Below are 57,671 nucleotides of genomic sequence, written 5' to 3' on the forward strand. Positions count from 1 at the left end.
CTGCTCTATCTCGCTACCATTTTTCTTGTCATCAAGAGTGCGATTCGATTTGGGAGAACTGCGCCCAAATACCTCGGGCTTCCCACTATTGCCATTCTTGCCGCAATGGGCGGAGCGTGGATTGCATTGGGTCAATATGGAATGGGCCCCCTTCTCTGGTTCTTTATAGGTGCTGTAGCACGTAGCGCCGATCAAGGCTTGGAAAAAGTTAAAGAAGTTCGACCGTCCTTGCCCACTGCGCCACAAAGAGTCCGACCTACCGCTACAGCCCTCAGTTCCTGATCAGGAACTGAGGGCTGTAGCGTTCCTCCGGGACTAGCAGATATTGATATCTAAGGAAGCTCTAAACAAGTGTATGGGCATTCCCTCCGCGGCTAAAGCCGTACTGATGCCGGGAGATTTACGGCTGGACTGAAGTCCCGCCCCTTCAAAGCTAGACACTTGTACAGAGGTTTCCTAATGCCCTGACGATTGGCCCAGAAGTTTGTCAACAGCTGAGCCAGACCCCTTCTTCTTTCCCGGCTTAGTCGGTCCCATCGTTGGCTGGCGGGTCATGCCGTATCGCTCGACCTTCATCATCGTCGAATAGAGAGGCGCTGAGCGCTTCGATCCACTGGAACCTCCCCACCCACCTGGCGCTGCAAGCCCCCCGTGATTGAGCCCCCCGAGGGTACTCCTGCTGAAACTCGACGAGACGTGGACATGGATGGGAGTCATGCCCGTGTGCAGGTACCCCAAATGCGGTGCTGTCGTCTGCGTGGGGCCGTAGGAGATAAGAGAGAATTCCTTCTGCAGAGCCTTCGCCGACGACACCGACCTGCTGCCGCTGCTCACTCCTGTGTCGGTAGTTGCACTCGCCCTTGCGCTCATCCGGAGATTAGCTCTTCCTCCTCCGCCGCCGCCGTTGACCATACCGTTGTCGGCATACGGGTCCGCAGACATGCTGACATCCGAGGGGCCAAGACCTCCTGCACTGAGACTGGCAGGGCTCTGACCGAACGCAAGGGAGCCTCCAGCCAGGCATCCGAGACAGAGCGCGAATTTTATGCAGAACGAAGATCCGGTCATCGAAGTGTCCTAAAGACAGTCTAGCTGAGATAGGTCCGGACTAAAGTCCGGACCTATCTCAGAAGCAAGAGCAACAGCCAAACAACGCAAGAACAAACGTGAGCTTCTTAGACAGCCTCTAAGAGCAAACGCTTATTGAATGATGGCAACGTCGGAGACGGCGTTGGCTACGGCACCGGTGACCGCAGGTAGAGCAGTGAAACCAAAGGTCTTCCATCCGCTGCGTGGAACAACAAGAACATCCCCAGCCAATACAGGGAGATTTTTCTCCTCGTTCTTCATCACCTTGTTGAGATTCATAGGAATGGTGATGGCTTTGCCGTCTGGCGTTGGACGGATCAACGCGGCGTGGCTCATAGCGGCTGTGCGATTGACGCCCTGAGCGAGAGAGACCAGCTCCAGAACCGTTAGCGGCTGGCCGTTCTGGATGTAAAAGGCTCCCGAGCGCACGGTATCTCCGACGATGTACACGAGGTCCGCGCGGGACACCACAATCGTGTCTCCCGGCTCGATGATCGTAGACTTCTGCTCGGCCGAGTAGTTCGGCGTTGTGACATTTACGATGTGTGGATGATCCGATTGGCCGGCATGGGTGATCGCGATGGTCGCGCCCTCGCTCGAAGTGGCGCCACCGGCGGAGGCCAGCGCGTCATATAAGGAGTGCGGCCCAAGGAGCGTGTAGATGCCAGGGGCTTTGACCTCACCGAGTACCGTAACGCCCTCGGTGGCGTACTCGAGGATGTTTACCATTACGGTCGGCTGGAGCATGAGGTTCTTGGAGACCAAAGCGTCCTGGATCACCCTGGCGGCCTGCGCGACCGTCAGGCCCTGAACGAGGACATCACCGCCCAGAGGCAGCGTAACCTGACCCAGTTGATCGACGCGAAGCTTTCCTGAGAGCTCCGGCGTGTTGAAGACCTCGATGTCGAGGAGATCTCCAGGGCCGATGGGAATGTTCTGAACTCCTGGGACCGCAGAGGGGTGCGACTGGAGGTTGGCTGGCGGCGCTTGCTGACTGGCCTGCGGGACCGATGGGCTGGCCGCAGTCTGTGCGAGGACGCAGGGCGCAGAGAACATTAATGCCGCCGCGCAGTAGGCGAGAGCGCGAAAAGCTAGAGCTTTGGGCTTCCATCCTTGAGCAGACTGCGACAGAAGTTCGTTGCAGTTATAGGTCGGGCCTTCGGCCCTCTGTCGTGTTGTAACCATTTCCCTGGGACGTTGCCCCAGGCTGGTATAAAACGGGCCTTTGGCCCTTCCTGATAGAGCGAATCGTGGTGCGAACTTCTGACTCACCACACCAGATGAGATTGCGCGATTAGTTGTAGTAGCCATCGTATCCCTTCCCGTAGTAGCCATCTCCGCCGCCTTTGGAGGTATCGTTCAGCACAACGCCGGCGATGCGTGCATTGGCGCGACGCAGGATTGACTTGGTCCGCTGCAGAGCCTTGAGCGGAGTGATTCCGGCGCGGGCCACGATAACCACGGCGTCTGCCCAGCTGGCGACCGGCACCGAGTCGCTGACATTCAAGATCGGGGCCGTGTCTATGATGACAAGATCGTACTGTCGCTCCCACTCCTCGAGCAGCGAGTGAAATTTGCCGGATCCCAGGGCCTCGGAGGGGAGGGATACCTTCTTTCCCGCAGGGAGGAAGTTGAGATTGGGCAGCTCAGGAATGGGGACTACGATCTGCACATTGCTCCCGTCACCCATGATCGCTTCGCTCAGGCCAACCTTGTTGGAAGTACCAAAGAAGGTGTGCATCGTTGGACGCCGAAGATCAGCATCGATGATGAGGACCCGTACTCCCTTCTGCGCCATGACAACGGAGTAGTTGGCCGTGGTCGAGCTCTTCCCTTCTCCAGGAAGTGAGCTGGTGACGACGACTGTCCTCGCCGGGCGATCGAGGGAGGACAGGAGAAGCGAGTTACGCAGAGAGCGATAGGCCTCTGCCCCTCGGGAGCGTGGTTCGCTGACGGCAATGAGATTGTGGAGTTTGGAGCCGGGCTCGTTGGGCCAGGCGATATGCGGAACGACTGCCAGGCTCATGAGCCCCGTGGCGCTTTCCATTCCAGCGAGATGCTGTATCTGATCCGAGAGCGACTCGCGCAAGAGAGACGATCCGACACCCGCAGCCATACCAAGAATGAGGGCAAAGGCGAGAATCAACGTTTTCTTCGGCTCGATCGGGTCGATCGGAGCGCGCGCTCTGTCGACGATCATCGTGTTTACCGAGTTCAAACCGGCATCGACAGCGGCCTGCTGCAGCTTGTACTGGAGCGTGTCGTACAGATCGCGACTGGAGGTAGCTTCCGCGGCGAGGACTCCATAGTCTGCCTGGGTGCGATTAAGGGCGAAGGCTTTCGCGGTCTCGTCCTCATATTGCGCACGCAACATGGCCTCGGCGCGGTTGGCCGCGTCGTAGTCCTCGTGGAGACGGCTGGAGATGACTTTGACATCCTGAGCCAACTGCACCTTCACATTGGTCAACTGTCGCGTGACTTCGACAAGGGGCGGGTAGGCTGAGCCAAACTTGGAAGACAGCTGAATATATTGAGCGTAAAGAGTGCCTTCCTGCTCCTGAAGCGATTGCAGCTTCGGATCCGGCAGCAGAGACGCCAGCACGGCGGGATCGCCGCTGTCAGCCGCCCGCATCTGGGCCTCTTTGACGATGCGATCACCCTGTGCCTCGGTAAGGCGGGTGTTGAGCAGCTTCAAGCGGTCGACGGTCGTGTTGTTGGAGGGATCGGTGCCCAGAAGGTTATGCTCCTCCTGAAATCCTGCAAGGTTTTTCTGGGCGGTGCTCGCCCGGCCCTTGAGATCTTGCATCTGCGCTTCGAGCCACGACTTCACCTGAGTGACCGAGTCGTAGCGGCTATCGAAGTTGCCGCGGGTGTAGGCCGCAATGACGTCATTGATGATGGTCGCAGCCAACTGCGGATTGCCGTTCTTGAAGCGGATGCTGATCAGCTGCGTTCCCTCAACCTGTTTGGTCGAGAGAGAGCCGCGGAAGGACGCCAGCAGATTCTCCTGCGTACGCGACAGCTGCTGGTTCGCCGGGGTGAAGTTCATGGCTCCCTTGTCGAAGCCGGCATACGCACGGAACTGATCGGGGGAGAGGCTGTCGAGTGTCGCGAGGGCGACCTGGTCGCTGGTGATGATCGCCATCTCGGTTGCGACCTTGTCGCCGGAGTCTCCGCCTGCCATGGACAGAAGGTCGCTCAGCCCGAGAGAGCCCGCGCGCGATGGGTCGATCCGGATGCTGGCGGTGGCCTCATAGACGGGCTTGGCAAGTTTCACATAAATCGCTGCAGCGATAACGCAGGTCAGTGTGCAAACAAGGATGAGCCACTTCCCTTTGGCTAGAGCTCGGAATATGTCAGCAAGAGCGATTCCTTCAGACTGTTCAATCTCGACTGATCGATCTAAAGATGTTTGTGGATCTGCGGCTTCCGGCACGCCGGTAAGCTGATTCATGCGTTATTCCTTTGCGACGAGAGTAGGTATAGAGGTGCGCTGTTCAAAGAAAGATGGGTGGTTTTCTTCGCGACCAGCCGACTCGATGCCTGCAGAGGCAATCTCGAGGAGGCCTCTTCGAAACTCAGAGTTACTGAATCTTTCGGCGTTCCGCCGACAGTCTTCAGGATAGATAGTGTCGGCGATACGTTCAAAGTGTTCGACTGCCGCAATGATGGACTCCTCTGTCTGTTCTGCGAAGAAAACGCCTGTTTTGTTCAACATATCAGGTTTCCCACGAATAGACTCCAGCGCTCCGCCCTTACCGAATGCAATGACGGGTGTTCCACAGGCCTGCGCTTCCACGGGAGTAATACCGAAGTCTTCCATGGCGGCAAAGACAAAGGCACGGGCACGACCCATGAGGCTATGCAGGGCTTCGTCGGGCTGGTAGCCGACCACCTCGATATTGGGGTGGCCTTTTGCGGCTTCCTCGATCCGGGCACGGTCCGGCCCGTCTCCGACGACAACGAGACGACGATCTGGCATTTGCGCAAACGCTCGAATAATCAGATCAACACGCTTATAGGGAACAAGTCGCGAAGCGGTGAGGAAGAAGTCCTCTTTCTGTTCGCAGTAAGGAAGCGTTTCGACGTCGACCGGAGGGTGGAGTATCTGGCAATCACGGCGGTACAGGCGATTTACCTGCGCCGCCACATAACGCGAGTTCGATACAAAAATGTCTACGCCGGCAGCCGAACGCACGTCCCACATGCGCAGGTAGTGCAGCGACAGGCGTGCCAGCCAGCTTCCGACGCTGCGGTTGAGAGAGCCCTCGCGAAGGTACTGCGCCTGAAGGTGCCAGGCATAACGCAACGGCGTATGAACATAGCTGATGTGAAGCTGATCCGGACCGGTGATTACGCCTTTTGCGACGGCATACGAGCTGGACAGAATGAGGTCATAGGCTTCCAGATCAAACTGCTCGATGGCAAATGCCATAAGGGGCAGATACATGCGGTAATGCTTGCGCGCAAACGGTATGTGCTGAATGAAGCTGGTTTTGGGTTGCTTATGGTGGAGCAGGTGTCGATATTTATCGGGGAAGAAATCACAGACTGTATACACATCAGCCGTGGGGAATACTTCAATCATCTGTTCCAGAACGCGCTCCGCTCCGCCTGGAGATGTGAGCCAGTCGTGCACGATTGCAATTCTTAGTTGCCCGAGTTGCGTCAATAGGGACCCTTCCATGATGTCGCGCGATGCCGATCGTGCGCTCCCCCTATGCATGTGCTGTTGAAAGTACGCTATGAATACTTTCAATCATTGCATTGACGGAGAACACAGCGGTTGCCCTTTGCCTCCCGGCAAGAGCAAGTCTGCAGGCGAATTCAGGATCGTTTTTGAGTTTTGTCACTGCAGCCGAGAGCTCTTGTACAGACCCCGGTGTCACTAACAACCCTGTTTCGCCATCGCCAATAATTTCAAGCGCTCCTCCAGCCCGAGTGGCTATGACCGGCGTTCCCGCCAACATCGCCTCGACCAGGACTCGACCGAAAGGTTCGGGTGCGGTGGAGGAATGAATCACCACGTCTGCCAGCTTCATCAGCAGGGGTATGTCACGCCGAAAACCCAGGAAATGGACTCGATCTTGAATTCCAAGGGAATGGACAAGCGCCTGCAATTTCTCAGAATAGGCCGTCTCGCCAAAGAGTGCTTCTCCAACAATTATGGCATGGGTATCGGGGAGTGCCATAAGAGATTCAATGACCACATGTTGCGCCTTCCAAGAAGTGATTCGACCGAAACAGCCCACGACATATTTATCCTGGAGACCTAAGGCTTTACGCACAGCTTCCACCTCAGACTCTTGGACTCCGTCGAACGGTGCTGGATCGATACCGTTATAGACGACAACGGCTTTCGTAGGGTTTCCTCCGGCCTGAATAAAAGACTCCCGGGTAGCTTCAGAGTTGGCGATTACCGCGGTTGCTGAGAGGTTTCCCGCGAAAACTGCCACGCGGCGCAGAAAAGGGCTGAAGTGGTCGGCCGTCAGCATGTCCCGCAGGTGCCAGACAAGTATCTGGTCTCTTCTGCGTGCGAGGGCGCTCACCAGGAAGGCTTTTTGTGAGTTGGCATAGAGGACGTCGAATCGAGCGGCAAGCTGTGCCAGTTGGCTCCGGAGCTTCAGGAGTGCAGGCCCACCCCGCAAGACGGACAAGAGACGCGCCTCGCGGCGAATTTCGCTGACCCGGCCCAGGGAGAGAAGATGAACGGGCACGGGGATGGCTTCCAGGGCCTGACGAAATGGGCCGTCCGAAAAGAGCGCGATTTCGCTATCTTCGGTGGAGTTCTTGATGACGTCCAGAAGCGATAGCTCCCCGCCGCCTAGTTGCCCCGTCTGATCGACGTAAAGAACTTTCATCCCAGGGTCTCCGCATAGACGTCCCGCGTCATTCTAGCGATGACCGGCCATGAAAATTTGTCGGTGGCGTAGCTGCGGCACCGCTCACTTGACGGCAGAGTGCGCTTCCCAAGAAGGAAGTCGATCAGCAGCTCGGCGATGACCTCGGTTTCTGTGCTGGAAAAGACACACTCCGGGGCAAAGGGGGTGATCACTTCGGGGAGGCCTCCGACAGGCGTAACCAGGACGGGCGTTCCGGATGCCAGCGACTCCAACGTGATCATTCCAAAGCCCTCCAAAGCCTGGCTGGGCACGACGGACATATCTGCTGCGCGATAGGCGGTGGGAAGGTCGGCATCATCGACTCGGCCGATGAGTTTGACGTGATCCTGCAGGCCGTGCGCGGCGATGCGCTGCTGCAGCTCGGAGGAGAGTGGCCCTGATCCGGCGAGAAGAATGAGCACCTCTGGGACCTTCTGAACCACCTGGCGGGCCGCGTCAACGAGATTTTCAAGGCCCATGCGCTTCATCTGCCGACGCACGGCGAGGACAATGGGACGATCGGTTGGCCAACCCAGCCGAATCCGCGCCTCCTGTCTGGTGAGCCGATCATTGAAGCGCGCGGAGTCGATGCCGCCGGGCACCAGCCGTACCCGGTCTTCGGGAATGCCGTAGCGCTCCACCAAAATCTTCTGGAAGGCCTGCGACAGCACAATCAGCCTCTGGCCGCGCGAGTACACGAGCTGCTCCATGGACTTCTGGACACGGGAGGAGAGGCTCGAATGACCTTCCACTCCAGACTCAGCAGACCAGGGACCGTGAAAGTGCACGACGGTCGGAACCTTGCGAAGGTGGCCGAGAAGCGGAATCGCATAAAGAGCAAAGTGGACTGCGATCAGATTGGTATTCTGCTCAGCCAGTAAGGTAGTCCCGGTCTTGCGAGCCGCAAGCAGGCGGCGGATCAGAGGCTCTTTTGGGGATGAAAATCCAGTGACAACCCCAGCGGTGTCTCGCTCCACACTGTTGCTTCCTGCAACCATGCCTCGAACGTTTACCCCGGTCTCGGGCAGATGCCTTAGGAGCTCTGAGTAAAAGCGATTCAGGCCGCCTTGACGCTCTCCAAACCAGTCGTTTCCTATCTGAAGCGTCCGAATCTGGGGGTAATTCAAAGGGGCCCTCGTGTGCATCTTCGAAGATGCAGTGTTAGATGCAGTTTTACAAAATGGCAGATTGAGTCAATTTGATCGATAACTCATTTTACTATCTGTCTTTGTGCGCGGCCAAAACGTCCTTAAGGAAGGATGTGACCCGCGCGATCTGCGCATCTTTATCGAACTCTGAATAGGACGACGGTATGCGGGCTTTTTCGGCGACTTCGTGCATGGATAGTATTGTCATCAGTTCTGATAAAGATTCGATGAATTTTGGATCCCAGGGAGAACTTCCGGGCAGCCTCCAGATTTTTCCATCGTCGAGATCATAGGCCATCGGGATCTGATTGGAGACGAAGGGCAATCCCGCAGCTCTGTATTCGCTCAGTTTCGTGGTGTACCGGAAGCTGCCAACTGCGTTCACGCTTTGTGGGATGCAGCCCACGTCCATGGCAGCAAGATAGCCGGGAACTTCATCGCGCGGAATTCTTCCCGGAAGGAGAATCGTGGAACCCAGCTGATCGCCCGCCAGCTCGCGCAGGAACGGAAGCCCTGAACCGTCGCCGACTACCAGTACGTAGGCGGGACTCTTCCGCAATCGGGCTGCGCGGACCAGGTCGGCACCGTAGCAGTACTGATAGCGCCTGGACCAGTTCAAGGAGCCGATGATCCCGAATACGACGGCATCGTCAGGTATGCGAAATCTCTCCCGGATGGAACGCCTGGCCTGGAGCAGATCTTCTTTGGCGAGCGTGAACGGAGCCCACCCTGGGATGGTGATGGCGCGGGGCGCTCCGGAGGAGAGCGCACGACCCACGAGATAGGGGGTCCAACCGATAAAGCCACTGCAGTTCGCGTACAAAGCTCGCTCGTAGAGGGCAAAGAGAGGTTTCCCCAAGGGATGCCTGGCCGCGAGGAAGGGAGCAACGGCGTCACCGCTGCTTACCACGTAGGGGAGGTTCCACAGCCATCTGCCGAGGATAGCCGCTGCACCGCCTGCTATCCCTGAACCCTCCATCACGAAGAGGTCGAACTGTTTGCTCTTGAGAAGCTGGAGAAGACGGATCGCGCTGGCTCGCTTTTCGCGCTTTGAAAACGTGAAAAAGGTGGCGTCATAAGCGGCTACAAGGGCGCGGAGACGCCGTTCGTCTTCTCCGCCTGCACCTTCTGTCGCACATGCCAAAACCCGCAAGTTATCTCCAGGAACGTTGTATTTAGCCTCACTCTACACGAACAGGTTTAGAGCGGAAGGCCAGGAAGACGGATGTAGATTATCCCGCAATGGTTGCAGCGAGGAGCTCGTCCACCCGATCGACAAAGACCGGTATGGAAAAGCTGCGGCCTCTTTCGAAGGCATTGGCCTCAACGCGCTTGATCTCGTCCGGATTCTGGAGCAGGCGAATGAGCAGCACCGCCAGAGCATCCTTGTCTCCGCGGGGCACGAGGAACCCGTTTACGCCATCCTGAATGATCTCGCGAGGACCGCCTTCATCGCTTGCGACAACGACTCTCCCCATGCCCATCGCCTCGGCCACTGCCATGCCGAAGGGCTCTTCCCCCGTAACCGGATGCACAATGATATCCGCGCTGGCCTGCCACAGCGGTACTTCCGCTGCAGGCCGCTGCCCGGCAAGAATGAAGTGTTCACCCAGACCCGAGTCTGCAGCCATCTGCCGAATCTGTTCTGCGTACGCGGGATCTCGAGGGTGTTCGCCCCCCACGATAAAGAAGTAGGTTCCAGGCAAAGACGCGCTGACAATCTGCGCCGCTTCAACGAAGATGTGGGCGCCTTTCCAGCGTTCAAGCCGCGCCACCATTCCGACGATCCGCGCGCCTGGGCTGAGATTCAACTGCGTGCGACTCTCCTTTGCGGGAAGAGGACGCTCAGACGGGAAACTTACGCCTGGGTAACAAATGGAAGTGGGACGTCCAGGAGGAAGCAAGTCCTGAGCTGCCTGCGATGCTGCCGAACAGCAAAGAATACGGTCAGCCGGAAGCCTTGTTCCTATGCGGTCAATCTTGCCTCCCCCGGAGATGCCGTGCTGAAACCAAAGCGTCCTGGTTCCGGACAGGATCGCAGCGACTCCTACATAGAGGTGAGCCTTCAACATCCAGCAGAAAACGGCATCGGGTTTCTCGCGACGGATCCAGCGCCGCAATGCTAAGACGGTGGAGAGGTAATTGAGCGGATCGGTCAGGCGAGTGGCTGGAATGACAAACGTCTCGTATCCCCAACCTCGAACCTGCTCGACGAGAGGACCCTCCTGCAGAAAGACACACTGCAGCGTGTAGCGCTTGCTGTACTGCCGAAGAAGGTGCAGGAAGAGTGCTTCTGCTCCGCCCTGCTGGTGGGCAAGTGGCATAACGATGCCAATACGGTTTGTCTTTTGTCGCATCTTGCCCGACCGTCCCTCCTATTTTTAAAATCGCATTTTTGAATCGTCCTACTCGCTATAGGATGCCTTCACTATAGCAATGAGCTAGATCAGTCACGATAGTTTCAGCGTTCATCGCTGTGGATTGGGTAGTGTTTGACTAATCGGCACATTCGTAGTTGCCGTTGTTTTTGGGAGTAGCAGCGGCCTCTAGGGTGCGGAAATGGGGCGAAATCTCTCTTCGGCTTTAACCCTGGACTTTTCGCTGGCATCAGCAAGAGGCCCAGGGCTAAAGCCCGTTCTCTTTGGATATTGTTTCCGCGGCCTAAAGGCCGCTGCTACTCCGAAGGGCAAAAACAACGGTAGAAATGATGACAAGAACACCTACTTTCAATTAGTCAGACACCGCCTACGAGCGTAGCTTGATGTCTTAGTGGAGTTCTTTCTCGCCCCGCTTCTGAGATATCATGGCAATAACTATTAGTTTGACTGACTTTTGTTGATATTGGCCCCGGATGTCTCCAACTCGGATGTGAAGGCAAGATATGCAGAGTGATTTTAGCCTGACCCTTTGCATCTGCACGCGCAATCGCGCGGATGATCTGAGCCGCTGCCTTGAATCTGTACAGAGCTCTACCCGAATGCCTGAACAGGTCATTGTGAGCGATGATGGGGACGACGGGAAGACGGTAGAAGCCTTAGCCGCATCCTTTACCTTCGTCCAATATCAGCGCGGCCCTCGCATCGGTCTAGGTGCGAATCGAAATGCCTGCATTGCGATTGCTACAGGCCGATATCTCGCTTTCATCGATGATGACGTAACCATTCCAGCCACCTACGTTCAGGCTGCTTTCGACTTGATTCAGCAACACGTCAATGCAAGCCCCATGCCGATCTTAGGTGGGATTGAGTACAAGCATACTTCCGCTGGAACGATCCTGATCGAGCCTGGAAATGCGGATTTCTGGGGCTTTCAACGACTTCCGCCGAATGGCGTCTATCGTTCCATGGTCATCAATGCCGCGATCTTCCCGGCGACTTTGTTTGAGGTCGCCCTCTTCGATTCGCAGCTCCGCTATGGGTCGGAAGAGATTGACATGGCTCGCCATGCGGTCGCGCTCGGATACACGATCCTCTTCGATCGTTCTTTGCACGTCGATCACTACCCCTCCGAGATCAATCGGGCAGAGTACGCGGCACTCGTCGATGCATCGCGCATGTATGCCACAGCGAAGGCCTACTGGTGCTATCAAAGACGGCCGATCAAGGCAATCGTGTTCAGCATCCTCGCGCCTATCAAGCTGTCTATTGCTCTTGGGCGGCGCAGAGGTCTCGCGGGTTTACGAAGTTCATTGACTTCTACAACTACAGCCTTCCAATACGCCCGCAGAGCCATGGGGCATTCCGCTTGAGGAATTCATTCCATCTCACCGCAGCCAGTAATACTGGACGAGCGATTCCATGCGAGTAGCCTTGATTTCACATCAGGTCGGCTTCGGCGACGGCCAGGGCCGGGTGAACTATGAGATCGCCCGAGCGACGCTTGACGCCGGACATGACGTAACACTCATAGCCGAACGCTGCGCCGAGGATCTGTCTTCACACGAGCGTGGAACCTTTATTTCTATCGCAACGAGCAAGCTTCCAACTCGTTTTCTGAAGAACTTATCTTTCGCAATTCGAAGTGCTCGATGGCTTAAGAAAAATCGCAGATCGATCGATGTGGTTCAAGCCAACGGATTCATTACGCTGGCGCGAGTTGACATTGTTGCGGCGCACTTTGTGCATGGGGCCTGGTTGCGTAGTCCCTATGCCTCGCCGAGTGAGACGCGCTGGACCACCTCAGGAATGTACCAGCGCATCTATTCGAGGCTGAATTCGATCCTCGAGCAGACGGCACTCCGCCGTGCGCGGAAGGTTGTCGCTGTCTCGAAGAACGTAGCCGACGAGTTGATCTCTGTCGGGGTTGCGGCCGACCGCATCGTTGTTATTTTTAACGGCGTAGATACGGATGAATTTTATCCTCGGCCAACAAATCGATCGGTAAACGGTGCACCGGCCGGCGCGCTCACCTTTCTTTTTGCCGGAGATCTGCGCACCAGCCGCAAAAACTTCGATGGAGTGCTGAAAGCCATTGGAGACGTTGAAGGCGTTCACCTTGCAGCGGCCGGGGGCATCACGAACAGTCCATTCCCTGCTCTTGCTAAAAGACTTGGCATCGCAGATCGTGTTCACTTCCTGGGCCAGGTAAAGAATATGAGCGATCTCATGGTGGCTACGGACGGTTTGATATTTCCTTCTCGCTATGACCCGTTTGGACTGGTCGTACTCGAAGCGATGGCCAGCGGACTGCCCGTAATTACATCCGCAGCTACAGGCGCATCCGCAGTTTTACAGGATCCGCAATGGTGTGTTGAAGATCCAGAAGATCATGAAGAACTAGTCAATAAGGTGCGACGCCTGGCGGAAAGTCCGAGCCTCAGAGCAGAGATCGGACTCGAAAATCGCCGAAAGTCTCTAGCCCATAGTTGGAACTCTATGGCTGGCGCCTATATTAGGCTCTATCGAGACCTGAACATGCAGGATTTAGCGAAGCAGGGTTCGGCCGAAGGTTCGTAGCAACAACACGGGTAGATGGATTGAGATTTAAATTTACGAGAGTTGCTATCGAAGTTTTATTTGCCGGAGTTATGGAAGGTCTCTTCAATGACGTCTACAACTCGGCTACAGGCCTTTGCACCCGGTTCTATCCTGGCTTGCGTTAAGCGGCATGTTTCTCGCACCTGTGGAGAAGATAGCAAATGCTGCAGCTTTTCCAGCAGTGCGGTTTCATCCAGCGAATCCTGCTGCACCAGCCCGCAACCGAGCCGTTCGGCGCGTAGACCATTGTCAAGCTGATCGGTCCAGCCGGGAAGAATGAGTTGGGGTATGCCCGCCCGCAGGGCAAGTGCAATCGTACCAATTCCACCGTGATGCACCAGAGCGCTTGCCCGAGGTAAGAGCAGATGGAATGGCGGATAGCTTTCATGCCAGACCGTGTCGGGCAACGCGGGAAGATGATCAACGAGGCGAGTCAGGAATATGCCGCGTGCCCCTAGTGTCTGAACGATCTTGAGTGCTATCTCAAAGAAGGCGCGGGGGTTCTGTGTTTCCGTCCCAGGATTGAATACGATGGGAGGCGGACCATCATCGAGAAACTGCAACAAGCCATCGGATAGCTGCCGTGCATTCTCATTCGGGATGGACAGAGGAAAGCCCGTCAACTTAAGCTGCTTCGGCCAATCCTCAGGTACTGGGCAGAACCATTCGCTGAATAAACCAGCTACTCTCTGTGGGGAGTACCACCATTTGCTGATGATCTGTCTTGGCCGAGGTAAATTCAGGCGACGGCATGGCCTCTTCAAAAGCAGGCGAAAGAACGGATCAATGATCAGCAGTTCTCCTCCACGAAAAACCAATTTGCGCATGGGGTACGGCAATCTTGAGTACCACTGCGTTGATTTGAAGATAGGAGGGCTCTTCAGCGAGTGGAGGTGTGCAGGAACCAGCACTGTCGACACGTACGGAGTTCCATATTTGGCATGCAGCAATCTAGCGATGACATAGAAAAATGGGGGAGCGATAAGAATGCTCTGCCCGTCGAGCCGGCCAGCTACCATCTCGCAGATCTCGGAAGCTTTATCGGTAAGAAACCCGTAATAGCTCTTTATCTTCGCTATTGCACCAAGCTTTTCTGTCTTGCGAAGAAGCTCCTGCTTCTCCTCTGGCTCGAGAAAGCTAAGAACCTCGAAACCACTTTCACGTGCAATCTCAACATAGTCGAATGTCGTAATGAAGGTCACATGGTGGCCTCGTGCCATTAATTCGCGGCCGATGCCCAAATGCGGATGGATTTCACCGTCGGAGCCAGCAGCGAAGATGATAGCGTTCATATTTGGCACCCGTGGTTACGTAATCGGCAGCATCCTATTGGCCACCTCAACTACTACCATCTCTCCATCTGTTATTAGAATGTTGAGCTTCATAGATAACAGTTACACCTGCAACGAATAACGCCGCGGGTGTAACTGCTGTCATAGATATTAAATTTCAATCTTAGAGAACGAATAAGCCCCTGCTATAAGGAAAACAGCGCCTACACAGCTTAACAAGGTCATATCAAGAAAATAATTGAAGTGCCAGTGTCCAATCAGTGTGCCTCTCAGGCCATCGACTCCATACGATAGAGGGTTGATCCGTGTCAGCACGCTCAAGATCAGTGGCAGGTTATCCAGGGGATAAAACGCTCCGGAGAGAAAGACCATGGGCATGACCATAAAGTTCGCAACAACATTGAAGCTTTGCATGTCCTTGAGCGTTGAGCCAATGATCATGCCAAGGGCCGCAAAGCAGATAGCGATCATGGCAACAAATCCGAATCCCGATACGACAGCAGAGAAGTGTTGCGGACGGAAGCCAGTGACCATGCATAACAGCAGAATCAAGACCCCTTGCAGCACCCCTACAGTTGCTCCGCCAAACGTGCGGCCGATCATGATGTAAAGACGCGGGACAGGAGCAACGAGCGTTTCTTTGAGAGACCCGAATTGACGGTCCCATAGAACGGCAACTCCTGAGAAGGCTGAGCTGATAAGTACAGTCATGCCAATCATGCCGGGAGCCATAAACTGCATGTAACTTCCCTGCCCTGCTTTCTCAAAGACTGGATTGAAGCCAAAGCCAAGGGCAAGCAGGAAGAATGCAGGCTGTGCGAGAGAACCTAAGACCTGTACCGGGGAGCGAAGAAAACGCTTGAGTTCCCGCAGCCATAAGATATAAATCACGTTCATTTGATGCTCCCTTGAATCTGGGCATAGTCCCGCAGCTGATCTGTTGAGCTTGCATCTTCATCGCGCAATGAAGATCCTGTAAGCGCTAAAAATGCGTCTTCCAGTGTGGAAGTATTCGTCTGCTCTTTTAATTCGGCCGACGTGCCTTGGGCGATCAGTAGTCCATGGTCCATAATGCCGATTCGATGGGCGACCCGATCCGCTTCGTCTAGATGGTGAGTGGTAAGAAAGATCGTCGTATTCTCTGTTTCGTTCAAATGCTTTACATGTGTCCAGAGCTGGTTTCGGCTCTGCGGGTCCAGGCCAAGGGTAGGCTCGTCGAGAAAAAGGATCTTTGGACTGTGCATCAACCCACGGGCAATCTCAAGACGCCGCTTCATGCCGCCTGAAAACTTCTTCACATAATCTTTGCGCCTGTCCCAGAGTTCAAAGGTAGTGAGCATCCGCTCAATTCGCTCGGCACGCACCTTTTTAGGCATGTGATAAAGGACACCATGCATCTCCATGTTTTCGTAGGCAGTCTGCTCACCGTCCAGGCTGCTGTCCTGAAAAACGATGCCGAACTTCTTTCGTGCAGCCATCTTGTGATGTTCGGGATCCAGGCCGTCCAGCATAACGGTTCCGCTGCTGGGACGAAGTATCGTCGTCAGCATCTTGATGGTGGTAGTTTTTCCTGCACCATTCGGTCCAAGGAACGCAAAGATCTCTCCTGGGGCCACATGGAACGAGATACCTTTCACCGCCTCAAAGGCTTTGAAGGTTTTCGTCAGATTATCTACACGAATCATCGCTCTCCATTTTTATTCTTACCTAGATTTTTATTAACGTTATTGAGCGACTGCAGCAGCCACAAGTGGAAAATCTTTCGCATCATCATGCAAGGGTTCGACCTGATGCTGTAATAAGGCCATGAACTCCTGCTTGAGCGCATTTGCCTGAGCACGGCTCAAACACTTCTCGTCACCCACATAATAGAAGCGCATCTCGCCGTTGAGCGCATAAGCCACCAGGCCGAGCAATCTGAAGTTGAAGGAATGAACATACAAGCGAAGATCCTTCAAACGAAATGGGGCATCGCTGTCGTTCACTACAACGTTACCAAGATTGGATAGCGCAAGGCGGTTCCAGCTGCCATTCACATGTAGTGCATCGCCCAGTCGAACCATCGTCTGGATTCGGCCGTTCGACACGGGCCGAAGCAGTTCATTGAAATAATAACGACCGGGAATATCGAGCATTTCCTGGTCAACCATTCGGCGAATAGCTTCGTTGACCGCACGTCCTCTTGCCCAGAACCCTTCCTCCAGAGCCTGTCCGGTGCGCATCTTCAGGCTTCCGCCGCCGAAGAACAACATATCGCTCTTTAGAGCAGCCAGGCGCCCCCGCCGAGCGTCCATAGGGCTTTCGATCCACCCTGGTAATTTTTTCTTTCCTAATATCTTGAATAAGGATCGGTCTAATGCAACAACCAACGCGGCATGGACAGACACACCTTCCGCCTTACACCTAAGCTTCAATGCCTCCGTCAGAGACGAGCCGACACTCCACTCTAAAGTGTATTCGTTGTTTTCCGATGTGCTGCTCGATCCAGGAATCAGTCGCAGTGCTCCATTCAGCAGGGATGCCGCCAACTTGCGCTTCCATGGATGCTGAGGCTGATAATCGCCGATCATGACCTTGGCAGAGATTGGCTCGTAGGGAACCAATTCCTCGTCACTGTGGAGCGCCCGCAAAACCTCTCTCACGATCGTGAGCATACTCATGCCATCGCAGATGCGGTGCGAGGTCACGAGCAACAGATCGCTCTCGAACTCAGACTGCAGCCAAACCGCACGCAACAGGGGTTGATCTTCAACAAAAACCTTCCTCAACTCCGCGTAGCTCTCGCGTTGGTAATCGTCCTCAGCCATGCGTGGAACAATGCGAAGCGGAACATCGGGCGCGCAACCTTCTTCGTAGTACAGGCCATCCCGCTCTTTGCGAATCAGCATGCGTAGCGCGGGATGTTTGCGCTGCACGCGCGAGAGTGCGGAGCGAAGCCGATCCTCCTGAAAGCTGCCCTCCAGGCGGACCATGTAGACGATATTGCCATCGATCATGCACTCGATAGCAGAGAGTTTTCGCTTCATGCGTCTTCTCTCCTTACTGCCACGGACGAACCGCCGCTGGAAGGAAGATCTTTGCGACTTGAGCTGGTACAGAAGGCCGCTATACGCGGATGCCGCTGATCGAACGGACCGAGCCGCCCGAAGACCCCATCCAGATAGCCGCAAAGAATCGCTGTGACTTTTTTGAACTTCTGTGGCTCGTATTGCAGCACGCGCAGCACTTGAAGAAAGGCCAACAGTGTACTCACCCACTGCGGACCCCATTGTTTCCGATGGATATACAGGCAATGTACGGCGTTGCGCGCGCCATAGTAGCGCCGTACTGCCGCATGGTTGGTCGTATACGTCTTGCCATGCCGCTCGATCTTCCCGGTCGTCTGCCGCATCGTCACTGCGGCATTCATATATACCGGTATGTTCTGGCCCACTGCACGCAGGCTGTATTCAATATCGATGTACTCAATAAAATAGTCTTCCCGGAAAGGGCCGAGCTTGCGGTAAGCAGCAGCGGAGATAGCTGAACCGGAAGAGATGATGCATAGCGAGGGAAACATCCCCTCGACCTGATCATCGATGCGGACTCGTTTGGGAAGGTGCTTATCTCGCTGGAAGACCGGCATGCATCGCTGCAGATTGACCTCATAGATCTTCGGACCGACCAGAAATTCTTCTGTACCCAGGTCATTGCAGGCCCGCATCATCTCTTCAAAGAACGAAGCGTCGATATCTGAATCCTGATCCAGAAGAAAGATCACCTCGACATGTTTGGCGAGTAAAGCCTCAGCTCCCTTGTTGTAGGCCCCGGCAAGTCCACCTTCATTGCGATTGAAGATAACCTGCATGCCCTGCTCTCGCAGCGCTTCATGCAACTGCACATCTGCCTCGGGGGAGTTATCGACCGCGACCAGGTTTGGACAGGCGGCACGTGCCTTGGAAAGGTTGGCCAGGAACTCCTCGGTAGGGTGATAAAGCACAAAGATCAGGCCGAAGTTTTTCATGCCGCTTCCACCTGTATTGCTGACACCTCGCTGGAGGGCTTTGATCCGTTTCGTGCGGGGACTGTCATAGCGGCGTGCAGTATCTGCATTGCCCGTTGCTCAATACGCCGTGCCTTTTCATAAGGCAGTGAACCTTCATCGGAGATGATGGCCAACTCCATCTGGCCGGCAAAACTCGAGAGGACCACAGTGTTAGCCGGGGTGGGCGAAACCATGACCAGAGGGCTATAGACCGACTCCAGGCGAAAATTCCGATATTGTTGCGGTAGATCTATGCGCCCCATATTCGACAGCGTGACGTGACGAACCGCAGGGGCACTCTCGGTGTCGGCCACCATGCTGGGGTACTTATCATGCATGCGCTCCAGAGTGAGCAAAGTACTATACAGGCCGCTCCCCAGACGATCTATCCGTACCGTCATGTCAGCCTTGATCGCCCGTGCGCGTGCCCAAAAGGTGTCGACCGCCATGTCCAGAGGGGGAGGAACATCTTTCATGAGTAGAGGGATACCGGGCACAAGCCCAAACATCGCATCCGTGCGTAGCTGTGGCAAGAACCGGCGCGCGTTCACCATCGTATAGGTCTTGTTCAAAGCCAGAACCCCGCACACATCTCGGAAAGCCTGCATGAAGGCCATGCTCACTGCAGCGAGGACGGTAACGCCCTCTGCGCTGCAACGCGAGGTGAGGCCCTGTGTCTCCGAATGGTCGAGATGCCAACGATGAAAGTACATCTGCTCGGGAGTGATATGCGGGCCGGCCGGCTTACTGCGGCCAAACTTTTTAAGGAAAGAGAGCATCCTGAATAAAACGACCTTCCGGCGCACCTGACGTTCAAAATGCCGATCCTGCAACAGGGCTGCTGGAACAATATCTTCAACCGAGCCAAGCTCATCGTACGTGCCTAGATCCTGCTCCGGCTGGTCGTAAACGCTCAATAATTCCCGCAAAAGATTGATGCCCGTATGGCCATCGCAAATGCAGTGATGAGCAAACATAATGAGATCGCTGACCTCACTGGAGCGCAACCATACGAACCGCACCAATGGTCCGCGTTGTGTGCTGAATGGAGTCACCCATTCACGCCGCACCTCGGTTTGCCAATCGTCGTCACCATGGCGTTCTATCGTGCGCAAGGAGATCGGAGAAGGTTGCTCCTGCAGCACAAAACGTGGGCCGCCGGCCATTTCTTCGACGGTACAACGCAGCAGTGGATGCTTGCTTTGTACACGAGCCAGCGCCTGATGCAGCCGAGCCTCTTCCAATCTGCCAACTAATTTGAGGATGAAAACGCTGGTAAACGGTGTATCTCCCTCTCGATACATCGTTCGTTCCAGTAGCAACATCGGCCGCGACCGTTGACTCACTTGCCTCGGAGGCACTTCCGCAGTCTCAGCCGGAAGGGTTTCATGGACATCGAGCGTCACGAGACCTCCCCATGCACCATGGATGGAACATCGGCCGATACTACTGCCGGAGTCTCCTGCTTGCCCGCGTTGAGCGCCAGAGTTTCCAGGACTTGTTGTTGGATCTGCAAAGCCTGAGAATACGGCAACGAAGACTCATCCGATGAAAGGGAAAAGCGGAATTGCCCAGCAAAGCTGTAAATCGCAACCAGGTTGGCAGGAGTTGGCGACATCATTCCTGAGATGTCACAGATATCCTGCAGACGAAAATTGCTATAGCTTTGGTCCAACCCCAGTTTTCCTACATAACTCAACGAAACCTGGAATCCCGCGCGTTTGGCTTGTGCCCGAGCGAACATTTGATCGTACACACCATGCAAATGTTCCATCCCTAAGAACAAGGTGTAGACACTGGACTCCAACCGATCGATCTTGTTGGTCATATCTGCCTTGAGAGCGCGCGCAAGCGTCCAGAAATCAGAGGTGATCGGATCCACATCTCGTAGGTCCTGCAACGACAACCGAATAGTCGGCGCAACTGCAAACAGGCTGTCGGGTCGCATATTCAACAAATAACGCCGGAAGTCTACAGGTGCTTCGAACTTTTCAATCCTCTTCGGCCCACAGACTTTCTGGAACGCCTGGATAAACGCCAGGCTGAGTGCGGCGAAAACATTGACGCCTTCCTTCTTGCAGCGCGCGATAAACAACTGCGAGGTCGGCTCATCGAGTCTCCAGATATTTCGGTAAACCTCGCCGTACGTCCATCTCCGTCCACTGCGCACAAACCGCAGCGAAAGCTTGAATAGCGCAACTTTCCAGCGAATTTGGCGCTGAATACGTTTGTCCGACAGCACTTTGGCGGGGAAAACCTCTTCGATGGCATTGAGGCTAGTAGGAACGCCAATGTCGGCATCGGGTTGGTCACACAACAGAAGAAGTTCTTTCAGCAGCAGAAGAAGAGAGAGACCATCGCAGATAGCGTGGCTGCAAACGAGCAGCAACTCATTTTCCAAATCACTGCGCAGCCAGATCAACTTGGCCAACGGTTGCTTGGTGCCGTCAAACCGCTGCAAAGACTCCTGCGTGGAGACATCGAACCAATCCTCATCACTCTGCCGCTCGACGATCCGCAACGGAATCGGAGGCGGCTGCTCCTGCACGATGAAGTAAGGACGGCCTTTTTCTTGCACGATCAGACAACGCAGTATTCCATGCTTGGCCTGCACTTGTGCCAATGCATGTTTCAAGTTCTCTTCTGTGAGGCGGCCCCAGATACGAGCCGTCACCATCACACTGACGTGGAGGTCCCCCTCCAGATACATCGCGCGTTCGAACAACGCCATGGGTCGTTTCATCACGGCCTTCCCATCGAGCTCGTTACGAACTCTTTGGCCAAAGGATCAGGAGTAATGACTGGGAGCAGATTCCATTCGCGGAGGTAACGCAAAGCTTCTCCAATTCCATCCTCTGCGCGCACTGCACGTCCTAACTCTGCCGCCTTTTGCACCATCGACGGCTGCTGAGTAGCCACCAACGCCGACGCCAATTCCTGGGCCGTCATGAGCTTACGATTCAAGGCGGGCGGCGCAACTCCCAGGCTGTTGAGACGACCTGCCCAGAATGGTTGATCGCCAAAGAACGGCACGATGACCGAGGGAATTCCCGCACGCGCAGCGGCGGCGGTGGTGCCAGCTCCTCCATGATGAACCGCGGCGGACATGAGCGGAAAGAGCCGGTCGTGGGGCGCATGACGCAGAAAGAATATCTGATCGTCCTGTGGTCCTTCTTCGCCATCCAGTCCACCCCAGCCAGTAGCAAGAACCGCGCGCAGACCGCTTATCTTCACCGCGTCCAGCACCGTCCGCGTAAACGCCTCTGCATTGCTGCTTACCATGCTCCCAAAACCGATATAGACCGGCTTTGGCCCTGCCTCAAGAAATTGACTCAAGGCCTCCGAGGGTTCCCATTCACTCTGGTCCAAAAACCAGTACCCGCTGACCTGTGAGTTTTCCGTCCAGTCTACTGGTCGCGGCAGAACATGCTGGCTGTATCCATTGACGATCTTCGCCCTATGTAGATCGCGGAAATAAGGGCCGTACCACGGATACAAGGGCAATCCGAGTTGTGGCCGAACAATCTCATTGATCGCAGGCCCCATCACCTTCCACAACAGAATGAAGAGCAGGTAATGAGCTCCAAGGCTGGCTACGCCCGGGATCTTCTTCTGCGAACTGATCAACATAATCGGCGGCAATATCTTCGATAATGTGCAGGGTTGCAGTCGAGCGATGGCGAACGGAATCCCCTGGGATTCGGATAATGCCTTGGCCAGCAAAATGCTATTGCTGACGCCAATCAACAGCCCTGCCCCTTCACTTGCAGCCAATCCCTCACGCACCCAGTTAACGGCCCAGCTTGCATAGCGCTCGCGAAAGATGCGAACCATGGCACGAACGTTCATGCCTTTGTCACCGATCGAGCGATCAGAATCCAGCATGGCCTGGAAGTCCGCAGTGAGCGGGAAAAATTCCAACCCAGCCTCGCGTACCAGTTCCGCGAAATTTTCACTGGTAGCCATGCGCACCGGATAGCCCGCACGCTGAAGTCCTTGACCCAGGGCCACACAAGGACGAATATCTCCTTGCGTTCCGATAGCAAAGATCACGATAGGTTTGGGCGTGTTTGTCGAGATCTCAGACATAAGATGGAGTCGTTTCTTCCATTCCTTTGTGGGCTATTGATGAATTTCTTGTCAGCGGCCGATCGTTCGAGAACGCGAGATGGCGCTGCAGAACCCTTCCGATCTGAGCGGCTGGCCCTGGCTCTAATACCAGTTCGTGATGGCAGGCAAGTTCGTGGACTTCAATCCTGCCTTCAAAGAACGGACGCCACGCCAACGGGTTGCGATTGATGATGTTATCCAGGTCACCTGTAATCTCTGTGGCGTGGAAATAGACCAGGCTAAGATCAACGGTCCGCGGCACATATTGGCGTGCCAATTTCAAATTATTGAATACGACTTCGGATAGATGCCGGATGAACTCCGGATTGTTCTTCATGACTCCCTTTGCCACTTTCATGATCCCCTGCGTTAGAGGAATCGAATTGGCGTTATCGGGATGCAGTAAAAACTCACCCAGCTCCTTCAATGTTTGCGGAACCACCTTGTCACCGAGATCAATATCGAGAAAACTCAGCGCTGCCTGAACTTCCTCACCTCCCGTCAGCGGACGAGAGGGACCTCCTACTGTGAACAGGTGACTGTCAATCATCACCAGCAACTCCACCTGCAGCCCCTGCTTCTGCATCTGCGCTGCGATCGCATGGCAGATCAACCCACCCAGCGAACGGCCAACCAACCGATAGGGCCCCTCCGGCTGGATGCGTCGGATCTGAGCCAGATAATCGGACGCCATCTCTTCAATACTTGACGGCAGACTCGTCTCACCGAGCAGACCGCGCGACTGCAGCCCATAGACAGGGATTGTCGGATCCAGGTGCCGCAACAAACCGGAGAAGCCGAGGCTGATGCCTGATATGGGGTGAACGCAAAATAGTGGTAGCTGGGCGTGTTTGGCTTCCTTACGCAACGGCAACACGATACCCAGAGTTTCAGAGCTCTCACTGCTGAGACGATCGACCAGTGTCGCCAGGTGCGCGACAGTAGGAGCTTCGAACAAACTGCCCAATGGCAGCTCCATATCGAAGTACGTGGGGAAATGGGCAATCATTTCGGCCGCGTTCAGTGAATCGCCACCAAGGTTGAAGAAATTATCGTGCAACCCCACACGATCGACCTTCAAAATGTGTTGCCATAATACGGCTAGCTTCTTTTCCGTTGGAGAGACCGGCTCGACATAAATATCCCGCCGTGTTTCTTCGATGGCCGGCAATGCCTTGCGATCGAGCTTGCCGTTCGGCGTCAGAGGCATGGCATCGAGCAGCATAAAGTTAGTGGGGATCATATAGCTGGGCAAGCGGCCGGTCAGAAACATACCCAATGTTTCGATATCGATGAAGCTTTGATCCGTCGCCACTACGTATCCAGCCAGCGATGTCGCGCCCTTCCCATTATGTTGCGCGACAACAGCAGCTTCTGCGACCGATTCGTGCTGTAGAAGAAGACTCTCGACCTCTCCTAACTCGACACGATGACCGTTTATCTTTACCTGATCGTCCGCGCGCCCGATAAATTCCAGCAACCCATTGTTTACCCAGCGCACAAGATCGCCCGTGCGATACATGCGGCTACCGTCATGGACGAAAGGATTCGGGAGGAAGCGCTCCTCTGTCAGAGTTGGCCGGCGCAAATATCCTTTAGCCACACCTGCGCCACCGATATACAGCTCGCCGATCGCACCCGTAAAGACCGGCTGGCGCTCTTCGTCCAAAACGTAAAGCTGAGTATTCAGGATAGGACGGCCAATCGGTGGTATGGCCGCCTCGCTCTTGCTTAATTCGAACGCTGTCGACCAGATCGTCGTCTCAGTTGGACCATAGAACTGGGTAACCCGCGCCGCCATGTTCTTAAGTTGTTCAGCTAACTCGGCGTTCAGAGCCTCGCCGCCAACCATTACATGCACTTTGTCGAGCCTTACCTCAGGAGAACTCAGAAGGATACGCCACAACGAAGGTGTGGCCTGCATATGCGTCGCACCGCTATACCGGATCAACTTCGCTAACGACGGTGGGTTGTGAGCGGCTTCGCCACTGGCCATTACAACGCGCGCTCCAACCATCAAGGGGAGATACAACTCCAGGCCAGCGATATCGAAGATAACAGTGGTTATCGCGAGAAAACGGTCCCCTGCTGTCAACTTCAACTGACGCTGCATCCCCTCTAAAAAGTTGCCAAGGTTGTAGTGGGTAATCTCTACGCCCTTGGGACGTCCCGTCGATCCAGAGGTATAGAGCACATAGACAGCGCCTTCCGGCGTACTAAGATCCAACTCCTGGTCGATACCGCTCAGAGACGCATCGATATGCTCGGGTTGCAACAGCCTCAGACCAAAGCGAGAGAAACTTACGCTCATCTGCCGCTCTACGATCAGTGCGATCGGTGCAGCATCTTCCAGAACCAATGCTGTCCGTTCTATGGGACTATCCAGGTCGATTGGAAGATAGGCGGCGCCGGTCCGCATGATGGCTAATAACGTTACGAGCAATTGCTCGCTGCGCGGCAAGGCCACGGCAACGATATCGCCTGGCTTCACCCCATTGGCACGCAGTTGATGGGCCTGCCGCAGGCTGCGATCATGCAGCTGCCGATAGCTGACGGTAGTGTTCTCAAACACCACAGCCGGAGCATCCGGGGTCATCTTCGCCCGTTGAGCGACGAGCGTCGGCAGACTGATGTGCGTTAGCGTTTCAGCAGTGTCATTCCAGCCAAGCAATAAGCGTTGCCGCTCCTCAGGGCCCATGATGTCCAACCGCTGCAGGGGGGTAGTGGGGTTGGCCAGCACTTGCTCAATCAGGCATGTCAACCTGCGTCGGTGTTCGTCCAGCTCTGTCGCACTGTACAAAGTTGGGTTGGCATCAAGATCAAATCGCAAACCGCTGTCGGTGCCGCGGTCATAGACGAACACCATTAAATCTTCCGCGGAACTATTCGAAAGATTCTGTAACTCGGTCTCCGCTCCATCAAAATCAAAGCGATAGTCAAACGGTTCGATGTTTACGTTGAGCCATGCAATGTTCTGATCCCGGCCCACCAGTCCGAGGTCCCGGCGTAAGTTTTCGTAGCGATATTGTTGATGGCGCAGGGCTTGTCGCACCGTTCGAGATATCTGTGCGACCAGGTCTAAAGCCGTCATCTCCGGGGCGAACGATGCGCGGATCGGTATGATGTTCGCGGATACGGAAACAGAGTTGCGCAGTGCAGAATTGAGCCGTCCGGACACCGGCATGCCGAAGACCAGGTCGCTGACGCCACTGGCACGCTGATAGTACGCGGCAACCAGGCTGATCAGCACCTGAGGCAAACTAGCGCCAATACTCTTGCCGAGATCAGTAAGCTGCCTGGCGATCTCAGCGGAAAGATGGCCGGAACTCCGCAGCAGCTTGCTAGTCAGACCATGCCGCTGGCGACTGCTCGAGAGCGTGATCGCCTCGGGCATGTTGGCCAGTTGTTGATGCCAGTACTCGCGATCGCGCTGAAAACGGTTCGAGCTTTGGAAATCGCTTTCAGCCTTAACCAACATCTCAACGGAACAAAAGTTATTCGGCGTTGGCTCGTCGCCTTGTACATAGGCCGTATATACCTCTGCGAGACGCTTGGCGATCAACCCGCCCCCATAACCGTCTTCAACGATATGGTGGGCACGGTGATACCAGAAATAGCGGTCGTCTGCAGCCTTTAGCAGTGCACACGTCCACAGACGGTCATTGATCAGATCGACCGGCTGAGCCAGTTCGTCCATCATCCACGCCTGAATCGCGGACTGCGGGTCTGCTTCGGAACTCATATCGATATAGGGGAAATCGCAATCGAAGCCCGACTGGACGACTTGCTGAGGTTTTCCGTCCTCTTCCACGATACGAATACGGAGTTCCTCGGCCTCGGCTACCACCTGACGCAGCGCCCGCTGAAAGATCTCCGGGTTGATCGGACCGCGAATCTCGACCGCCTCAGCAAGATTCATGTTGGCAGTCGGTGCAATCTTCTGGCCGAAATAGAAACCACGCTGGGCAGCGGTCAACGGATATACAGTACGTTCAATCATCGACCTACACCCATACCCGTCAGCCGATTTAAGACTACTAAACTAAGCAACTCACTCCCTTTCGAGCCGCCAATTGCCATGGGCTCCGGGGCGAGGTCGCCGCCAAATAGAGAGTATGTATCCAGCGCTTCCATTGCCGCAAAATATCGACTTGATGTCGAGATAGCCCCTTCGATCCCTGCCGCACCACAGGGAATTGACTTGCCTGAAGAACTGCCCTCGTTAAGCGTGGCAGACGCATTTGGTACGTGACCCAAGACAATGTCCCGTTGCAGCTGGAAAGCGGTATTCATTTGCTGCCCCCTGAAGCCAACAACTTTGAGCTGGCACGAAGATCGACCGACCTGGATCATCTCGTGTGGATAAGGTAATCGAACCGGCACAAAGTCCAGATCGATACAAAACCAGCAAGTTTTGTTACCGTTACCAAAAACGTAACCAATGGTTATATCAGCTATACTCAAGATATTGGCACGAATCCACTAAACTCGCAAATGGTTGTACGTTCTATTAGCAAATTTACTGATTGCAAACTAGGAACCTCAGAGCTTGCTGGCGTACGGCGGTGCGACTGAAAAGGCAACTGCCACAGTTGCACTCGTAGGTGCAGGTTTACACACTCACGTTCAACCCTTTTTCTAGATGACCTGAGACTGGCTTTCAACAAACCAAAAACGGCCATTATTTATCCAGCTAGCCAATAGAATGCCTATGCATGAGGCACGCCCGCGACTGCTATACGCTTGTGAGCAGATATCTCTTTGCAATGCATTACAGAGCGTGTTAAACGCTAAGATTGCAATAAGTACTATTACCCGGTTGGTTCGTCCTGGTATTGAATTATGTAAACTTAACGCAACCGGCAACCTGGAAAATATGAGCAGGAAAACATATCGTGGCATCATCAAAACAAGAGACGACCAACTCCGATATCTTCAAATTATTGATACCTGCAGACAATAACTATTTACAGAATGTGACATTATCGTTTTCCCGTTGAAAACGATGGATCAAAAGATTCCTTCTCGCAACCGTGGTGTTACTCGAGCAGTAGAAGCTCTCCGAGTTTGAGATAAATTTTCCGTATATTTTTGTAATAATCGGTTTGTGTTTTTGTGCAAAGAAATGGGTTTAGTTGAATATATTTCTGCTCTCTTCCAATAGAGCGAAATATGGCGTACATCCAACTCGACGATATCGATGCGTGGCTTCATGGCAGACGAGGTCCTTGACCCTGCTTGCGAATGAATCTCGATATACAGCGCCACCCCCTCAGCAGCCTCATTTAGGATACGCCAACAATTCCGGCATTTCTCATGGGCAGGTACCGAGGTAGATTCTCGCCTAGCGGGAAGTTTATAAGCACGCTTCCCTGACGAAAGCTTCAAAGTCTGAGGGGGGCAAGCGATCAAGGCTAGATATCGCCGCCATATGTGAGAGCATGACCGGAAAAATGAGCGCCCCTGGGTCCGGTGTGGCGCTGAGGACTCATTTCTATGACCCATCTGGAGCCACTATTTGATATACCGTGGCTGACGGTACGGCAATGAACAACCATCCCCCTGGGCGGTCGTCCGCTGGATATCCCAAACCGAACTTCGAACTCGATTTAGAAGCGTCGACACACCTTATGCGGATATCTGTGCTGAATTGGGCGGCATCGCTGAGAGAGCTGTCTCCAGGTTCACCAACGCGCTATCAGGCACCTCTGGAATTCCACCCCATCGCAAGATTGTTGACGCTGAGCATGATGTTGCCAGGACCGCTTCCCTTCCGTCGCCTCTCTTGCGACTTATCGATGTCAGTTGTACCTCATATGGTTAGCTTTGCTGCTCGGGGAGATTAGGCCTGCGCCCTGGCTCCCGATTGCCCTCCGTGGAACGGCACATAACAAACGTTCACCGACGCAATTACCTAAGCACTTGAATTGCAGCAGCGGCCACTCCAAACGATGAGAATACCTGTGACCAGTCAATAAGATCACGCATACCAGAGGGTTTTATAGGTTTCTCGGGCATAACCACCGTATCTCCGGGGTAGATGGCTGCCGATTCCAGGTGCTCACTCCAAAGCCCCCCACTTTGATAGTTGCTATATACCGAACCATCTGCGCGGATAATGAATGCATTTTTCTTGTCTGCAATTCGGTTAGGTTTACCAGCCAGCTGGAGGTAATCACGAACATGATACTTGCTGTCGTAAAGGAATACATTCTGCCCGTACACCGCGCCTACTACGCTAACGATAATTGGCTTAGACGGCACGCGAAACGTATCTCCATCCTCAAGCGGGATCGCAGGAATCGACGCTTCGCCAAAACTGTCGGGCTTGAACTGCAGAACTACACGACCTGTTGCGCGGAGACTCCGCATTTGATTCAATATCCCACGTTGCTGTGCAAACGGATCGACATTGGCTACAGTTGGGGTTGTAGTGGACATGGAGTAGGTAATAGAAGAGCGCTCCAAACTTGCCGAAAGCGAAGAAATATATTCATTTAATCTTTGCTGCTGAAGCACGCGCGCTGTTTCACGTGTAAATGAAGCACCGTAAAGGTAGGCTTTATCCGTCAGCCCTCCTGCCCGCCTGACGACATCCGCTAGAGTTTGGCCGGGCTCCACGCTGTACACGCCGGAGTTTGCAAACTCCCCTTCAAGCCGGACATACTTCGTCTTCTCGTCCTGCCGAACAAGAATATCGTTTTGCGACAGGATCGTTACGATATCTCCAGCCTGAAGCGCGATATCTTGGCTTGGATCGTGGCCATCCACTAGCTTAGCCAGGTCAAAAGGAACAAGAGAGTTGCGTAAAGTCTTCGCGTCCATCCGTTGAATGACCGCATAGGACCAGTCAATCTCAGGAACCTCTACTTTGATCTCGGTCTTGCGTCGTCCATTAGGTTCGAGGTTTTGCGTGGACGTCGCCTGTTGATCAGCCAGAGAGCTTTGCTCCAATCCCGGTCTTCTATTCTGCGCTGAATAATTTTGCTGGCTTGAATAGTTTTGCGGAGCTGAATCTTGCTGAGCTGAATTTTGATATTGATCTTGATACTGTGAGTCCTCTGCATCGAGAGACCCATCGTTCAACTGTCCTGCGTAGTCGCGTGTGGCCCCTTGAAGAGAAGGTGACAAGGCACTGTCAGTATTGTCTGTTTCTCCGTCGATGCTGTTCAAATTGGACTGTTCGCGTGTCCCCGGACGGCTACGATCAAGCCCCTGGTTCAGTGTTCGTCTATTTAAGAAGATCTGCTGGTTAAAGCTTGGCTCGAAAAGCGGAGTAGGAAGACCCAGACGGTTTCTTTGTCTCCAGTAGTCCTTAGTCAACAGCGATTCGCGGTCTGGAAGGATATCGCTGAGCTTCATTCCTGGGTGCCATGGGAATCGGCCCGGGTTTGCAAGGTTGCCACGGATCGTGACGGTGTTCTTGTAGCCATCGAGGATAGGATTGACGTGCACTACGTCACCATCGATGAGGTTTGTGGCGAATCCTGCGGCATCGAGTTCGATGTTCATTGCGAGCCGCTCGTGGTGCTCTTCGACGCGTTCGATCGAAATCCGAGTGTTGCCCGCAGTAGAACTCAGGCCTCCGGCCTCTTTCAGCACTTCATCAACGTTCGAACTCGGCAGAATCTCATAGATCGCAGGATGCCTGACGCTGCCGCTCACTGCCACCTGCCCGCCGACAAACGGTATGTAGATAACGTCGCCCGCCTGCAGGACGAGGTCCTTGGATCGATCGCCTTTGAGAATAAAGTCGTACAGATCGAGAGTCGCGACGGTCTGTGTGCCACGACGAAGCTGCACATTCCGCATGGAACCCTGCTGCGTCGGCCCTCCTGCAGCCAGAAGCGCGTTGAAGATGGTGGAGAGCGAGCTAACCGTGTAGCTACCTGGCGAGTACGCTTCGCCCAAAACAAAGATTTGAATAGAACGCAGCTTGCCCAAATTGACTGACAGGTCAAAGTTGCGGTAAGCGCGGCTTAATTCCTGGCGAAGATGATCCTGCAAGTCACCAAAGCGAAGCCCCGCAACGTCCACACCTCCGATATGAGGGATGTAGATGGAGCCCGAACGGTCTACTGTCAACCTTGCATTTAGAGTGTCGTGGCCCCACATCCTGACGATCACTTCATCGCCCGGCCCCAACACGTAGTCTGCCGATGCGGGAACTTGATCCACGGGTGCGAAGGTCGAAGGCGCCCTTCTGAAGAGGTCCCGCCCAAAGATCGGGAGCATTTCCCCCGTCGACTGCTGAGCCAGCTTCTGAAAGTCCGTAGGCGGCTCCGGACGCTGCAGTCTCCGTTGCTGCTGATCTGGGTTATTCGTATCAGGGAATCCGGCGCGATCTACATATACATCACGACTTGTACTGTCAGGCGTCTGCGTGCTGCGCAGTTGCTGGAGATCCGTTGACGGTATTCTCTGATTCTGACCTTGAGTCTGGGACTGACTCTGGCTCTGACTCTGGCAATTCGCACTGGGATCAGAACAATCGCTGCTCTGCTGCGAAGGCGAATAAGACTGTCCAGCGGCAGAACTCACACACAATGCGATTACTGTAACGGCAACCATCCAAACGCGGAGTTCAGATTGGTATGCAAAAATCTGCTTTTGAAGCCCATATGGGGCACAGCCAGTAACTCTTGTCTCGTTTAGATTGCCCATGATTCTCGTTGTCTTATTCTACGGCATCTTCGACGCTCATGGCGGCCGCCTCCAATAGCTCAAATACGGATGTATGATGGTCCTGTAGCGAATCAGATAGCCGAGTTTCCCAAATCAAATGGTGCGACAGGCCTAAAGCCTATGAATGAAGTTGTAGAACAAACAGGCTCCGTCAACCAGGCGGATGCCAATCGATCACCACTCCAGCCGCCTGACACTGAAATCTCCATACTGGATATTCTTGTTCTTTTGGCCAAGAACCGCTCTTTCTTATTGCGTGTTACCTGTATCTGCACTGCAGTTGCTGCCATGGTGGCTCTGTTATTGCCAGTCAACTACACAGCGATAACCAGCTTATTGCCCCCACAACAGAGCAGTTCGTTTTCCTCTACACTTCTATCTCAGCTAGGAGGCCTGGGTTCGCTCGCCGGTGCTGCCGGACTCCCAGGTCTGAAGAATCCAGCCGATCTGTATGTCGGTTTGCTGAAGAGCGAAACAGTCGAAAATGGGATGGTACAGCACTACGATTTGCAACGGGAGTACAAGGAAAAGCACCTTTCCGATGCGCGCAAAGCGCTTGAAAGCCATGTCACAATAGACAGCAGTGGAAAAGATGGATTGATCCGCATCTCGGTTAAGGATCGTTCTCCGGATCGCGCAGCAGAGCTGGCAAACGGCTATGTCGATCAATATCGAAAGCTGTCAAAATCGTTGGCCATCGGCGAAGCCTCCCAGCGAAGGCTCTTTCTGGAACACCAGCTTCAAGAGACAAAAGATAATCTCGCGAAAGCTGAGGAAGATCTAAAGCGGACCGAGCAGACGACTGGAGTGCTGCAATTGGATGCACAATCTCGCGCACTAATCGAGTCGGCCGGCTCGCTGCGCGCCCAGGTTGCGGAGAAAGAAGTTGAGGTGCAATCTATGCGCACCTACGCGGGTGAAGGAAACGTCGACCTGCAGGAAGCTGAACGGGAGCTTGCGGGCTTGCGGGAACAGCTTGCGAAGCTGGGGGGGGCCGGCGACGCCAGTGGCAACGAACTGATGCTGCCCAAAGGCAAAATCCCCGAGGCGGGGCTCGAATATGTCCGCAAGCTCAGGGATGTAAAGTACAACGAAACGATTTTTGAGATCCTGGCCCGTCAGTATGAAGCCGCCAAGCTCGATGAAGCGAAGGAAGGCGCCGTCGTACAGGTGGTCGATGTGGCCTACCCGCCAGATCGCAAATCCGATCCGTCAAAAGCATTGATCACCCTCGGAGGACTAGTGCTCGGCTTCCTTGGGGCGTTTGGGTGGATACTGATTGGGGAGACTCGAAAGTATCTACATACCGTACCTGGGTATGCCGCGAAATTGAACGCCATCACAACTCATCCAAGCCGGTCTGAGGGCAATGACTGATATTTTCGGCCTCTGCATTCGAATTTAGCGGTTCTAAAGGAGTAGGTCTTCTCCCGATCGCTTACAAAGGGAGCGTTAGGCGCAGCCTTAGGCTATAGGACCAATCTTGGCATCATGTTGTTGGCATGCCAGCAGCTCAATTCGTGGTCATTTCGAGCAAGTGCCACCTCCTTTATAGGTGCATTCACCCAGTATCTGAGGAAAAGAAAGAGATGTACGATCTGGCAGTCGCGTACCGTATTTACCCGGGAGTATCGAAGTCCCCTGCCTTCTTCTCCAATGACAAATTCCAACTTTCCAATATGTGCCTTCAGTCATTTAAAGGAGCATTGGGTTGCCTTCGTGTGAAGATCTGGGTTCTTCTGGACGGCTGCCCGCCGGCCTACGAAGACCTCTTCCGCAAGGTGTTGGAGGGCTATGATCTGGAAGTGCTGTCGCTAAACAAAGAGGGCAACCTCGCCACATTTTCACGACAGATCGACATTCTCGCGAAGCAAACAGACGCTCCGTTCGTCTATTTTTCCGAAGACGATTATTTCTACCTTCCGAATGCCTTGGAAACCATGGTCAAGTTTATGCAGGAGAACCGGGATGTTGATTTCGTCACGCCCTACGACCACCCGGACAGCTACGATACCTCCTCACGCTTTGAACGTCATCTTGTCCGGCCATTTGGTAGCCGGTACTGGCGAACCGCAAGCTCCACCTGTCTTACTTTCCTTACATCCAGAGATAACCTCATCCGCACCCAGTCGATGTTCAGAACTTACAGCCGTGGTAACTGGGACTGTCCCGTCTGGCTTTCTCTCACCCAGAAATCTGAACTTGCCAACCTGCGGGTCCACTGGAATAGTGTGTTCCGCATGGCGATTTGGGCGCAAACATGGAGATGGGGGCTCGGGTCCGTGTTGTTTCGCAGAAGACACAAGCTATGGGTTCCGTTGCCAACATTGGCAACCCACATGGAGTCCACGCGCCTGTCGCCACTGATTGACTGGCAAGCCGTCTTCGAGAATTCCCGGCATCTTTCGGAAAACGAGCAGAGTGTACTGCTCTCGAAGATCTTGCCGGTCCAATAGCGTCTGTATCGCTTGTGACAGTGCGGCCGCGTCTCGCGGTGGCACTGTAATTCCACTTATACCATCGACGCAAATCTCCGACACCCCGAATCGATATGCTACTGATCCGGCCCTAAATGAAGAAGCTGCTTTCAGGTAAGAGCGTCGCAGCCTCTGCGGCCAGCGCTTTGTGCAGCATTCAAATGCGGCCAAACAGAGTACAGAGTTACTTCTTGACTGGTCTTGCTCTACATCCGATAGAAACGACGGCGGCAAAAATGCGTAGCATGTCAGCCCCTCTCCATAAAGCATAGTCGTAAAAATTGCGAAAGTATGGCTACGCAAAGCATTTACGGCATACGCGCTAACAGGAAGATATGGTAAGGTAATGCGGTTTCTACCGCAAGCACATCCATTCCTGCCTGAATAAGTAATTCTCGACTGTTTATTTCGTCGAACACATGGTGATGAAGACAACGGTTGGTAAAGTTTTTCTGTGAGCGTTCACGAAAGGCCTCTCGGGTGCCTGCGGATCGATCCATGCTTAGGTCGTGCATGAGCAAAATTTCAGGCAAATGCGTGAGATCATCCTCTTGAATATTCTGATCATAATCTTGAAGCATGTGGCTAACTGGTGTTGGCGCTCGTCGATGATCGAAGGTCCGAGAATAGTTTGGAAGAACCAAGACCAAAGCACCCCCTGGGCGGGTAACCCGTTGCCATTCTTTCAACGCTTTGACCGGATTAGCGAAGTGCTCAAGATTATGACAAGACAAGATAAAGTCATAGCTTTTATTGGCTATAGTCGATAAGTCCGAGCCATCGCAGAATATGTTTCTGCCCGCAGGTCTTTGTGGACTAAATGCATAACTATCTGAATGACTAGCCCATACTGTTGAACGTGAAATATCGCAATTATCGAGTGAGCCAACTTTTTTGTAGATTGGCAAAGGGCTGCCCCGCTCACGAAATACCGCGCTCGGCCCTCCGATCTCAAGACCGCTTTTTCCTTCTACGAGCGAAATAGCCAATTTGAAACACGATGCTTGACCTTGAAGCACTAATCGGGCTCTGTTTGTGATCCGCCTCAGTAAAGAAAAGCCCATGTATAACAACCCCGTTGAGAATGCAGAATATGGTACAAGGAGACTTGAATTTTACTATAGTAGCTGTCCCCCTCAGCCGACATTGCTATTTTTGCTGACTGCCTTAGTTTGTTCGCCAAGTGCCGGATCAATAATCCAAGGGGACATTTTTACTGTGGTACGACATCGCACATTCCACCGGGTTGTGAAACGACCGAAACTTAGACTGTTTCATCCGGTCTTGGATAGAAGCCTGTCAGCATCCGGCGGGGATACTTTGTGGTCTGACAAACTCGCATGGGGAAGGATTGAGAACTGCGGAAGCAGGGGCCCGATGCGGGAGGGATCAATGACCCTGACGGCGGCTTGTAAAACGTCCTCGGCGGAGATGTCCCACATACAGGCACCCTCCTGGGGGGCAGTGCATTTTTCCGGGATTTGCCGTTTGTAGCTGTTGATACACGGGCTGCAAGCGAGTCGCGTGCCGTAGACATACGTCGCCCGAGGCCCCACGGGACCCCAGCACCCCGGGCTGTTCGGCCCAAAGAGACCCACAGTTGGTGTGCCCATTGCCGCGGAGAGATGCATCATCCCAGTATCGCCGCTGATCATAAGGTCGCAGTGTCGAAGCAAGGCAAGAGTGTGTTGGAGTTCATCAAGATCGGCTGCATCAACACTCCGCCCGCGAAAGCTGCTTCTGAAACTCTGAATCAGGGACTGTTCCGCGCTGGAGCCAGTGAGAATAAGAAACATGTCTGGAAGTCGCTCAGCAAGAATGTTAGCCAACTCCAGAAACCGTTCCATCGGCCAGCGACGATATTGCGCACTGGGCCCCACTCCCAAATGCATCGCGATCAACGGATTACCAGGCTCGCCGATCCCATTCGCATCACGCCATTGTTTTACCCAGGCATCCGCAGAATCAGAATAGTGTAGCGGCACAGTCTGCTGCGACTCGGGGATGCCGGGGTCGAGAATCCTGACAAGCTGAAGAAATAATTGCCACATCGATTTATCCTCGCGAAGTTGAACGAGGTGCGTAAAGAGGCGGCTTCGAGGACTTGGAGCAGAGGGAGAAAAACCAAGCCGGACTGGAATACCCGACAGGCGAACGAAGGCCGCCGTCAATAGAGACTCTTGCTCGAAATCGACAATAGCATCGTAACGAGCACGTCGCACTTGCCTAAGAATGCTGAACGCCTTCCAGAGGCCATCCTTGTTAGGTAGGTAAGAATAGACCTTGCCGGTACCAGCAGCATTCATCACGTCGGATGTGCGGCCTTCGACCAGAAAATCGATCTGGAGGGATGGATGTCGCTCTTTAAGCGAAGTCAGTAATGAGCCGGCCAATACGGCTTCGCCCATCCCACCAAACTTCAGGACGAGTATCTTTCGAGGGATAGAGAGGAGCGGCTGAGTAGGTTTTGTTCCCCTTACGGACGGCTGAAGAGCCATGAGCTTATTAAGAAGCGCATGAAAGGGACGATATCGATAGCTGTGATGACGCATGCCCACTTGATCCATAGTAAATTAGATTGCCAACCCGAATGGAGCCGCTCCTCTGTACATATAAGGTGGCTTTCGCACTCGCTCCGGTGCGGAGAATGTCTACCTCGTCCGCATTGCAAACGCGGCTTCGGCGTTCTGCATGCTTCCAATCCGCTTTCTCGGAGCACCCCCGTAAACTTTGCCTGAATTAGGCTTAATTCTTGAAGGGTTGAATAGTCCCTACCTCAAGCATAATCGAGCGAGAGCCAGGCACAGGGCCCATCGATTCCTGACCTGTTGTGCGAAACCCAACCTGCTATTACCGGTCACATTCCCCTCGTGACGTCTGTAAAGGACAAGGGGATAGGGAATGTATAGCGTCTTCCCTCCCCTAACCGAGTTTGCCGTCCCTATCCATACATCGTGCAACACGACCCTCACCGAAGGAAATGGCAGAACCTTGTCACGAATACGGCTCCGAAAAGCCATCGTACAGCCCAGATAAGTACAATGAATAATATTCGCCAGTAACCCCGAGCGGAATCTTCCTCGTTGTTCATAATAAGAATCAACAAGGGCAACGCCATTCTCGTCAATCAGCGCCGCATCCGACACCACGACATCGAACCCCGGACGCAACAGAAATGCCTGTACCACGGTTGAAACCTTGTTCGCCGCCCAAAGATCATCCTGATCGCTCAGAAACAGAATGTCACCAGATGCTGCCCCAATGGCCTCTTCAAACGTTTTTTGCACCCCGAGGTTGCTTCCGTGTTCGATCAACCGGACCCTGCCATCCTGCAAGGATCGCACGCAATCTCTGGTGCCGTCTGTGGATGCATCGTCCACCACGATCACCTCGTCCTGAGCACTGAGTTGGCAGAGAATCGACTTCAACTGTGCTGCAATATACTGCTCCCCGTTGTAAGCAGCCATGCACACAGAAATGCGCGGACGCAGTTCACAGAACTCGTTTGCATGTCGCGCTGGCGGCGAACTCAGCATCCGCTGCTCCATTTCACGCATCCAGTCATTGATCCGGTAGCCCCTGGAGCGGAAGCAACGACGCCTAATCTCATTCCACGTCTGCTTTCGAATGGTGGAATCGTGGCCGCGTTTCCGCTGCCTCCAAATGCGCCCGAATAGCCGGACTGTCAGGGAGAGCCCCTGAATTGTCCCACCATAAAGATCCCAGTATGAGGACTCTGCACGCAGAATGTTATGAAAGCGATCAGGCTTAAGAGCTGTCTTATGAAGCAAGGATAACTCGTGTCCTACACGGACATCGGATGCCACGTATGTCTTCAAGCCGTGCAAATAAAGCTGATGAAATATGTAACCATCCACATAGTCTAGCCAGAAGTAGGGATTAAAACCGCCAATCCGCTTCAACGAGTCGACACGAAAAAGGGTCGCTGAATTGGTCGCATGTATTTCTTGCTTCGCTGTACCCTCAAAATCGGAAGGCAAATAACTTACTCCCCAAAATCTGATGAATACCGGAGCTATAGGTTTTCCTGCATCCAGCATTCGTGGCACAATTGCGGCGATTCTTCTATCCGACTCTATGTCGCACGCAAGCCTGCTCATGATAGCGAGATAATTGGCGGGCAGAGTTGTATCCTGGTCCAGGATCAACAGCCAGGTGGCTTTTTCGCTCTGTGCAATCGACAAGGCACGATTGTAGGCAGTCGCGAGGCCCGCATTTTGCTCTGCTGCCTCATACTGTACGCCCTTTGGCAAAGGCCCCGGATCGCATCCTCCGGGAGTATTGTCATAAAGAAGAATCTTGAAGTCGCGCTGACTGTGTGGCAAATAACAAAGTATTTCTTGCAAGCTTTGAAAGGCTTTGGAATCAGTTGGCCTCAACTGATATAGCACAACTACGACAAAGAATCGAACATTAGGTATCGGAGAGGATATATTCATACACTGCTTGATTCCGGATGTGGATTCTCTATCTGACTTACTTTGATCGTTGGAAGCAAACGGAATGGCATCGCGCCAATGAGGAAATAGAGCAAACCGAGCGCGGCGACACGCAGCAAGGCTCCTATATCGTAATAGGTGTCACCTGAAATCACTAACAAAACACTAAGGATAGAAGGCGCAAACAGGTATATGCTGAACCTCCCTCCCTGTTTAGCTTTTAGGTAAAACAATGAATGAGCAAAGCCGAAAAGGAGGAGAAACGCCAAAGTTCCAAGGATGCCCACCTCGAGAAAATACCATTTATATATGGTGTACACATTTGCCGGGAATGGGACGAACACAAAAGTATCAATTAAAGGGGGTCTGGTGTAATCGATGAGATGCAGTGTAGCTCCCAAGTATAATGGAAATTGAAATGTATGGCTCGAAGCCACTACGAATTTGGCCGGTTGCTGTACAACTACATCGAAGCCGGCCAACGGACCCACAATATAGCTGAGGACGAAATATGTGGCGATGCCAGTGACGCCTCCATTTATTCCTTCAGTATTTTTGTTTGTGAAAATGAGTCCAATATACATCGTCAAAAATAAGATGATCGGCCAGCGAAGTAGTCGCATAGCGCTCTGCAGGGAATCCTGTTTGGTCTGTAACATACGAATCGTGCTCAAGCCGGAGATAAGAAGGAGAAAACCTCCTCGCCCAGTGCTGAGAATACACCCGATAAACGCGATCACGGTTACGATCCAGAACTGCTTGTCCTTTTTTTCAGTGGCGAGCAACAGAGAAATAGAAATGGCAATTGGCGTGAAATAGTTCAGCACAAAAGGCTGGTCAGGTAGCTCGCCATTTTCAGCGGCTTTAACCATTGCTCCACGAGCTTGCGCCAGTATGCTACCATCACCACTTCCTAATAGGCTAAGCCGCCATGTTTGGTAAAACATGACAGGCAGGCCGCATAGCAAGATGACCATCAACAGATTGCGGAGGAAATGAGGTGTCCTTTTCGGTTTAGGCGGAAAGAGATGGATGCTGAGCAATCTTCTTGGCGCAAGTCCGGCAAGTAAACCGCCGGCGCTGAACGAAACTGCTCCAGCTGCCACAATCGCAAGCGTATTGTTATGGACAGGATCAACCTCGATAAGGCCTGAACGAAACACAATCAAGTCGAGCAGCCACATGGAGCAGAAGATAAACGGGGGATACAGAACAGAGCGATGTGCACCGTAATTCAAAATTACGAGTATGAGGAAAAGAATAAGAGTGACGTCAAGAAAGCTCATGTAAATGTGATCTCCCTGTCTCGTCCGCTCTGTTGCGAGACGCGCGCTCTGCTCTCAACGAACCACCGCGCGATGCGTTCTGCCCGCGGCACATGTAGCCGATACATGAAGTGATTCCACGCAGTTCGCGAATGAGCAATGAGGTCGCGTCGCAAACCCCATGCACCGCCCGAGACTTGGAAAGAAGCATCCGATAGCGAACTACGATGTCGAGAACCTTTTCCATTCAGGCTCCCGTGGGAGCCGGGCCGGGTCGCGTCGTCAGCAGACGGTTTCTGAAGTTCTGAAGAATCAACCGTTCGCTAGGCGACAGCAACACGAACCATGTAATGGCTGAGAATACCGCCAGCATCATGGCGGAAACGAAAATCTTTGTCGGCAGACTCATGTTGATCATCGCCAGGGCGAACACAGCCATGGTACCCAGTACTGCTATACAAAGCGACCTGAACCGCGCGAATCGATCCAGAAACCGGCCGGCGACCCAGTACAGCAGAATGGCGTCGACAATAACCCGGGCGGCCCAGGCGATCGCCGTACCCACAATGCCAAAATGGTTCGTTAGTACCCAAACAGTCGCGACATAGAAAGGGAATTCCAGCATATGCAGCTTGGCAGTGATATCCGGACGTCCGGCTCCCTGTATCAAGGCGAACGGAACAACTGCTAGTCCGTTCCCTAAGACGCCGATTGCCAACCACTGCAATGGACGCGTGCTGTGACTGGCAAACATGGGGCCCAGCCATAATTGCAGTCCGTTCCGGGCGAAAAGGACCATCAGCACCGTCAGCGGCAGAAGGACGATGATAATGCATTTTACCGTACGCCGGAACAGCTTTGCCGCATGCGCATGATCCGCAACCAGCGCCGTGGAGAACGCTGGGAACAGAACACTCATGATCCCTGCGGGAAGGATCACTAGCTTTGTTACCACATCATACGGCGTCGCATAGTAGGCGACCGCTGTCAGCGACAGCAGCATACCTACCAGAAAGCGATCCAGATATTCCATCATCGGTGAGATGATGTTCGACACAGTCATCCATGCGCCAAAACTTAGCAGCATGGGAATAAGACGAGGTTCGATCACAAACCTATGCATGATAGATGGCATGTCTCGCAGCGCAATCCATACATAGGTAAACCAAAAGGTCATCCGCATCACAACCAGAATACCCACCACCGCCGGAAGGTGCTTCGACCAGTGCAATACCAGCAGCGGAGCCAGAAAGGTCGCGACGCCCATCGGAATCCGGACAATATTGATAATTCCGAATCTCTGCCGTGCCTCGAGTATGCCGCGGAATCCAGCCGTACTGATGACAAAGAATACTGACAAACTCAGCAAATAGAATGCCTGGAGGGTCTCGGTTCGAAGAGGAGGCGGTATTTTCAACAAATGCTCCACAAATAGCGGCGAGAGCAGTGCCAGCAAACTTGCGCCAACAATTCCCAACGCACCCATCACGAGGTTCGCAGTCCAGATAATGGCGGGAAGTTCATCTTGACTATCGCTGGCCAGCTTCTGCGCCACCAGATTGGTCATCGCCCGTCCCAACCCCAGATCAAAAAAGCTGAAATACCCTACAACCATCCAGGCGATCATCAACACACCGAAGCGATCCGTTCCAAGCGCATGGACCAGCCGGGGGATCGTGAATAAACCAACAGCCATCGGCGCAAACTGTCCCACAAGATTCCAGACACTATTACGAGCCAGCAAGGAGCCGCTTGTCAGCTTCTTAACCGCGTTGTCTTGAACACCTTCGGTCAAAACGACAAACTTTTCACCAGGGGTGTCTAACACATTACTGCCCTTGTCCATTCATGTCCCCTAGCTTTCATTAATCCGCTAAAAGCTATGATACAACTCATGCCACATCCGATTTCCGTATGACCAAGTAACACCCATTCGAGTATGCAATCGGATTCTCATCAAAAACGGATATCCGACGAGGAGTCGAGGCTGCTATATCCAATCGCAAGATTTATACTATGCATGGAAGTAGTCTGGTTTCTGATGGAGTATAAGTCCCCCGCATGCCCTGTGAACATTGCTCTTTAAACGAAGCTAACTGCTCCTGGCAACGACTCGACGGCTCAAAAGAACCAAGTCTTTTCCATGTATGCGATCTCAGATTCGTGCGTCCCAAGGCTCTAATGCTGCTGTGGAGTGGAAGACAGCAGCCTTTTAACGTGTACAAGCATGTTCAAGGCTATTCCATTTACGTTTGCATCGTTTCCCTGTTAGTTCCGTTGCTGCTTATCACTACCCCAATGCTCGCCCAGAGCGGGGATCAGACACCCTCGCACGCAGAGGTTGCGGAGGCATCCACCAGCACTATTGGTTCTCCGTATATTCCCGTGGATAGCTGGATCTACCCGGCCGCTCTCCGCCTGTACTACCTGGGATACCTCCCTACCGCATATCTGGGCGTGCGCCCCTGGACCCGAGCTTCTCTGGCGCATATGTTAGCGCTGTCGAAAGATTCTCTTGATCAGGCGAGTGCGCCCGACGAAGCAGTGGAAATCGCGGCGCGGCTCCGCAGAGAGCTGGCTCCCGAGTTGGCTGGGGGGGGCACCCCCTCCTTCAGTACAGAGAGCGTTTATACCCGTCTCAGTGGCATTCACGGCCCCATACTCAACGACAGCTTCCACCTCGGCCAGACGATTGTGAATGACTATGGCCGGCCAGACGAACCCGGCTTCGACAACTTGAGTGGCTTTAGTGCGGAGGCCCATAGTGGGCGATTCAGCCTGTATGTCCGCAGCGAGTACCAACACGCCCCAGGAGCGACCGGCTACTCTCCAGCGGTTGCAGCGCAATTAGCCGCCATCGATGAGACACCCGATGTGCCTCAGTCGACGATTCCCGCAGGTCCGATTCCCGAGCAAAACAACTCCCGCGTAGTGGAGGCTAATCTTTCCGCTCATCTTCTGGGGAATGAAGTTTCATTTGGGAAAAGCGATGCATGGCTTGGGCCGGGGCTTGGAGCCAGCATGGGCTGGTCCAATAATGCGGAGGATATCTACAGCTTTCGCATCAACCGAGTGGAACCCCTTTACATCCCAGGTTTATCGCGCGTAGTAGGCCTCTTTCGCTATGACTTTATGGTGGGTAGCCTCAAGGGCCATGAGTACCCAAACGCCCCTTGGATTCATATGGAAAAGGTCAGCATGAAGCCAACCCCTGATCTGGAGATCGGATTCATGCGCTCCGTCATATGGGGAGGAGAGGGACATGTGCCCATCACGATCGGCACCTTTCTACGCAGTTTTTTTAGCGTCACGGCACCATCTCCTGCCGTCAAAAATTCGAACCAGGATCCAGGCGCTCGCTTCAGTACCTTTGACTTCCTCTGGCGTGTGCCCTTAGATAACCATTTGGTTACGCTCTACATGGATTCCTTCGCCCATGACAACGTCTTCCCGATAAGCAATCTGGGTCGGTCTGGGCTGCGGCCCGGCTTTTATATCGCGCGTCTTCCCGGATTGCCACGACTGGACTTTCGCGCCGAAGGCACAACGACCAATCCTCATGACCCGGAGAGCAATAACGGGAGGCTTCTCCTCTGGGAGAATATTGAGAAACAGGGATATACCAACAAGGCCTTTATCTTGGGAGACTGGATCGGACGAGAAGCAACCGGGGGCCAGGCGTGGCTCACGTGGCACCTCAGACCAGACCAGCAGATTCAACTGCAGTACCGTACAGCGAAGGTTGCGCATGATTTTATCCCGGGTGGCACGACCCAGAATGATCTTTCAGCAGAATTTGTACTGCGTCCGGTGCGCCCACTGGAGATAAAAACCACCTTACAGGGGGAGCTCTGGAAGGCGCCGCTAATCGCACCAGGCAGGCAGAAGGATTTTGTCGGGAAGGTGCAACTCACATATTTCTTTCACTCACAATAAAGCGGCTTCGCAGTAATTGCGAAACCGCTTTACGAATGGACAGCAGTTCTGTGTAAATCGCACCCGATACATCGCCGCGGAGACGACACGGTGTTTTCAGCTACACGGCCCAGCAAAAATCACACCCAGAGAGAACTGCCGGCAGATCATAGAACCTCTTGCGTTGAAAACTCCATGTTTTCGGCGTAGTTGACGTTATATGAAACCAGACTCTCTGAAGGTTTCTCCTGGTGAGGAACTGAGGGCTGCGGTGCCTGCATGAGCTTTGGTTCATTGCTAAGCTTGAAGAGCGTATGGACCAGAATCTTCAGATCTGTACTAAACCTTGCGCTTTCAATGTAGCGGGAGTCCAGTCGGCACTTTTCGGGGTTCAAAACCGACATGACGTAGTGTTCGACGAGCTCCTCTGGAATTTCTGCCAGCAGGCTCTCCTCATGAGAAAACACAACGGTTGCTGCTCCCGTTATACCGGGGCGGCATAGCATGTTCAGATTCTCATGCTGAGGAATCTTTGGACGGGGACCAACAAAACTCATATCACCACGAACCACGTTGATCAATTGGGGTAGTTCATCCACCTTTAGGCGACGTAACAGAATCCCGATCGTTGTCAGCCTCGGATCACCCTGTTTGGTGACTTTGGAGCCATGGTCATCCTCCGGGTCGCGATGTTTCATTGTCCGGAACTTCAGAATGGTGAAGGGTCGTTGATGCAACCCAACCCTCTCCTGACGGAACAAGACCGGCCCTTTCGACGTGATCTTGATCAACCAACCAATCAGGACCATCATCGGTGAAAACAAAATCAAAGCGGTCAGGCTGAGAACGAAGTCGAAGCACCGTTTACCTCGTGACATACACCAGGTACTGATGTATCGAGGCAGGAAGATGGATTGCTTGTGATTATTGGGTGGTGGAGAATCAGCAGTCAATGTGCACTTTCCAGCTTCCCAAAGAAAATCGTGTTCGACCTGCGGTGTAACCATCAAAACCGGCCCCCTGCTGTATTGCCTGTTGGTCCCGTAAAACACTGAATTGAATCAAATCAAGACACGTTTCAGAATTCATAGGACCGTAGACAGCATACCCTTTTAAGGGCATCCACTTCTATCCGGGAAGCGGAATTAATGAACCCATGCAATTACCGCGCTTATCGAACAGACCGAATTTGTATGCACTCCCTGCCCTATCGAACAAGCTAAATGACAGAGGTTGAATATATGATATATGGAAGCATCGTTTGCTGGCAGTAAAGGCCGCAACACTCACGGTATGGGTTCGCGCCGCGCTTGGAGCCATATAGGGTCAGTCTGAGTATAGCCGACTAATCGGGGCATTCCAGACTCCAAGCCTCCTTCGGGTCAACACAAGCGGCGTTCACCAAGCCTTTTGCCTCCGACGTTGAGACACCTGAGACTGCCGATTCCGGCTTTCTTACGAATGCTGCCAGGTTACGGAGGAACACTCCACCCGTAACCTTTTTTGCAGCGAGTGTTTTTCCGTTCGGCGTTCTTTCAATCCTCGGTAAAGCAAATTTCGTGCCCAAACCCCAAAAGGCGCAGGCGCAGACAAACCCAAATCTGCGGTTTCCGCGTCATACTTCCTAATAACTTCTGGACAAGGAGTCCGATTGCGAATCAGTCCCCGTATTACCGCACTAGTTTTATTCTTCCTTGCTGCCCTCACTACCGCTACCGCTCACGCGCAAAACGATCCCACCGCCTCGCAGTATCTTCGCCTCTCCGCGTTCGGCGGCGCTACAGGAACCTATACAGGCTTTGACGACGGGAGAAACCTCGGCATTACCGCTGGGGCTGACCTTAACTTCGGGCGTTACTTCGGTCTTTATCCTTCCGCCGAAGTACGCGGCACTTATCCTATTCATGACGGTGGAAGAGATGCCGAGCGCAACATTCTCGGCGGTCTTAAGGTCGAAAAACGCTTCGGTCGTTTCCACCCTTATGTGGATTTCCTCGTCGGACGTGGGCAAATCGACTACGAGAATGGTGGTTACACTCGCGAACAAATAACCTACCACCAAACCATCTCCAAGGTGCTCTCGCCAGGTGTTGGCTTGGATTTTGACGTCAATCACTACTTCGCACTCAAAGCAGACTTTCAGGGGCAACGATATGACACCCCTTTTGGCGACCATCCCCACGCCAAAGCGTTGACCGCTGGCGTTGTCTACCGTTTCGACTTCAACCATCACCCTCACTATAAGAAGTAATCCACGCGACGGATTTCTGCGAGATCAATGAAAATACACTGCGCCTGGTTTTCGCCGACAAGGCGAGTTGCGATAATGTCTTTATGAAAATTGTCGACACACCCCTTCGTGACGTAAAGCTTGTTCGTCCCCAAAAGCATGGGGACGAACGTGGTTGGTTCGCGGAGGTTTTTAACGCAAAAAGTTTTAGCGCCAATGGCTTGCCCGACCGCTTCGTGCAGGACAATCAATCCTTTTCACGGCGTGGCGTATTACGAGGTCTTCATTATCAACTTGGAGAGCAACAAGGCAAGTTGGTTCGGGTTCTCTCAGGCCACATCTGGGACGTTGCGGTTGATCTGCGACCAGGTTCGCCGGATTTTGGGAAGTGGGCCGGCTTCGATTTGACCGGTGAGGAGATTGAGTTTCTCTGGATACCCGAAGGCTTTGGGCATGGCTTCGTCGTCGTCTCAGAGACCGCCAATGTGCTCTATAAGACCACCGGCTTTTACTATCCGACGGGCGAGCGGTGCGTGCGCTGGGATGATCCGACACTCAATATCGCGTGGCCACTGGATGGAATCGGAATCCCCTCAGTATCGGCAAAGGACGCTGTCGGCAGCTTGCTGGCGGAGGCCGAATTGCCACCACCCTATCAGGCAAAATGACTCAATAGGCCGTTAGCGCGGTTTGGATTCGTGCTAACGGCTTTGCGCCTTAATGAGATTTCGCAGCGAGCACCTCGGTCATAACCTGTGCAGTCGAATGCTCCCATGTGGGCATCTCAAAACTCAGCATGCGGGTCAACTTTTCGCAGTTCATCCGAGAGTTCTCGGGCCGCTTTGCAGGAGTCGGATACTCGGACGAAGAAATTGGTGTCAGCTTTGCGAACGTCTGTTCGGGTTCAGCAACTTGCGCCAGCCGTTCGAACTCCGATGCGAAACCGAACCAAGTCGTAAATCCAGCATTGCAAGCATGATAGATCCCAGCGATGGGCTGAACGGCCTCAGTGAGCGTAATTCCCTTCGCAGCCGCATCTTCCTCGCTATGGAGAATCGTATGCGCAGCGAGCCGGGCGAGATCGCGAGACCATGTTGGGGCACCGTGCTGGTCTGCGACAATCTTCAACTCTTCGCGCTCGCGAGCAAACTTCAGAATCGTCAAGAGAAAATTCTTTCCCCGCGCTCCGTAGACCCAACTGGTACGAAAGATCAGATGCGCTGCGCCGCTGGATGCAAGAGCCTGTTCGCCGGCAAGCTTCGACGCACCATAGACCCCGAGTGGCTGAGTAGGATCGTCTTCGCACCAGGGCCTGGTACCATCGCCCGCGAAGACATAGTCGGTTGAGAAATGGAGAACTGAAGCTCCAATGCGGGCGGCCTCTTCTCCAAGTACTCCTGGCGCGTCACGGTTGATAGCGAATGCCGTTTTAACATCGCTCTCAGCCTTATCGACAGCGGTATACGCTGCTGGATTCACGATCCAGCGCGGCTTTACGCGGCGGACTACATCTCGTATAGCGGATGTGTCGCAGAGATCGAGTTCCTCCCGGGTGGGTGCAACGACTTCGCCAAGTGCAGTGAGAAGCGGCAATAGCTCACCACCAACCTGGCCGCTAACGCCGGTGAGCAAGATGGGACCGTCGATCGTCGGCATCAGTAGACCGTCTCGGTAAGCAGCATCCGGAGATACACACCGTAGGAACTCTTGCCAATCTTTGCGGCGAGAGCCGAAAGCTGCTCATGAGAGATATACCCATTACGGAAGGCAATCTCCTCCAGGCAGGCGACTTTCAAGCCTTGGCGATGTTCGATGGTTTGGACGAAGTTCGCGGCCTCAAGCAGAGAATCATGCGTTCCCGTGTCGAGCCATGCCATGCCCCGCCCCAGCAACTCCGTACGCAGTTGGCCGCGTTCCATGTACCAGCGATTCACATCAGTGATCTCCAGTTCGCCACGAGGTGAGGGTTTGATCTGCTCAGCCACGGAGACCACCTGCGCGTCGTAAAAGTAAATGCCTGTCACGGCATAACGAGACTTCGGCTTCTCGGGCTTCTCTTCGATCGAAATTGCCTTACGGTTGGCGTCGAACTCGACCACGCCATAACGCTCGGGGTCCTTAACCGGGTAAGCGAAGACGGTCGCACCTTCGGTGCAGGTCGCTGCGCTCTGCATTGCCTTCACGAAATCGTGGCCGAAGAAGATGTTGTCGCCTAAAGCCAGACAACAGCCATCGCCTGCGAGAAACTCCTTGCCGATTAGAAATGCCTGAGCCAAACCATCGGGCGAGGGTTGCACAGCATACTGCAAACGAATTCCCCATTGCTCCCCGGAGCCAAGAAGAGCCTCAAAGCGGGGCGTATCCTGCGGCGTGGAGATCAGCAGTATGTCGCGAATGCCTGCCAGCATCAACGCTGAGAGGGGGTAGTAGATCATTGGCTTGTCATAGACGGGTAACAGCTGTTTCGACACCGCCTGCGTTACAGGGTGCAGTCTCGTCCCCGAACCTCCAGCAAGAATGATTCCCTTCATCGAGATACTGCCTCCGCCGTACGGTTCGCATAGTTGGTGGAGACCCACTGCTGGTAGCTGCCGCTGGTGACCCCTTCGACCCAATCCCGGCTAGCTAGATACCACTCAACCGTCTTCCGCAAACCGGTTTCAAAACTCTCCGCCGGCTTCCAGCCAATCTCGCGCTCAATCTTCGTCGCATCGATCGCATAACGCCGGTCGTGTCCTGGGCGGTCTTTGACAGATGTGATGAGTTGCGCATGCGGCTTGTAGGGCGAATCCGGCACGAGTTCATCGAGCAAAGCACAAAGCGTGTGCACGACCTCACGGTTGCTGCGTTGATTGCAGCCGCCGACGTTATACGTCTCACCGACTGTTCCCTTCTTCAGAACCGCAGCGATCGCCTTGCAGTGATCCACGACAAAGAGCCAGTCGCGAACCTGCAGCCCGTCACCATAGATCGGGAGCGGCTTGCCGGCCAGAGCATGAGTGATCATCAGCGGAATCAGCTTTTCTGGGAACTGGAACGGGCCATAGTTGTTCGAGCAGTTCGTTACCAGGACTGGGAGTTTATAGGTGTGGACCCAGGCGCGAGCGAGAAAGTCCGACGCAGCCTTAGAAGCGGCATAGGGACTGTTGGGCGCATACGGGGTCGTCTCAGAGAAGGCCGGATCCTCTGGTTCCAACGTGCCATACACCTCATCGGTCGAGACATGCAGGAAGCGGAAGGACTTTTGCGCTTCCTCACCGAGGGAGGCAAGATACGTTCTGGCTGCCTGCAAGAGTGTGAAAGTCCCATCGATATTGGTCTTCAGGAAGGCATCGGGACCGAGAATCGAGCGATCGACGTGACTTTCGGCAGCAAAATGAATGATCGCGCGAGGCCTATGTGTGGCCAATGTCTCCGCTACGAGGGCGGCATCGCAGATATCGCCATGCACAAAGGTGTAATCAGCACTGGACTCAACTGAGGCGAGCGTCTGAAGATTGCCCGCGTAGGTGAGCTTATCGAGATTCACCACAGGCCCGAGCCCTTCCTCAAGCCAGTGCAGAACGAAGTTCCCACCGATGAAGCCTGCGCCGCCGGTCACAAGTATGCTGTTTGAACTTCCATCCATCTGTCTCTCATTTCTCCTTTGTTGCGTTCATGCCACCTGCCCTACGCAGGGAAAGCACTTGCCCCTTCTGCGCTTTATCTCATTCAGAATACAGCCAAGGACTGCCCCCAGAAACTTCCCAGAAGGAGCCTTCTGGCTGGGGCAACGCCTCTCCATCTCGCCTTCTACGTATCGGGGTCAACGGGCAGAGATGGGGTGGAAACGACATAAATTCGATGTAGTTACCGCTCATGATCGTCAACAATCAGAATGAGCGAATATCGCACACCCGATCTCGGAGCACTCAACCTGCTAGAAGCTCTTTGGAGTGGGTCTATAGGTGAGTTGTATCGTCACAGTTTGGTTATGCGTGGGAGCATTTGTGGTCGAGAAGAGTGGAAATCGCCAACGCTCCTCCTGCGCGACAGCTCGCAGTTGCCAGTCCTGTTTGAGTGCAATGTCTGCGGCAACGCTTAAGTCGAGGAGGTCTCCGCCGTGTAGAAATTGGGCACTCTCAGTAGAGTGGCGAACGCTAGCCTGGATCGATGACCGCGATGAGAGCCACCAAGTACTCCAGGCCTGAAATCCATTCGACTCTCGCCCTATCCAACTGCCCATAAGCTGGCGATTGTTTGTATAACCACCCAGATAGTGGGAATTGTCGTAATAGAAGCCAGGTTGAAAAACGCGACGTGGCGTTAATAAGCCCTCTACGCGGAAGTCCAGATGAGAGAGATGTGGGACATGTGTCAGATAAATTCCCGGGGTCCAGGCGCTACTTTTGGGGTAAGCCACGGGGAAAAGTTTATCGTCGGTAAAGGTATCCACGTATGCTGTCAGCCAGTTACGCAGTTTTGGGATGCGATACTCTGCATCGAACGCGACACGACGGTCTCCAGGATCTATTTGACCATCGCTAGTACTGGTTGAAAAGTAACTGCGCAGAATAGTGTGCAGAGTCATCGGCACACCTTGACCCGCAAAGATGGTTGTACGCGAAACGCTTAATTCAAGATTTGGTGTCGGTTTAATGGCCACCTTTTCGCCATGAATAAACGGCTGGTTCACGTAAGGGACACCGGCTTGTCCAAGGATTTTCCCCCTTGGATCTGTGAACTGTTGCCCAGCAAGACGCCCGACGAACAACTGAATGCGAATCGGGCCAAGCAGCCGAACCAAACCCGGAATTTCGAAGGGCTTCACACGGTCATAACGCAGCATCGGCAGCGGCTCAGCATTATTAGAAAACAGCATCGTGCTGCCTTTACCTGGCCCCCACCACAAGCTCTGTTTGCCAAAACTGAATTGGTTGCCATGCGTGGTGTAGGAGAAATAGGCATCGAGCAACCTGCCTCGTGTGAATCCGGTGTGAGGACCAAGCATCGCTTCTGGCGTGGAATCAGCAGCAGCTATGGCAGCATCCGACGACGCAGGAGGCTGCGGAGCCAAGGCGCTCTGTTGCAGTTCAGCGTCAATATACGCCGCGAACGAACCGTAGACTGCACGATACGAGAGGCCCGTATACGTGTTTTCTCCCTGGCCGTAAGGGCGCCCGTAGTCATTGACGATGGTTTGTGCGCTGTGAAAGCCATCCGTTAGTGGCGCACCGTGAATGCTCGTGCTGCGAAAATCCACGGTCTCAAAGCCAGCTTCCCGATTGCGAATGCCATCCTGATGACGGAGCTCTCGAGCGAACTCGCGGGAAAGGTCATTGAGCAACAGGTCTATTTGTGGATCAACCTTTTCGTCACCTACCTTGGATCGTTGCTCCTGAGCCTCGGCAATAAGCCGGGCGAAGTCCATCCGCGTCCAAGGGCGCAACCCCGCAAAGGCGGTCTGGACATAGCCCGCTGCCGCCAATCGTTCGATGGCGGAGTAGACCCAATTCTCGATAGGCACATAGGTGGACGCCATGCTTGAGGCTTCCGTCTGATTACCTATAGACGCGGGCATGCGTGCAAGAACTTGCCCCTTAACCTGGATGAAACCTTGCAGCAATGGGATAAGGGCAAGCGAAAATATTGTAAGTCTGCGCATCCTCTTCAATTTTCTCCACTCCATCTCGTTGCCACAAGGCATCTTGCGAACCTTGGCTGATCCTATGTGTATTGATGATACTGGATCGTTTGTACGGTTCCCCACCGTATCCTCCCGGGAGGCGCGGGATCATGACGATATGCGGGGAAGAGTGGTCGTCGCAATATCCATTCCAGAGAAAGAGTAGTGCTCTCATCTCAGGCTCCGGATAATCCGTAATCCCTTCTTTTGAAGGGAGATTCGAGCACCAAGCCATCCGCATGCACGTAGCCTAGTATTACAGTCGTACTTTTGAGTCCGAGCCAAAGGCTGTCATTTCGACTGAACAAAGGGAGCGGAGAAACCCTTTGGTCGGTCGAAATGACAGGCATTAAGGTAGCGTTGGAAAGACACCAGTGATCATCAGTGTTCGCCGGCATGTGTTGAATCTCAGTAATGCACAAACGTCATCGTCCGGACAGGGATGAACGAATGAATTGTGCCACCTGTTGTCCTTGAACAATGGCTCCTGCGGCATTAAAGTGCACATGATCTTCATACAAGTCTGCATGTTGAGTCATCAGCGCGTACTGATCGTCCAGGGGAATTCCGGCATGGCTGACGAAGCTCTGCGCGATTCGGTTTCTTGCTTCGATACGGGCGTTGGTTGGACCAGGCGTATCTTCGACTTTTACAGGAGTGATCGCCGCCCAGATGAACGATGCCTTTGGGGCGATCTTATGTAGTGCGTGGAGGTATGAGGGAAAAGCAGCCCTGTATTCCTCCTCGGAGTACGTCCAGCCATGCATACCGTTGTTGAAATGCACTACGTTGAAAGGTACCGCTTCCATTTTAGAAAACTCAGCCAGCTGGTGCAGGAGTCGAGGATCTCCCACGCTGGTCGAGGCGGCAAAGAGATAGACGTTGGCGATCTTGGCCAGCTGTCGCTTGACTTCTGGATAGTAGTTTCGCGTGATGGAGTCGCCGACCAGGAGAACGTTTGGAAGTTTGGCGTCGACGTGTGCCGGACGAACCTCCCAGGTCCATTCAATCTCTTCCGGCCGCGACGCACGATCCTGCGCATGGGCCCGGTTTACCAGAAATGTTGCGGCCAACGCGCACGCCAATAGGGTGAAGCTCAGCAACTTATGTGAACGTGATCTCATAGAATTCTTCCTTCCAGTCTGCCTTGGATCTCAGGCACCGTGGAATTGCGAGGGATAAACTTTGACTTCGCGGCCTGGCGGCAAGGTGCGTCGCGCAACGCCAGTGCCATAACGAACGAGATGCGTTCCTCCCTGTTTACTCTTGAGTGAGGCAGAGACGAGTTTCCCATCAGCCCAGGATAGCGAGACCTCGACTCCGCCTCGAGCGCACAAGCGGCTGATCTTTCCCTGAGGCCATGCCGAAGGGAGTGCGGGTAGAAGATGGATTTCCTCTGCCTGCGACTGAAGCAACATCTCAGCCAAGCCGGCCGCTCCAGCGGTGTTTCCGTCGAGCGAAAAGATGTTGCTTTCAGCGCCGGCGACACCTCCGCGTGAGTAGGTAAGAAGCGAGTCCTCTGCTGATTTTGCAATGATGCCGACGAAATGTTTGTGCGCCGACTCGCCATCAAGCAGACGGGCATAAAAGTTGACGAGGAGGGCGCGGCCCCATTCAGAATCCTCCCAGTTGGGCTGGCTGATGCGCCGCTCAATGGTAATGCGTGCCGCTGCTGCGAGTGCGGGCGTCGCTACAGGAGAGATCTGGTGCTCCGGATAGAGCGAAAGCAGATGTGACATATGCCGGTGGCCAGGTTCGGCTTCGTCGAAGTCTTCGAGCCACTCCTGCAACTGCCCGTGTTTCCCTATCTGGAATGGCGGCAGACGATCAAGTGCAGCCTTTGCCCCGGCACGAAATTGATCGTCGATGCCGAGGGTTGTGCTGGCCTCGATGCAGGCGCTTAACAAGGAGTAAACAAACACACGATCGACAGTGGGTCCCATCGACTCCGAACAGTGCTTTCCGTCAGGGGAGATGAACCAGTTTTCCGGGGAGACTGAGGGCCCCGTAACAAGCCAGCCATGTTTTGGATGCGTGACCATGTATGCGAGAAAGAACTCAGCTGCTTCTTTGAAAACCGGATAGACACGTTGCTGAAGAAATTGCTTATCTGCGGTGAAGCGGTAGTGCTCCCACAGTTGAAGTGCGATCCAGTAACCACCTGTCGGAAAGATCCCCCAACCAAGGCCCCAACCGGGTGCAGTGAAGCCCCAGGGGTTAGTGACGACATGCGCTACCCAGCCGGGTGCGCCATACATCTCGCGAGCGGTAGATCGACCGGCGACGCGCAGGCCGTCAACGAAATCGAATACGGGCGACTGGCATTCGGAGAGATTTCCAACTTCGGCCGCCCAATAGTTTTGCTCGGTATTGATATCGAGATGGAAGTCGTCGGTCCACCCCATGCTGGAAGCGAGTCCATCGTTCCAGATTCCCTGTAAGGCAAGCGGCAAGGGAGAGTTAGCGCGCGAACCTGCGATCGTGAGATACCGGCCATATTGAAAGAAGAGTGCCGAGAGGCCGGGATCAGCCTCTCCGGCCTGCACAGCCTTGCGTCTTTCGTCTGTAGGCTTCAGCTCTGCGGATGGATTGCCGCCCAGATCGATCGCGACGCGATGGAAGAGCGATTGGTGATCTTCGATATGTGCCGCGCGAAGCTGCGCGAAAGTCTTGTTGCGGAGCGCATGCAAGGTTTGCACGCAACGTGCCGAGGCATCGGCGCCACGAAAATCCGTGGAGACGGCGACGTGCAGCGTTATGGCATTCGCTCCCCTTACCTGCAGTGAACCATCCTGAGCGGTAATCTGCCCACCTTCAGACACCAAGCGTATGCGCGTTTCAAAGGCGACGCCCTGCTTACCGTCGCTATGCAGGTGCTCAAAGGCATGGCCCTTGAGTACGAGCGTGTCACTGCCTTCAATGGTTATATTGCCGGGAAGCGTCAGCTTTGCGAACGAGACGCTGCAGTTGATCGATTTTGGCCGATCGCAAGTATGACGAACGATGAGAACGTCGTCCGGATTGGAGGAGAAGATTTCGCGGTGGAAGCGGAGGCCGGATCGGGTGTAATCGACATAAACCAGCGCTTCGTCAAGATTGAGAGAGCGGCGATAGTCTTGTACGGGACCATCTCCCTGTAATGCCAATTCAAGTGTGGCCATTGGCAAGTGGGTGCCGAAGGACTTGCCATTACCGAGCAGATGTTGCTGGCAGAGCTCACCACCTTCCGCATACTTTCCGGCAAACATAAGCTCGCGGATGCGGCCGAGGTTCTCCAGTGCCGTTGGGTTTACGTCTTTATCGCTTGGAGCACCTGACCAGACGGTCGATTCTGTGAGGTCGATGCGTTCTGCAGATGTCCCTCCGTAAATCATTCCCCCAATGCGGCCGTTGCCCACAGGCACAGCCTCCATCCAACGGCTGGCGGGGTTGGAAAACCAAAGCTCATTTTTGTGAACGATGGATTTGTCCTCTGCATGCGTAAGTCTTGGGGAATAGAGTGCGAGAGCGGCGGAGCCGATCATAAAATCGCGTCTTGTTGTCTTCACTTATGGTTCCCTTTTTGCTGGTTCGTGAAACTACTTCCAACGCAGTTCAATCAGCGTCGACTCCGAAGGCGATAGCTTCACACTGACGTCTGTATGAGCAGGTTGTAGTGTTGTGCCGGAAGCAACATCGACCACCGCGACAGAAGGCATTGTCGCGAGCGCCTTATCGATACGATCCAAGGGGACTCTGATGGTTTGCGCATTCTTCATGTCGTAATTGAAAAATGCGACGTAAACACCATGTAGAGAAGGACGAACAAAGACGTCTGTAGCTTTATCGCCTGTATCGCCTTCGATGGGACGGAAGGTTTTGTCCTCAGCCGCGACGGATAACCAGGAACGACTGTCGTAGACCGCCTGTGCCAGTTCACGGCCCTGGGGATCATCCGCAAGGCGACTGCTGTCGAGGATCATTCCGCCACTGATGACGGCTGAAAGTAGCCTGCTCTTCCCTTCTGTTACGCTGCGCGCTCCCAGGTCGGCTTTATCGCCGAGGACAACGTGGTCCGGATCGGTGATGTAGAGGTTCTTGCTCGTCCACCAGCCATAGGTAAGCGAATTGAGCATGTATTCGGTCGACTGATCGCCGCCACTCATATGGCCCTTGGTATCGCAGGAGAGCCGCCGCGCATGTCCGTACCCCGAGGGAAAAAGAGGAGCGATGGAGAGGCTGAGGAACATACGGTTGCCGGTCTCATCGACGATCTGCTTCATGCCCAGGTTATAGGCCTGGATTCCTGTCTGGATCGCTGGATCGAAATGAACTCCTTCAAGCGCACCATGCGAGAGAAAATCGATCTTGAGATATTGGAAGCCGAGCTTCTGAAACTGCTGGAGATAGTAAGTCGCACGGGCCTTTGCGCCGGGATGCGATGGATCGATAGCCAGGCCTCCATCGACCTTCGGAAGAATGGAGCCGTCCGGCGCCTTCAACAGAATGTCGCGGTAGCGATACTTCATATTCGTACCTTCGACGTAGGCATCGAGATCGTCCGACCAGTACGCAAAAGGCGTCCAATAGATACCCGGTTCGAAACGAGTGCCATCCGGACTGTGCATGGCCTTGATCGTAGCCACAGCATCACTCAGTTGCACCGCATCGAGCTTCGACCAGAAGGCATCAAGATTGAAATAGACGACTTTGTGGTTGCCAAAGCCCAGCGGCACAAGTTTGTCGCGGACAAAAGCAGCGGAGCTGAGATAACGCTTGTCGTCGATTTTATCGGCGTAGGCGGCCCAACTGTTCCATCCCATGGGGGCTCCTGCAGCCCACTTGAGAGGCGCATGGATAGCCGCATTGGCAGCGCCATAGGATTCGAGTCCGTCGCGCCAGTCAGAGAAGGACCCAATAAAGATGCGGGGAGAACGCACATGTTCCCCGTGCACGATGCCGTGAGGAACTGTGTCATGCGTATCGGTGCGCACGCCTGTAGGAGACGAGATGCCCCCATAGATATCGAGGTCGGTCAGATGGCCGTCCGCAGCATGGGCTTCAATAGCCGTCTTCCAGGTGTCGTGCGTGATAGACCCGAGAATCAGTGCCTGACGGCTCGCGTTGTCATAGATCGCTGTAACTTCGTCACTCGTGAAGGTCCGACCGGGCTGCAGGTCTGCGACGGGAACACTGTCGTAGCGGAACCACATATCGTTGTCGAAGGGAACGTGGAGGACACGTAACGATTTACTGCCCTCGATCTGGACCGGGTCCACACCTTTGAGCACCACCGCATCGAAGTGCCGAGTACCGACTGTCCCTGTCTTCGGCTCGAGTTCTGCCTCGATAGCCATCCAAGGCTTTCCATCGTTCAGCCAGATACGCTGCAAGAGCTCCGGCAGCCCTGGAGCCGTGCTACGAATCTCGTATTCGTGCTCAGTAACCGCGCCGGCAGTATGCGGGAGTTTGACCAGTTCGTGAGTCGTATAGGCGGCAGTCGAGAGTTGGCGTCCATCTTCAAGCTGCGCGCCGCTCGTTATACCGAGAAGCTTGTGGCCATCACGCCACTCAATATCCATCGTTCCAGCCAGGCGATGATAGTGAATCGTGAGCAACTGGTTTTGAATGGTTATTTCTCGTTGAGAGTCTGGCGGGCTTGCCTGCGCGACAAGCTGCGCGGTAGTGAAACATGCAATCGCGGCAATGACCATCGTTCCGGTTATTGTTGATACCCGCAGCAGACTTACATCGCGTTTCATGGCAGATCCTCCATTGTTTTATAGATGAAAAAGGAGGACAGAACGGTCTGGATGTCGGTTCTGTCCCCTGGAGGCACTTCTACTACTAGCGCAACCGGACGAAAGGGTTGTTGGAAGTTATCAAAATTGTGCATGACAACAAATGTCAAAAACCGGCATTGCTGTCCTGATCCTTGAGGGACGTTTAGGGATTAACCACCAGCGTTGTGAATATTGGAATTGTGTCGTTGCTCTCACAAGTAGGCGAACCCTCAACGTTAGGGGACGTAAAGCTCGCACTTATATAGTAGGTGCCAGCCGCCGGCGGAGTCCACGTAGTCTCAGACCCCGAACCAATGTACGAGGCACCTACATTGGGGTTAGGACTGCTTGATGAAAAATAAGTAATTTCGGGATAACCGTTTTGCGGGTTGCAATTCGCGGTGAGTGTGACCGATTGCCCGAGTGTTATTGGGCTTGAATTGACCGAAACTCCAAGATAGAGAGTTTGGGCATTTCCTGACATCGTCAGGAAAAGGCACAACGCAGCCAGAAGACATGTGAGGGTAGAGATTTTTCTAGAGATGAGGCGCATGTCGTTGAACTCCTCTTTCTAGTTACTCTGTTACGTGGAAGCAAAGCGCATTGCGAACTTCTAAAAGAGTGCAATGTGCCCCAGGAAGCTGTCGGATATAGGGCCAGATGATGGCCCTATATCTGACAGAGTTCCTGG

At 53.9% G+C, this 57,671-nt stretch carries 40 protein-coding genes; 8 read left to right on the forward strand and 32 right to left on the reverse strand.

The window, feature by feature from the left end:
• Positions 1-282: hypothetical protein (locus GSQ91_RS25640; protein ID WP_216845028.1), on the forward strand; the 282-nt coding region annotated here is incomplete at its 5' end.
• Between the two features lie 174 nt (positions 283-456).
• Here GSQ91_RS25640 and GSQ91_RS02055 read toward each other — a convergent pair.
• The 8 genes from GSQ91_RS02055 to GSQ91_RS02090 form a co-directional block, all read right to left on the reverse strand.
• Entirely contained in the window at positions 457-942 is a 486-nt protein-coding gene (locus tag GSQ91_RS02055; protein ID WP_158819601.1) for a hypothetical protein, read from the reverse strand.
• Between the two features lie 258 nt (positions 943-1,200).
• Entirely contained in the window at positions 1,201-2,400 is a 1,200-nt protein-coding gene (locus GSQ91_RS02060; protein ID WP_158819602.1) for a polysaccharide biosynthesis/export family protein, read from the reverse strand.
• Positions 2,384-4,543: a polysaccharide biosynthesis tyrosine autokinase gene (locus GSQ91_RS02065; RefSeq protein ID WP_158819603.1), complete on the reverse strand. Its 2,160-nt coding sequence runs from the start codon at positions 4,541-4,543 to the stop codon at positions 2,384-2,386. The genes GSQ91_RS02060 and GSQ91_RS02065 overlap by 17 nt, the downstream gene beginning before the upstream one ends.
• A 3-nt stretch (positions 4,544-4,546) precedes the next feature.
• Positions 4,547-5,728 carry a glycosyltransferase gene (locus tag GSQ91_RS02070; RefSeq protein WP_216845030.1) on the reverse strand — a complete coding sequence of 394 codons (1,182 nt, stop codon included), beginning with the start codon at positions 5,726-5,728 and terminating at the stop codon, positions 4,547-4,549.
• Between the two features lie 79 nt (positions 5,729-5,807).
• Positions 5,808-6,950 carry a glycosyltransferase family 4 protein gene (locus GSQ91_RS25645; RefSeq protein WP_216845032.1) on the reverse strand — a complete coding sequence of 381 codons (1,143 nt, stop codon included), beginning with the start codon at positions 6,948-6,950 and terminating at the stop codon, positions 5,808-5,810.
• Positions 6,947-8,098, reverse strand: a complete 1,152-nt coding sequence (locus tag GSQ91_RS02080; RefSeq protein ID WP_216845034.1) for a glycosyltransferase family 4 protein — start codon at positions 8,096-8,098, stop codon at positions 6,947-6,949. Before GSQ91_RS02080 ends, GSQ91_RS25645 begins: the two co-directional genes overlap by 4 nt.
• A 91-nt stretch (positions 8,099-8,189) precedes the next feature.
• Entirely contained in the window at positions 8,190-9,272 is a 1,083-nt protein-coding gene (locus tag GSQ91_RS02085) for a glycosyltransferase (protein WP_158819606.1), read from the reverse strand.
• A 79-nt stretch (positions 9,273-9,351) separates the two neighbouring features.
• A complete protein-coding gene (locus tag GSQ91_RS02090; RefSeq protein ID WP_158819607.1) occupies positions 9,352-10,476 on the reverse strand; it encodes a glycosyltransferase family 4 protein in 1,125 nt (374 codons plus the stop codon).
• 524 nt (positions 10,477-11,000) lie between these two features.
• On the opposite strand from GSQ91_RS02090, the gene GSQ91_RS02095 reads away from it, so the two are divergent.
• Together GSQ91_RS02095 and GSQ91_RS02100 are read left to right on the forward strand one after the other, a co-directional pair.
• The gene (locus GSQ91_RS02095) at positions 11,001-11,867 is read left to right on the forward strand and encodes a glycosyltransferase family 2 protein (RefSeq protein WP_158819608.1); all 867 of its coding nucleotides are present in this window, start codon (positions 11,001-11,003) and stop codon (positions 11,865-11,867) included.
• 49 nt (positions 11,868-11,916) lie between these two features.
• Positions 11,917-13,074 (forward strand): glycosyltransferase family 4 protein, encoded by a 1,158-nt coding sequence (locus tag GSQ91_RS02100; RefSeq protein WP_158819609.1) that lies wholly within the window; start codon positions 11,917-11,919, stop codon positions 13,072-13,074.
• A 56-nt stretch (positions 13,075-13,130) separates the two neighbouring features.
• On the opposite strand, the gene GSQ91_RS02105 is transcribed toward GSQ91_RS02100, so the two are convergent.
• The 11 genes from GSQ91_RS02105 to GSQ91_RS02155 all read right to left on the reverse strand — a co-directional run bounded on the left by GSQ91_RS02105 (position 13,131) and on the right by GSQ91_RS02155 (position 31,092).
• Entirely contained in the window at positions 13,131-14,387 is a 1,257-nt protein-coding gene (locus GSQ91_RS02105) for a glycosyltransferase (RefSeq protein WP_158819610.1), read from the reverse strand.
• Between the two features lie 150 nt (positions 14,388-14,537).
• Complete coding sequence (locus tag GSQ91_RS02110; protein WP_158819611.1) at positions 14,538-15,284, reverse strand: ABC transporter permease; 747 nt, start codon at positions 15,282-15,284, stop codon at positions 14,538-14,540.
• Entirely contained in the window at positions 15,281-16,072 is a 792-nt protein-coding gene (locus GSQ91_RS02115; protein ID WP_158819612.1) for an ABC transporter ATP-binding protein, read from the reverse strand. Before GSQ91_RS02115 ends, GSQ91_RS02110 begins: the two co-directional genes overlap by 4 nt.
• Positions 16,073-16,111: 39 nt before the next feature.
• Positions 16,112-17,383 carry a condensation domain-containing protein gene (locus tag GSQ91_RS02120; RefSeq protein WP_158819613.1) on the reverse strand — a complete coding sequence of 424 codons (1,272 nt, stop codon included), beginning with the start codon at positions 17,381-17,383 and terminating at the stop codon, positions 16,112-16,114.
• A 26-nt stretch (positions 17,384-17,409) separates the two neighbouring features.
• On the reverse strand, positions 17,410-18,390 hold the full coding sequence (locus GSQ91_RS02125; protein WP_158819614.1) for a glycosyltransferase: 981 nt from the start codon (positions 18,388-18,390) through the stop codon (positions 17,410-17,412).
• Positions 18,387-19,715, reverse strand: a complete 1,329-nt coding sequence (locus GSQ91_RS02130) for a condensation domain-containing protein (protein ID WP_158819615.1) — start codon at positions 19,713-19,715, stop codon at positions 18,387-18,389. The genes GSQ91_RS02125 and GSQ91_RS02130 overlap by 4 nt, the downstream gene beginning before the upstream one ends.
• A gap of 98 nt (positions 19,716-19,813) precedes the next feature.
• Positions 19,814-21,136: a condensation domain-containing protein gene (locus tag GSQ91_RS02135; protein WP_158819616.1), complete on the reverse strand. Its 1,323-nt coding sequence runs from the start codon at positions 21,134-21,136 to the stop codon at positions 19,814-19,816.
• 17 nt (positions 21,137-21,153) lie between these two features.
• Positions 21,154-22,500, reverse strand: coding sequence for a glycosyltransferase (locus GSQ91_RS02140; protein ID WP_158819617.1), 1,347 nt, complete (start codon positions 22,498-22,500; stop codon positions 21,154-21,156).
• Entirely contained in the window at positions 22,493-26,521 is a 4,029-nt protein-coding gene (locus GSQ91_RS02145; RefSeq protein WP_158819618.1) for a non-ribosomal peptide synthetase, read from the reverse strand. The genes GSQ91_RS02140 and GSQ91_RS02145 overlap by 8 nt, the downstream gene beginning before the upstream one ends.
• The gene (locus GSQ91_RS02150) at positions 26,518-26,985 is read right to left on the reverse strand and encodes a hypothetical protein (RefSeq protein WP_158819619.1); all 468 of its coding nucleotides are present in this window, start codon (positions 26,983-26,985) and stop codon (positions 26,518-26,520) included. Before GSQ91_RS02150 ends, GSQ91_RS02145 begins: the two co-directional genes overlap by 4 nt.
• 1,446 nt (positions 26,986-28,431) lie before the next feature.
• Positions 28,432-31,092: an SLBB domain-containing protein gene (locus tag GSQ91_RS02155; protein ID WP_158819620.1), complete on the reverse strand. Its 2,661-nt coding sequence runs from the start codon at positions 31,090-31,092 to the stop codon at positions 28,432-28,434.
• A 234-nt stretch (positions 31,093-31,326) separates the two neighbouring features.
• Between GSQ91_RS02155 and GSQ91_RS02160 the strand changes: the two genes are divergently transcribed.
• Entirely contained in the window at positions 31,327-32,583 is a 1,257-nt protein-coding gene (locus tag GSQ91_RS02160; RefSeq protein WP_158819621.1) for a GNVR domain-containing protein, read from the forward strand.
• A 212-nt stretch (positions 32,584-32,795) separates the two neighbouring features.
• On the forward strand, positions 32,796-33,662 hold the full coding sequence (locus GSQ91_RS02165; RefSeq protein ID WP_158819622.1) for a glycosyltransferase: 867 nt from the start codon (positions 32,796-32,798) through the stop codon (positions 33,660-33,662).
• A 329-nt stretch (positions 33,663-33,991) separates the two neighbouring features.
• On the opposite strand, the gene GSQ91_RS02170 is transcribed toward GSQ91_RS02165, so the two are convergent.
• The 5 genes from GSQ91_RS02170 to GSQ91_RS02190 form a co-directional block, all read right to left on the reverse strand.
• Positions 33,992-34,672, reverse strand: a complete 681-nt coding sequence (locus GSQ91_RS02170; protein ID WP_254064322.1) for a methyltransferase domain-containing protein — start codon at positions 34,670-34,672, stop codon at positions 33,992-33,994.
• Positions 34,673-34,957: 285 nt separating this feature from the next.
• Positions 34,958-36,235, reverse strand: a complete 1,278-nt coding sequence (locus tag GSQ91_RS02175; RefSeq protein WP_158819624.1) for a glycosyltransferase family 9 protein — start codon at positions 36,233-36,235, stop codon at positions 34,958-34,960.
• Positions 36,236-36,454: 219 nt separating this feature from the next.
• Positions 36,455-38,143 carry a glycosyltransferase gene (locus GSQ91_RS02180; RefSeq protein ID WP_158819625.1) on the reverse strand — a complete coding sequence of 563 codons (1,689 nt, stop codon included), beginning with the start codon at positions 38,141-38,143 and terminating at the stop codon, positions 36,455-36,457.
• Complete coding sequence (locus GSQ91_RS02185; RefSeq protein WP_158819626.1) at positions 38,140-39,429, reverse strand: O-antigen polymerase; 1,290 nt, start codon at positions 39,427-39,429, stop codon at positions 38,140-38,142. Before GSQ91_RS02185 ends, GSQ91_RS02180 begins: the two co-directional genes overlap by 4 nt.
• A gap of 226 nt (positions 39,430-39,655) precedes the next feature.
• On the reverse strand, positions 39,656-41,254 hold the full coding sequence (locus GSQ91_RS02190; RefSeq protein ID WP_158819627.1) for a flippase: 1,599 nt from the start codon (positions 41,252-41,254) through the stop codon (positions 39,656-39,658).
• A 371-nt stretch (positions 41,255-41,625) separates the two neighbouring features.
• Here GSQ91_RS02190 and GSQ91_RS02195 point away from each other — a divergent pair, with 371 nt between their 5' ends.
• Complete coding sequence (locus GSQ91_RS02195) at positions 41,626-43,344, forward strand: capsule assembly Wzi family protein (protein WP_254064323.1); 1,719 nt, start codon at positions 41,626-41,628, stop codon at positions 43,342-43,344.
• 146 nt (positions 43,345-43,490) lie between these two features.
• On the opposite strand, the gene GSQ91_RS02200 is transcribed toward GSQ91_RS02195, so the two are convergent.
• On the reverse strand, positions 43,491-44,330 hold the full coding sequence (locus GSQ91_RS02200; protein ID WP_158819628.1) for a sugar transferase: 840 nt from the start codon (positions 44,328-44,330) through the stop codon (positions 43,491-43,493).
• Between the two features lie 644 nt (positions 44,331-44,974).
• Between GSQ91_RS02200 and GSQ91_RS02205 the strand changes: the two genes are divergently transcribed.
• Both GSQ91_RS02205 and rfbC read left to right on the forward strand, forming a co-directional pair.
• On the forward strand, positions 44,975-45,574 hold the full coding sequence (locus GSQ91_RS02205; protein ID WP_158819629.1) for an outer membrane beta-barrel protein: 600 nt from the start codon (positions 44,975-44,977) through the stop codon (positions 45,572-45,574).
• An 83-nt stretch (positions 45,575-45,657) separates the two neighbouring features.
• Entirely contained in the window at positions 45,658-46,221 is a 564-nt protein-coding gene (gene rfbC, locus GSQ91_RS02210; protein ID WP_158819630.1) for a dTDP-4-dehydrorhamnose 3,5-epimerase, read from the forward strand.
• A 49-nt stretch (positions 46,222-46,270) separates the two neighbouring features.
• Here rfbC and rfbD read toward each other — a convergent pair whose 3' ends face one another.
• From rfbD to GSQ91_RS02245, 7 genes are all read right to left on the reverse strand, one after another.
• Positions 46,271-47,209 carry a dTDP-4-dehydrorhamnose reductase gene (rfbD, locus tag GSQ91_RS02215; protein ID WP_158819631.1) on the reverse strand — a complete coding sequence of 313 codons (939 nt, stop codon included), beginning with the start codon at positions 47,207-47,209 and terminating at the stop codon, positions 46,271-46,273.
• Positions 47,209-48,084, reverse strand: coding sequence for a glucose-1-phosphate thymidylyltransferase RfbA (rfbA, locus tag GSQ91_RS02220; RefSeq protein WP_158819632.1), 876 nt, complete (start codon positions 48,082-48,084; stop codon positions 47,209-47,211). Before rfbA ends, rfbD begins: the two co-directional genes overlap by 1 nt.
• Entirely contained in the window at positions 48,081-49,181 is a 1,101-nt protein-coding gene (gene rfbB, locus GSQ91_RS02225) for a dTDP-glucose 4,6-dehydratase (protein WP_158819633.1), read from the reverse strand. Before rfbB ends, rfbA begins: the two co-directional genes overlap by 4 nt.
• Positions 49,182-49,472: 291 nt before the next feature.
• Positions 49,473-51,074: a capsule assembly Wzi family protein gene (locus GSQ91_RS02230; RefSeq protein WP_254064324.1), complete on the reverse strand. Its 1,602-nt coding sequence runs from the start codon at positions 51,072-51,074 to the stop codon at positions 49,473-49,475.
• A gap of 569 nt (positions 51,075-51,643) precedes the next feature.
• Entirely contained in the window at positions 51,644-52,291 is a 648-nt protein-coding gene (locus GSQ91_RS02235; protein ID WP_254064325.1) for an SGNH/GDSL hydrolase family protein, read from the reverse strand.
• Positions 52,292-52,372: 81 nt separating this feature from the next.
• Entirely contained in the window at positions 52,373-54,766 is a 2,394-nt protein-coding gene (locus GSQ91_RS02240) for a glycoside hydrolase N-terminal domain-containing protein (protein ID WP_254064326.1), read from the reverse strand.
• Between the two features lie 30 nt (positions 54,767-54,796).
• A complete protein-coding gene (locus tag GSQ91_RS02245; RefSeq protein ID WP_158819635.1) occupies positions 54,797-56,959 on the reverse strand; it encodes a hypothetical protein in 2,163 nt (720 codons plus the stop codon).
• Positions 56,960-57,671: the final 712 nt, after the last annotated feature.

Origin of the sequence: Granulicella sp. S156 (assembly GCF_009766105.1) — a bacterium.
Classification (GTDB): Bacteria; Acidobacteriota; Terriglobia; order Terriglobales; family Acidobacteriaceae; genus Granulicella.

Bases quoted from the DNA above. Each gene is read 5' to 3' on its own strand.
- GSQ91_RS02055 (WP_158819601.1), bottom strand. From the start codon at position 942: ATGTCTGCGGACCCGTATGCCGACAACGGTATGGTCAACGGCGGCGGC.
- GSQ91_RS02060 (WP_158819602.1), bottom strand. From the start codon at position 2,400: ATGGCTACTACAACTAATCGCGCAATCTCATCTGGTGTGGTGAGTCAG.
- GSQ91_RS02065 (WP_158819603.1), bottom strand. From the start codon at position 4,543: ATGAATCAGCTTACCGGCGTGCCGGAAGCCGCAGATCCACAAACATCT.
- GSQ91_RS25645 (WP_216845032.1), bottom strand. From the start codon at position 6,950: ATGAAAGTTCTTTACGTCGATCAGACGGGGCAACTAGGCGGCGGGGAG.
- GSQ91_RS02090 (WP_158819607.1), bottom strand. From the start codon at position 10,476: ATGCGACAAAAGACAAACCGTATTGGCATCGTTATGCCACTTGCCCAC.
- GSQ91_RS02095 (WP_158819608.1), top strand. From the start codon at position 11,001: ATGCAGAGTGATTTTAGCCTGACCCTTTGCATCTGCACGCGCAATCGC.
- GSQ91_RS02100 (WP_158819609.1), top strand. From the start codon at position 11,917: ATGCGAGTAGCCTTGATTTCACATCAGGTCGGCTTCGGCGACGGCCAG.
- GSQ91_RS02105 (WP_158819610.1), bottom strand. From the start codon at position 14,387: ATGAACGCTATCATCTTCGCTGCTGGCTCCGACGGTGAAATCCATCCG.
- GSQ91_RS02110 (WP_158819611.1), bottom strand. From the start codon at position 15,284: ATGAACGTGATTTATATCTTATGGCTGCGGGAACTCAAGCGTTTTCTT.
- GSQ91_RS02115 (WP_158819612.1), bottom strand. From the start codon at position 16,072: ATGATTCGTGTAGATAATCTGACGAAAACCTTCAAAGCCTTTGAGGCG.
- GSQ91_RS02120 (WP_158819613.1), bottom strand. From the start codon at position 17,383: ATGATCGATGGCAATATCGTCTACATGGTCCGCCTGGAGGGCAGCTTT.
- GSQ91_RS02125 (WP_158819614.1), bottom strand. From the start codon at position 18,390: ATGAAAAACTTCGGCCTGATCTTTGTGCTTTATCACCCTACCGAGGAG.
- GSQ91_RS02130 (WP_158819615.1), bottom strand. From the start codon at position 19,715: ATGTATCGAGAGGGAGATACACCGTTTACCAGCGTTTTCATCCTCAAA.
- GSQ91_RS02140 (WP_158819617.1), bottom strand. From the start codon at position 22,500: ATGTCTGAGATCTCGACAAACACGCCCAAACCTATCGTGATCTTTGCT.
- GSQ91_RS02145 (WP_158819618.1), bottom strand. From the start codon at position 26,521: ATGATTGAACGTACTGTATATCCGTTGACCGCTGCCCAGCGTGGTTTC.
- GSQ91_RS02155 (WP_158819620.1), bottom strand. From the start codon at position 31,092: ATGGTTGCCGTTACAGTAATCGCATTGTGTGTGAGTTCTGCCGCTGGA.
- GSQ91_RS02160 (WP_158819621.1), top strand. From the start codon at position 31,327: ATGAATGAAGTTGTAGAACAAACAGGCTCCGTCAACCAGGCGGATGCC.
- GSQ91_RS02165 (WP_158819622.1), top strand. From the start codon at position 32,796: ATGTACGATCTGGCAGTCGCGTACCGTATTTACCCGGGAGTATCGAAG.
- GSQ91_RS02175 (WP_158819624.1), bottom strand. From the start codon at position 36,235: ATGCGTCATCACAGCTATCGATATCGTCCCTTTCATGCGCTTCTTAAT.
- GSQ91_RS02180 (WP_158819625.1), bottom strand. From the start codon at position 38,143: ATGAATATATCCTCTCCGATACCTAATGTTCGATTCTTTGTCGTAGTT.
- GSQ91_RS02185 (WP_158819626.1), bottom strand. From the start codon at position 39,429: ATGAGCTTTCTTGACGTCACTCTTATTCTTTTCCTCATACTCGTAATT.
- GSQ91_RS02190 (WP_158819627.1), bottom strand. From the start codon at position 41,254: ATGGACAAGGGCAGTAATGTGTTAGACACCCCTGGTGAAAAGTTTGTC.
- GSQ91_RS02200 (WP_158819628.1), bottom strand. From the start codon at position 44,330: ATGGTTACACCGCAGGTCGAACACGATTTTCTTTGGGAAGCTGGAAAG.
- rfbC (WP_158819630.1), top strand. From the start codon at position 45,658: ATGAAAATTGTCGACACACCCCTTCGTGACGTAAAGCTTGTTCGTCCC.
- rfbD (WP_158819631.1), bottom strand. From the start codon at position 47,209: ATGCCGACGATCGACGGTCCCATCTTGCTCACCGGCGTTAGCGGCCAG.
- rfbA (WP_158819632.1), bottom strand. From the start codon at position 48,084: ATGAAGGGAATCATTCTTGCTGGAGGTTCGGGGACGAGACTGCACCCT.
- rfbB (WP_158819633.1), bottom strand. From the start codon at position 49,181: ATGGATGGAAGTTCAAACAGCATACTTGTGACCGGCGGCGCAGGCTTC.
- GSQ91_RS02230 (WP_254064324.1), bottom strand. From the start codon at position 51,074: ATGGCGTCCACCTATGTGCCTATCGAGAATTGGGTCTACTCCGCCATC.
- GSQ91_RS02245 (WP_158819635.1), bottom strand. From the start codon at position 56,959: ATGAAACGCGATGTAAGTCTGCTGCGGGTATCAACAATAACCGGAACG.